This window comes from Leucobacter faecis (assembly GCF_054456635.2).
In genome coordinates this window covers 55911-113581 of record NZ_JBTJEP020000007.1, presented here as the reverse complement: position 1 = coordinate 113581, position 57671 = coordinate 55911, and the positions used below count along the sequence as shown (strand labels likewise).

Sequence of the window (57671 nt, the reverse complement as noted above, 5' to 3'; positions counted from 1 at the left end):
TTTCGCACTCGCCACATACTCCCCCACTCGTGGACGGATCATGCTCTGGGCGGTCGAGTAGAGCTGGCCCCAGTCGCCCGCATCGTCGAGGGTAAGTACTGGCAGTGCGGGCGGCTCGCTGTGCAGCTCGGAAGAGCCTGGTGCGCGTACGACGAGAGCTGCCGCACCGAAGTGGGCAAGCTGAGACGCAGTGGTGAAGATGTCTGCCGCGCTGAGGCCGGGGGCGAGTAGTACTTGACCCCTCACTGAGGGAGCCCGCGGTCCAAGCAATGATGCTTCAACAAACGCGACTCCGGTGAAGCCCGTCTCGAGGTGAGAGGGGCTGTGCTCAGCTGCGCTCAAGTAAGGAGCCAGCGCCTCGATGAGGTCGGCCAACGAGCTGGGTACGGCGTGCGACAAACGACGCATTTGTGCTCCTCGATAATTATTCGATGCTTCTGCTGGAGAATACTCCATCGGTTCTGGTGTCCCCTCTTGGAACACTGATGTTGCTGCCCTGATTAGGGCAAGCGGGAAAGGCCACCGCTTTTCTCAACGAAGAGAATTTCAAAGGAGAGCCTCTTGAATCCTCACACTCCCAACAGACAGCGCGCAACGCGGCGCGCTATCGCCACTATTGGCGCAGCACTTGGAGCTGTCGCCCTGCTGGCAGGCTGCTCAACAGCGCCCACTGACGAGCCCGCTCAGGCCAGCTCAGAACCCACGATGGCGCCAGTGGAGGCTGCAGCGGCCCTGGTGCCGCAGAGCATTCGCGACACGGGCCAGCTCGTCGTTGCTATTCCCACTAACGAGCCACCCACGCAGTTTTACCGCGAAGGTACGAAGGAGATGACCGGGCTCAACCCCGACATTGCGCGATTGCTCGCAGGCGCGCTGGATCTTGACCTTCAAATCGATGTCACCAACTTCGACGCCATTATTCCAGGCTTGAGCGCAAATCGTTTTGACCTCACGGTCTCCTCAATGACTCCGACTTCTGAGCGTATTAAGCAGCTCGATTTCGTCGATTATGTGCGCGTCGGCAACGGCCTTGGGGCACAAGCGGGCAACCCACAGGGTGTTGCGTTCGATGCACTGTGCGGCAAGCGTGTGGCCGTGCTCAAGGGGTCCTACCAGCTCACAGCGCGTGTTCCTGAGATGGTAGCGGAGTGCGCTAAAAGCGGCGCTGGTGCCCTTGAGGTGTTGCAGTTTCCTGACACACAGCAAGCTGTGTCCTCGGTTTTGAGCGGTCGGGCAGACGCGGTCTTCGCGGATGCCCCCATCATCGCGTATGCGGCCGACCAAGATGCGAGATTTGAAGTCGTGGAAGAGAATGCCTTTGGAAATGTCGGAATTGGTATTCCCAAGGACACCGACATGCTCGATGCGGTATCGACAGCTATGAACGCAGTGATCGAGTCGCCGGAATACCTCGACATGCTGACCTCGTACGGGCTCGAATCGATGGCAATCGACGACGCTCTGATCAACGCTCCACAGGCCTAGGGCGGGGCAATGACTACTCCAACACTCTCAAAAGTAGCTTCTTCTGAAGCGGGTCCATCGACCCAGATTCAGAGTACGCTGAGCACGCTCGAAGTACGTAAACGACGCAATAACGTGATGCTCGCCGGTGGCGTGCTGGTGATCCTCATCGCAGTCCTTGTAGTCGCAGACGTATTCACTAACGAAAACTTTGGTTGGCCGGTCGTGCTCGACTATTTGTTCAACCCACAGATTCTGCAGGGTGTGCTGCTGACGATCGCGCTGACGGTCGTCTCAATGACAATCGGTATTTTGCTAGGCGTTGTGCTCGCTGTGATGCGCGTTTCAAACAACGCAATCTTTGCATGGACGAGTCGCGCTTACATTTGGTTCTTTCGGGGCACACCGCTGCTGGTACAGCTGATCTTTTGGTACAACATCGCGGCGCTCTACCCGATGATCGTGCTGGGGCTGCCGTTTGGTGGGCCGGGTATTGAACTGGGCTCAGCCAACGTGCTCATTACCCCGCTGGTGGCGGCATTTTTGGGGCTTGCGTTGAATGAAGCGGCCTACATGGCCGAGATTATTCGTAGTGGCATCTCGTCGGTCGACGAGGGACAGCTGGACGCCGGCCGGGCAATCGGAATGACCCGTGGCAAGCTGATGAACCGCGTCATCTTGCCACAGGCCATGCGTGTCGTGATTCCGCCCACGGGTAACCAGGTGATTTCAATGCTCAAGAGCACCTCGCTCGTGAGTGTGCTTGCGATCTCTGACCTGCTCTATGCGGCCCAGTCGATCTATGCGCTCAACTACCAAGTGATTCCGCTGCTGTTGGTGGCATGTGCCTGGTATCTCGCCCTGACGACTGCACTCAGCGCCGTGCAGTCGCGACTTGAAGAACGCTACGGGCGCGGATTTACGCCGCGTAAGCAGCGCTCCGCGAAGCGAAAGGAAATCGCAGCATGAACGCGAACATGGTTGAAATTCGGGGTGTGCGTAAGGCCTTCGGTGACAACGTGGTACTCAAGGACGTGTCACTCAACGTGCCAGTAGGTTCGGTCACCTGCCTGTTGGGGCCTTCGGGTTCGGGCAAGACGACGATGCTGCGGTGCGTGAATCGACTCGAAACCGTTGACGCGGGGTTCATCCTCGTTGACGGCGATATGGTGGGCGCGACCCGCCACCGTGATCACCTGGTCGAAGCAAAAGAAACAGCGATCGCGAAGAGCCGCCGCCAAACGGGCATGGTGTTTCAGCGGTTCAACCTCTTTCCCCACCGCACCATCCTCGAAAACGTGATTGAGGGCCCGGTGCAGGTACTGAAACGCAAGAAAGCCGACGTGATCGCTGAGGCGCTCGTACTGCTTGAGCGCGTGGGGCTGAGTGATAAGGCGCACGCGTACCCGCAAGAGCTTTCGGGTGGCCAGCAGCAGCGCATCGCGATTGCGCGTGCACTCGCGATGAAGCCCAAATTGCTGTTGTTTGACGAGCCCACTAGCGCGCTCGACCCAGAGCTCGTGGGCGAGGTGCTTGAAGTGATGCGCGACCTAGCCGCAGACGGCATGACGATGATCGTCGTTACCCACGAACTGGGCTTCGCTCGCGAGGTGAGCGACCAGGTCGTGTTCATGGCAGACGGTGTTGTCGTTGAGCAGGGCCCACCAGAAGAGGTGCTGGGTAACCCGCAGCACGAGCGCACCCAAGCCTTTCTGTCGCGGTTCATTTAACCCGCATACGCGCTAACCCGATCCGGAACATCAGAAATCTAAGGAAACCGATTTCGTATGAAAATTCACAGCATTGAGGACCTGCGCAGGGTTGCGCATCGGCGCCTACCCAAGATGGTCTCAGACTTTCTTTACGGTGGCGCGCTCGATGAGCTGACGCTTGACCGAAATCGAGCGGCGCTCGATGAGATCATGCTGCAGCAGCGCGTGATGGTCGACATCGCAGAACGAGACACGTCGTCGAGCGTGTTTGGCACGTACCTCGGGACACCGCTCATCGTGTCACCCATGGGGCTGCTCACACTGATGCACCCGAAGGCAGACGTGGCCATCGCGCGCGCCGCGGCAAAAGCTGAAAGTATTTTTACGCACAGCCCATGGTCGGGCTGTTCGCTTGAAGAGGTCGTCGAGGCCGCGCCCGGCCGCGTATGGTCGCAGATTGCGTTCTGGAAAGACGAAGCCGAGACGGAACGGCACATCGACCGCGCAAAGGCGCTCGGGGTCGACACGCTGGTGATTGCGGGGGATGTCGCCGAGTCGAGCAAACGCGACCGAGACCTGCGTCACGGCATCGGGATGCCGCCCAAGCCGCCGTTTGGCGACGTGATCAATGTGGCACTGCACCCGCGCTGGCTGTGGAACCTCGTCACTGGTCGACCCATGACATTCGGCACCTACAGTGTGAGCGGGCGCCGCATGCGCATGCGCGAGATGGACCCGTGGATGGCGGCGAACGAGAACCCCTCTGCGACCTGGACCGACATTGCCCGGTTGCGTAAGCGCTGGAGCGGCCAGATTCTCGTGAAGGGGGTGATGGGCGCCGCAGACGCAAATACTGCGATAGAACTGGGGCTCGACGGCGTGTTTGTGTCAAACCATGGCGGTCGCCAGTTCGACTCGCAGCCCGCCACTATTGAGGCGCTTCCCGAGGTTGCTGACGCGGTGAACGGGCGCGGCACAGTCGTATTCGACAGCGGCGTGCGCCGCGGCGCCGACATCGCAAAAGCGCTCGCGCTGGGAGCCGATGTGGTGTCGGCGGGGCGGCCGTTCGCCTACGGGCTCGCGGCCTCGGCAGACCGCGGCGCGGCGAGGGCCTTCGACATTCTCACCGACGAGCTGCGCGCCGCCATGGGCTTCCTCGGGGCAACCCGCATCCCTGAGATTACGGCCGATGTGCTGCGCGATAGCGCAGCAGGCCGCCGCGGTGTGGCCGTGAGCCCGCCGGCTGCTGTGGGGCGTCTGGCCAACGACATGGATCACTCCTTTGAGCGGGTGATCGCATGAGCGCACAGCTCGAGACCCCAGTGGCGACCGCGATCCATCAGCCGCAGCTGATCGGGCTCGGACCGTTTCGTGAGCGCGCTAACGCGCTCACCCCTAACATGCGCGAAGCGGATCGACCGTTCTTTACCAGTGTGGCTTCAGGCATCGAGCTTGGGTACTGGGAAGGTACCGAGGGGGGATTTCCTGCCCGGCGTGACGGGTACACCGAAATGTGCCATATCATTGCGGGGCACGCCACACTGCACACCGAGGGGGCTGAACCCATCGAGTTGCGCGCAGGTGACACCGTCGCAATGCCGTCAGGATGGGTGGGGCGCTGGGAGCTGCACGAGCCCACGCGGAAGCTCTACATCACGGTGGATGACCGCTAGTGCAGGCCGCTAGTGCAGCCCGAGGTAGGCTTCGAGTGTTTCGGGTGACGCCTGCAGTAGTGGTTCGTGCACCTCTTCGCCCGGAAACTCACTCGCCTCGAAGAACCAGCGGTTAGAGGCCGGCATGCCCCACAGCTGGGCGCGGCGCGGGTTCGAGATGTCCCAGCGAATCGGCGGGGTCTCGAGGTCGATGAACTGGTAGTGCGTGTTGAACAGCTCGACCCGGTGCTGGTCAGGGTCACGCAAGTACAGAAACAGCGCATTGCTGATGCCGTGGCGGCCGGGGCCGCGGTCGATCTCGTCGCCGTGCCCCAACGCCCCCGCGACGTCTGCCGCGTGCAGCAGCGACGAGCCGTCGGGCACCGCGAACGCGAAGTGGTGCAGGCGCGGCCCGCGGCCGTTTGTGAAGACGAGGTCGTGCGTGTTGCCCTTCACCTCCATCCACGAGCCCCACAGCTCGTCTGTGCCGTCTTTCGCGGTGTACTCAGACATGCGCATGCCGAGGCCCGTCCAAAAATCGGTCGCCTTCTGCACGTCGTAGGTGACGACCTGGTAGTGGTCGAGGCGCTGCGGTGCACCGCCCACGAACTGGTCGAAGTTTTGCATGCGACGCTCGACGACGTCCATCGACGAGGTGAGCTCCATGAGCGTGCCCACGGGGTCGCGAAACTGCAGCGTAGGGCCCTGGTGGTCGACCTCCACCCGTTCGTGCGAGATGCCCGCCGCAGCAAAAAACTTCTCTGCCGCATAGATGTCGTCGTCGGTGCGCACGCGCAGCCCAATGCGGTGAGCCTGCACCGTGTCAGAGCGTTCGAGCACGAGACTGTGGTGCGCGGCCTCCTCGAGCCCGCGCAGGTACACGCGGTCATCGGTCTCTGCCGTGACCACGAGGCCCACCACGTCGCGGTAGAAATCTCGGCTGCGCTCGAGGTCGGTGACGCCGAGCGACACGTGGCTGGCGCGGGTGATCTGAAACTCGGGGTGGTCATTGGTGACGGGAAGCATCGGTGACTCCTGTTCATGGGGTGGCAAAGCGGGCATGTCACTTCAGCATCGTGCGCGGGGCGCTGGCGCGGAACCCCGATCTTGCCTACCCTTGCCATAGATGCACGCTATGGAAGGGTGTCAATGGTCACGCCAGAGCTAGAGATCCGGGCCCTCAAGTACTTCGTCGCCGCCGCCGAAGCGGGCTCGCTGACCGCCGCCGCCACGGCGCTCTCGATCGCGCAGCCGTCGCTGAGCGTCGCGATCTCGCGGCTCGAGCGTCAGCTGGGGGTCGAGTTGCTCAGCCGTTCGTCACGCGGCGTGCGCCCCACCGCAGCCGGCCGCTATCTGCTGGGCGCTGCCTCCAAGCTGCTCGGCGATGTTGATGCCATGACCGAAACGATCGGACGCTTCTCGTCTGGCCTCGAGGGGGCGATCTCGGTCGCCTCGGTGCCGATCTTGATGTGGCAGCGGGTGCCCACGCTGTTGCGCGAGCTCGCGCGCGAGGCGCCGCACATTGAGGTGCGGCTGGGGGATCCGCCGCCGTGGGAGGCAATCGACATGCTGCACGCACGCACCGTCGACATCGCCGCGCTCGCGGTGGCAGACGCGGCACACTTCGCTCGGCAGCACCGGGCCGAGTTCGACATCTATGACTGGGGTGACATTCCGCTCGTTGCCGCGCTGCCGCCCGAGCTGCACGAGCTGCCCGATCCGCTGCCGCTCGGCGCGTTTGAGGGGAAGACGCTCGTGCAGCCGCACCGCACGGCCGCGGTGCCGAGCGCACCCGAGGCGGTCGATGCGGCCCTCGCCCGGCACGGCGTCAAGCCCGCCACGGTGCGCGTCGCCGAGACGATCCAGAGTGGCATGTCACTCATCGAGGCCGGCCTCGGCTGGGGCATCGTGCCCGATGCCGACCGTGCGAGCCTCACCCGCTTTCGCGTCGAAACCCGCTCACTGACCCCCGCCCCCGACCCGCTGCGGGCGCTGGTGCTCACGCGCAAAGGAGCTGCGGCCAGACCCGAGATCGGCAGAATGATCCGGATCATTACAAACCAACACCCAAATCGTGTGTGAAATTAGATAGGATAATCGCAGGCTGAGATCGAACACTCCCGTGAGATCGAGCGACGGGAGAACGACGCATGGCAATCACCAAAGCAGAGAAGTGCTACACGATCTTGAAATCGAAGATCATGGACGGAACATACGGGCCGGGCTACCGACTGGTCATCGATCAGCTGTCGCGCGAGTACGACATCAGCTCGGTACCGTGGCGCGAATCACTGCGCCGGCTCGAGGCCGAAGGCTGGGTCGACATTGTGCCCAATGCCGGCGCCACCGTGAAGACGTTCGACACCCACGCCTGGAAGCGCACAATCAGATTGCTTGCGAGGCTCGAAGGACTCGCCACCGCGCTCGCCGCAGAAAACATGACGGCCGAGCACATCACCCAGGCTCGCGCGCTCAATGACGAGATGCGCGACGCGCTCGCCAACTTTGACACGAACCGATTTGGTCGCATCAACCGCAAGTTTCACCAGTTCATCTGCTCGCACTGTGACGACGAGCGGCTCATCGGCATGGTCGACGCCGAGTGGACCCGCATGGACATCATTCGGCGCTCGGCGTTTTGGTACGCGCCGGGCCGCGCGATCGCGTCGCTTGCCGAGCACGACGCGCTGCTCGACATGATCGAAGCGAAGGCCGACGCCGAGATGATTGAGACGGCCGCTCGCAGGCACGAGATCAACACGCTCGAGGCGGTGCGTGCGCACGACGACCAGCGTCACGCCGAAGACTCGACGCTGCCCTGAGTGGGCCGCCGCGCTAACTCGCGGGACTCGCGGGGCCACGTATGGGGGTTATGAGTACGCATAACCCCCACCCGTGGCCCCACTGGGGCGATGGGCGGGGGTTTCTCCTCGCCCCCTACGACAGTGCGATAAGCGCCTTGCCGTAGTCGCCGCCGTTGGGCAGGCGAAGCGTCGTGTGCACGTGAAATCGCTCGGGCAGCCGGTTGCCCAGCCACACGCCGGCGTGGTGATCGAGCTCGGCGAGAACCGTTGGCCCGTGCACGCGAAAGTAGAACGGCTGCGAGCCATCGGTGGCGCCGTACCAGGCGAGGTGCGTCTCGTCGAGGTGAGCGACGACCTCGTCGACGGCGAGGTCACGCTGCTCGGGCTGCAGCAGCGCGAAGAAGTCAGCGACGATGCCGACGAGCAGCGCCCGCTGCCCCGCGTCGAGCGCCGACGCCGGGATCCCCTCGTACGGCACCACCCGGTTGTCGCGAAACGCGCCCGCCACGTGCCGTTCGTCGGCGGGGTGTAGCCGCCCCTCGGGCATCGCAGGGTCGAGCACCGAGTCGTAGACGACGGCCCGGGCCCGCTGATCCGGAGCAAGAGAGGCCGCGAGCTCGAGCGCGAGCTGCTCGCGCTCGTCAAACAGAGGCTCGCGCTCACCCTCGGTGAGCGCTGGCTCGGCGCCTATGAACACGGGTGCAAGGACATGCCGCCCCGCCACGCTCACGAAGTTGAGCGCGACGTGGTGGCCAAACAGCTGCCACCCCCAGGCCTCCTGCTCCGGGTCACCGTACAACGCGAACCAGTAGCTCTCGGGGTTCATGATCGTCGGAAGGTCGACCAGCTCGCCCAAGAATCCGTTGAGATTCATGGCCTCGCGCACCCGCGCATACCCCGTCTCGCTGAGGCTCGCGCGCAGCACTTCGTGCACCGCCGCCACGACCTCAGGCCGCTGATCTTCGAGCCGCAGCCCGGTTCTGAAAAACACAAACTCGGGGTTCGACCAGCTGCGCCACTCGGGCGCATCGATGGGGTACTGCACCTGCTCACGCGCCTCGGGCGTGAGCAGGTCAAGCACGCGACGGGCCGCGTGCGAGGGATCCGGATCGCCAGCAGCCCGAGCGGCGTCGGCCGCGAGCGGCGCGGGGGCGTAGAGCCCCTCGCGCACGCGCCCGTCGGTCGTGATGCCGGTGAAGGGCTCGTCGTAGAGCCCGCGCCAGTAGTCGAGCAGCTCGCGCAAGAACGGCGCCTGGTACCGGTCGGCCGTGAACTCCTCGTAGCTCATGCCGCGATACGGGGCGAGCACGTCGTCCCCCAGGTCGTACAGGTACTCACGAAAGCCGTGCTGCGAGAGCGCGAGGGCTTCGTCACGCGCGCTCGTGCGCGCGGTAGAGAAGAACTCGTCGATGTCGTTGGGGGATTGGGGCTCAGCCACGATCGCGTCCTTTCCTTCGGCGGGGTTAGATCGGCAGGTTGAAGAGACGCTTGGCGTTGCCCGAGAGCACGAGCTCGCGGTCGGCGTCGCTCACCTCGATCTCGTTCTTCAAGAACTCGACGCCCTGGCCCATCCAGCTGTAGAACACGGGAAAGGAGGAGCCGAAGAGGTAGTGATCGGCGCCGCCAATTTCGAGCGCCGCCTCGACCTGCGTCTTGCCCCACGAATGCGGGTGCGTCATGTCGAAGAAGATGTTCTCTTCAAGGTACTGCTTGATCTTTTCGCCGCCCGTGGGGTCGAGGCGCTGCATCGCCTCGGCCTTGTTGGTCTTGTGCGGGGTGAGCAGTGCCTGGTTGGCGAACCAGTTGCCGCCCATCATCGTGTGAATGAAGCGCAGCCCGGGCATGCGGTCAAACATGCCGCTGAACAGCTCGCGACCGACCGCAATGCCCTGGTCCATGACGCGGCCGTACTCGCGGCGCAGGTTCGTGTAGTCGATGACCGATTTGTATTCCACGGGCAGCGGCGTGTGGTGCACGACGACCGGAATGTCGAGCTTTTCAATGACCTTGAGGTAGGGCTCAAATACGGGGTCATCGAGGTAGAGCTGGCCGTAGTGGCAGGCGAGCTGCACGCCAACGGCGCCCAACTCTTTCACGTTGCGCTCGAGCTCGTAGATGTTCTCCTTGCCGCCCCACGGTGGCACGCACGCAGTGGTGAAGAGCCTGCCGTTTGAGCGGGCGGCGATGTCGGCCGCGTTGTCGTTGACGGCCTTGCAGGTCTCGAGGTCGAGCCACTCCTGCCACACGGGCACGCGCATGATGCCGTAATCGACTCCGGCCTCGTCCATCGCGGCGAGCTTCGCCTCGGCAGAGTAGTCGCCCTCGACGTAGTTGAGGTTTTGATAGCCGCGGGGCTTTTCAAGGATGAGCTGCTGCTTGCCGCTCTCCATCGTCTTAACGGTGGCGATCTCGCCGAACCCGCGCGGGGCGCTGTTCAGAAACCCGTTCAGAATCTTCTCGTTCGAGAAGAGGTCTTCGGGGAGGTGGTGAATGTTGATGTCGACAACGGTCATGTCGAGTGCTCCTTAGGTGCTGCTTCGTTGCGGTCCGATGAGCAATTCCACGCGAAAGCGCGAACTGATCGTGTGTGAAATCATACGTGATTTTGGGGCAGGAAGGTAGGGGTGGTCGCGTTGTGGTGGCGTGGTGGTGGCTAAACCCCTGGTTGATTGGATGATCGCGCACCACCGACAAGGGGGTGGGCCTGGTGTGATTTTGGATAATATTCGGATAATTTGCACAATCGCAGTTGAAATCGTGTGCGATTCTGCGTACGATACCGATCAGCGTTCAAGGAGGAATGACACACATGGTCGACGTATCTCATAGCCCCGCCCCAGCGGGCACCGCCCCCACGGCGGGCCGGGCGCTCATGCGCCGCGACGTGGCCTATGCGGGCGACGGTGTTTCGATGCGGGGCATGCTGATCGCGCAGGCAGGGTCACGGCGTTCGCACGCGGTGCTGCTCGTGCACGACGCGTTTGGGCTTAGCGACGAGATGGTCGCCACCGCAGAGCGCATCGCACGCCAGGGGTACCCGGTGTTTCTGGCAGACGTGTGGTCTGAGCGCATCACGCCCACAAGTCAAGACGAGATTGGGCCGCTCATCGCCTCGATGGCGGGCAACCGCAGTAGCTGGCATGACCGCCTCACGGCGGCGCTCGCGGCGGCGTGTGCGCAGCCCGAGATCGACCCCGCTCGTGTCGTGGGCCTGGGCTACTGCTTTGGTGGCTCCTCGGTACTCGAGCTCGCCCGCACCGGTGCACCCCTGCAGGGCGTCATCGCGATTCACGCGGGGCTCGACCTGATCGAGTTCGACTGGACGCAGGCGCACGCCCTGCCCGTGCTGCTGTGCACGGGCGACGCCGACCCCATGGCCACCGCCGAGCAGCGTGAGCTGCTGCAGCGGGCGATGAGCGCCGCGGGCGCCAACTGGCAAACCCAGCTCTACGCGCACGCCGTGCACGCCTTCACCAGCATCAACGCCAAGAACTCACCTGCACCGCACGTGATCTCATACGACGCGGCGCTGGCCAGACGCGCGTGGCGCGCCAGCCTCGAGTTTCTCGATGAACTCGAATCCGAGCACGCCCGCACACACTTGGTGCCGCTTGGCTAGGGCGCACCGCGCACGCCACACGCACCCCCGAGAAGAAGAAGGTTAGAACCCACATGCACGACATCGCTATCGTCGGCGCCGGCCCCGGCGGACTCATCACGGCACTGCGCCTCCACCAGCAGGGCATCAAGGTCAAGATCTATGAGACCGTGCCCGAGCTGAAACCACTGGGGGTGGGCGTCGACATTAAGGTCTACGGCGTCAAAGAGCTCGAAGAGCTCGGCCTGCTCGAAGAGTTTCGCGAGATGTCGGTCGACGCCGTCGACTCGATCTTCTTCAACCACTACGGACAAGAAATCTACGCCGAGAAGTGCGGCGTGCACATGGGGTACCAGCACGAGCAGCGGTTTGTGCACCGCGGCTACCTGCAGCTCATGTTCTACCGCAAGGTGATTGAGCGGCTCGGCGAAGACGCCGTCGTGCTGGGTGCGCGGGTCACCCATTACACACAGGACGATGACGGCGTCACCCTGCACATTGAGCACCGCGACGGCCGCACCGAAGAGGTGCGCCACGAGGGCGTCATCGCGGCCGACGGCATCAAGTCGGCCGTGCGCGCACAGATGCACCCAAATCTTGCGAAGCCGCACTACTCGGGCATCACCATGTACCGTGGCACGACGCTGCGCGAGCCAATCTTTGACGGGCACACGATTCTGCACGTCGGAGACCCGCGCATTTCGACCATGATCATCTACCCAATCGCCGACGACTTTGAAGGCTCGGGCAAACAGCTCATCAACTGGGTGGTCGAAGTCGAGGGTGAAGAGGCCATCGAAGACTGGAACCAGCTCGGCACCGTCGATGACCTCTTGCCGCTGTATGACACGGTCAAGATCGAAGGGTTTGACGTGCAGCAGCTCATGCGCGACGCCCGTGAGGTCTACCTCTTTCCCCTCATTCGCCACGAACCCCTCGACACATGGGTCGACGGCCGGGTCGTGCTGCTGGGCGACTCCGCGCACGCCATGTACCCCCGCGGCGGCAACGGCGTGTGCCAGGCCTTTCTCGACGCCCGAGTTGTGGCCGAGCAGCTCGCCCGCCACGAGAACATTCACGAAGCGTTCATCGCTTTCGAAGACGAGCGCCGCGTGCCCGTCAACCGCATCATCATGAACATGCGTGGCGAGGGCTACGAGGTGGTGCGGCGCATGGTCGCCGAACGCACCGACGGCCAGCCGCTGCCCAACCGCGAGGCGATCGAAGAGGTGCTGCCGATCGCTGAGGCCGACGAGATCTTTAGCAACTACCACCGGCTCGTCGGCCAGCCCCTGCGGCCGGGCCACGACACCTACTCGAGCGGGTTTCGCACGTGGGAGACGCAGGCTGCATCAGAGGGGGCACTGGCGTGACCCAAATCGACACGGCCACCCCAGCGCAGCGGGCCGAGCTGCTCGAGGTTGAGCGGCGCAGGCAGCAGGCCCTCATCGACGGTGACCTCGAAACGCTGCGCGACATCTTCGACGACAGCATTGTGCACGTGCACGCCCCCGGCGTCGTACAGAATAAGACAGAGCTGCTCGAACACGTCGAAGTGCGCAGGCCGTACCTCGAGATGACGCGCGGCGAGCTCACGCTGCGGGTCGCCGGCGACACCGCGATCATCACCGGCGCCCTCACCAACCGTATGCGCGCCCCGGGCGGGGGCGAGCGCACGCTCAGCGGCCCGGTCACCCAGGTGCTCGTGCGCGGCGACGATGGCGCCTGGAGGTTCGTGAGTTTTCACATGACCCCCTACGGCGAGAAGGCCTGGGGCGACCTGCCTTCAGAACAGCGGGCCGCGCAAGAACGTGTGACGGCAGAGGGGGCAACAGCATGAAACTGGCACGATTCACCCCGCCAGGCGCCCAGTCCACAGGTGCCCAGTCCACCGGCGTACGCGTTGGCCTCGTCGAGGGCGACGAGATCATCGACCTGTCGCTCGTGCCCGGCGTGGGCGCTTCGCTGCGCGAACTGCTGCCGCGGCTAGACGACCTGCGCCCGGCGATTACCGCAGCCGCCGCGAACGCGGCAAGCGCACGCTTCGCGCTCGCCGACGTGACCCTCGAGGCACCCATCGACGCGCCGCAGAAGTACCTCGCGATCGGCATGAACTATCGCGAGCACGCCGAAGAGGCCAGGCAGGCGGGCATCACCATTCCTACCAACCAGTTTTGGTTCAACAAACAGGTCTCGTGCATCGCCGGCCCCTACGCCAATATTGAGAAGCCGCTCGTGTCTGACGCGCTCGACTACGAGATTGAGCTGGGCGTCGTGATCGGCAAAGAGTGCCGCCACGTGCGGGCAGAAGACGCCTATGACGTGATCGCGGGCTACCTCGTGACGAACGACGTGTCGGTGCGCGACTGGCTGCAAAAGCGCTCGCCCACGTTTACGCTCGGCAAATCGTTCGACACCCACGGGCCGATGGGCCCGTGGCTGACGACGGCAGACGAGGTGCCCGACCCGCAGAATCTGCGCATGACGCTGACGGTCAACGGCGAGGTGCGACAAGACTTTCGCACCGATGACATGATCTACGACATCGCCGCGCAGATCGCCGAGCTGACAACCGTGATGACGCTCATGCCGGGCGACATCATCGCGACGGGCACACCAGCGGGCATTGGCGCCCCCACGGGTAACTTCTTGCGCGCGGGCGACGTCGTGCGCGCCGAGATCGAACTGCTCGGTGCGATCGAAAACACGGTCGTCAGCGAGCCCCACGAGCCCAACGCACACAGCGAGCGAAAGGCATAACGACCATGGCACGCCGCGAGTCGATTTACCTCACCGGGTTCGCGCACGCGAACCCGGTGCCGGTGGCCAGCAAGATTGGCCCGCTGGTGCACTCGGGGGTGCTCACGGGGCGCGATCCGGCAAGCAATGAAATGCCCGAGACGCTCGAAGCACAGTGCCAAAATGTGTTCGCGCACGTGCGCGAACTGATGCGCGCGGTGGGCGGCACCACCGACGACATCGCGAAGCTTACGTTCTACGTGGCACGCTATCGCGACCGCGACGCGATCAACCGCGCGTGGGAGGCGATGTTCCCTGACCCGGCGCAGCGCCCGGCGCGCCAGGTGATGCATGCCACGCTCGACGGCGGGGCACTTATTCATTGCGACCTCGTCGCGGTGCTCACGGGGGAGGGCGCTCTCTGACCGGCCCCCACGAACAACACGCCGCAGAATCTTCATAGATCTCAACACTCAAAACATCTGTAGTTCGATATTCGCAATAATGTGCAGCGGTGATGTGCCACTCGCACAGCCAGACGCAAGGAGGCGTCCATGTCCAAGAAAACCATCCTCATGAAGACTCTCGTGCCGCTCAGTGTCGCGGGCCTGCTACTCACGGGCTGCAGCGGCGGCGGTGATTCAAGCGGCGGCTCCGGATCAAGTGCCGCGGCCGCAAGCGACACCCTGCGCGTGAACTGGGGGGCGCTGCCCGACAGCTGGGCGCCGGGCACCCAGGAGATGGAGCCGGGGCACATGCGCGTGCCATACGAGACGCTCGTATTGCGCGACAAGGACGGCACGATCTCGCCCAACCTCGCGACCGAGTGGGAGTTTGGTGAGGGCGCGATGAACCTCACGATGAAGCTGCGCGACGACGTCACCTTTCACGATGGCACCCCGTTTAACGCCGAAGCCGTGAAGGCCAACACCGAATACGTGAGCGACGTGGTGGGTGGCCAGTTTGGTGGCCCGCTGAAGGCCGGCGTCGAGTCGGTTGAGGTCGTTGACGATCACACCGTGAAGTTCAACTTCACGCGCCCCTACGGCACGTTCCTCGCACTGTTGAGCCAGCGCAACCTGCCCATCGCCTCGCCTACCGCGATCGCCGACGGCTCGATCGAGACGCACCCCGTGGGCACGAGCCCCTGGGCGTACGACGAATCGAAGTCGGTCGCCGGCACCAAGGCGTTCTTCGGCGAGAACACCGACTACTGGGGTGAGAAGCCGTACTTCGCCAACATCGAGGTCGACGCGATCGTCGACGAGACGGCCTCTGCCGCGGCGCTCCTGTCAGGTGACCTCGACGTCAGCGCGATCGAAGACGACGAGATTCCGCGCCTCGAGTCGGCCCCCAACGCCGACTACCTGCAGTACGAAGCGATTCGCAACAACATCACGTTCTTCGACCGCGGCGAAGGCGGGGTGTTTGAAGACGCGAAGGTGCGCCAGGCGCTGTGCCTCGCGATGGACGCCAACGTGGTGAGCGACCTCAAGGGCGGCGTCGCACACAACCAGCACTTTGTGGAGGGCGAGCCCGGCTACAGCGCCAACATCACCGGGTTTCAGGAGGACCTTGACGCGGCAAAGAAACTGTGGGCAGAACTCGGCAACCCGACGGTGAACGCCGAGATCGGCGCGGCGCCGTTCAACAAACAGGAGTCCGTGATCCGGGCCGAACAGATGAGCGAGCTGCCGGGCGTGACGATCACGGTGCAGGAGCTGACCGTGCCGCAGTACCTGTCGACCTGGAACAGCGGACAGTACGCGCTCGGTATGGGTAACAACCCGCAGATCACGCCGGCCGACTGGTACGGTGCTTGGTTCTCTGAGACCGCCCCGGCCAACCCCTCCAAGGTCGTGAGCGGCGAGCTCAAGGGCCTCGCCGTCGAGGCACAGAAGGCGGGCGGCGGCCCCGAGGCCGACGCGAAATGGGAGGCCGTGATGGAGCAGATCTCTGACGAGGCGCTCGCCTGCAACTTCCTCGCCGGTGAGAAAGCAGTCGGGTACAACACCGACACCGTCACCGACGTACAAACTGCACCCCAGGTGTGGGAGCAGAACCTGATCGACTACCACGCGATCAAGCCCGCGGGCGCGTAACCCGCGCCGCCCCACCCCCACGCACCACACTCGAAGGAGAGAACCGACATGGCACCACGAGCGAACCGGGCCAGGGAGCATACGTGCTGAAACTCATTGCATCACGCCTCGCGCTTGTCGTGCCGCAGCTCGTCATCGTCTCAGTGCTGGTGTTCTTGCTCGTCTACCTGATTCCCGGTAGCGCGGCCGCCATGATTCTGGGCGACGCGGGCTCAAACCCCGAGGAGATTGCGCGCGTCGAGGCCGAGCTCGGCCTCGACCGCCCCTTCTTCGTGCGGCTCGTCGAGTGGCTCGCCGCCGCGGTGCAGGGCGACTTTGGTGTCTCGCTGCAAAACGGGCGCCCCGTCTCTGAACTGATCGCGCAGCGGCTGCCCGCCACCCTGTCGCTCGTGGCCGGCGGCCTCGTCGTCGCCATCTTCATTGGCCTCACCCTCGGGGTGCTGGCCGGCACCCACGCGCGCGGTGCGGTCGACCGCGGCGTCACCGCCTTCACCTCGTTCATGCAGTCGGTACCCGAGTTTTGGCTCGGCCTGATCCTGATCTTGGTGTTTGTGATCCAATTCAACATTGCGCCGGTGATCGCCTGGACCCCGCCCGAACAAGACCCGGCCGCATGGCTGCGAGGGCTCGTGCTGCCCGCGATTGCGCTCGGCATGGGCGCCTCAGCGCTCATCGCGCGGCAGACTCGCACCGCGATCGCGCAGGCCTTAGAGTCGCGCTACGCCGACACGCTCACCGCGGCCGGTGTGCCCAGGCTGCGCATCATCTGGGTGTACGCGCTGAAGAACGCGATGGTGCCCGTGCTCGCTTCGAGCGCGCTCGCCGTCTCCATTCTGTTTGGCACGAGCCTCGTCATGGAGCGTGTTTTCTCATTTCCAGGCGTGGGCACGATGCTGCTCAACGCCGTCATCGGCAAAGACTTTCCGCTCGTGCAGGGCACCGTCATGGTGATCGCCGTGATCATCATCGCCGTGAACCTGGTCGTCGACATCAGCTACGGCCTGATCAACCCGAAGGCGAGGCCCCAGTGAGTAACCCCACCCCTCCCAAGACGCAGGTGCTGCGCCTCACCAAACGCGAAGCGCCGCGCGGCAAGTCGAAGTTTCTTGGCCGCCTGCTGAAGCAACCCACCGTCGTGCTGTCACTCGTGTGGATCGCGATCGTGGTGCTCTGCGCCGTGTTTGCGGGCGCGATCGCCCCGTACGACCCGCTCGAGAACAACTTCACCCCCGATCAGGTGCTGCAGGGGCCCTCTGCCGAGCACTGGTTCGGCACCGACGACAACGGCCGCGACGTGTTTAGCCGCATGCTCTACGGCGCACGCATCGCGCTCGCGGTGGGCATCGGCTCGGTGCTCGTCGCGATGCTCATTGGCGTGCCGCTCGGCCTGCTGCTGGGCTATCGCGGCGGCTGGTGGGACCGCATTGGCACCCGCTTCGTCGACATCATCGACGCGATGCCCGGCATGCTCGTCGCGTTCGCGGTGATCGCGATTCTGGGGCGCGGTCTGCCGTCGCTGATGCTTGCGATCGGCCTCATCTTCTGCATGAACTTCGCGCGCATGTCGCGCGCCATCGCGCTCGCCGAGCGCGGCAAGATGTACATCGATGCGGCCAAGGTGTCGGGGCTGCGCGAGAGCGCGATCGTGTTCAAACAGATCCTGCCCAACCTGCTCGGGCCGCTCGTCATTCAGGGCGCCATTCTCACGGGCTCGGCGATCATCATCGAGTCGGGTCTAAGCTTTCTCGGCATCGGCCTGCAGTCGGCTGTGCCGTCCTGGGGCGGGCTGCTGGGCACCGCCGCCGCCAAGCTCGCGCTGCAGCCGTTCCTCGCGATTCCCCCCGGCGTCGCGATCGTACTCACCGTGCTCTCCTTCAACATGCTCGGCGACGGCATCAATGATGCGCTCGCCGGCGACAAGCGCAAGCGCATCAAACCGGTCAAGGCCCGCAAGCGCGAGGCGCCCGCTGCGCTCGCCGCCGCTGCTGTGTCTGCTGCTGTGTCTGAAACCGCTGTTCCGGATCCGGCCGCAGCAGACGCGGCCCTCGCCGTGCCCGTGCTCGACGTGCGCGGCCTGGGCGTCGCGCTCTACGCGGGCGGCGAGCCCGTGCCGCTCGTGCGCGACGTCTCGCTCACGATCGGCCGCGGTGAGATTGTCGGCCTGCTCGGCGAATCGGGGTCGGGTAAGTCGATGCTGGCGCGCTCGATCCTGGGGCTTCTGCCCGCAGGAATCGGGGTGAGTGCGGGTGAGATCCGGCTCGATGGCGAGAACATCGCCGGGCTGGGTGAGCGCGACCTGCGCGCCGTGCGTGGCACGCGCCTCGCCGCCGTGTTTCAAGACCCAATGGCGTCGCTGTCGCCCGTGCACACGATCGGCAAGCAGCTGATGGAGCCGCTGCGCGTGCACTTCAAGATGACGGGGGCGGCGGCGCGTGCCAGGGCGGCCGAGCTGCTCACCCGCGTGGGCGTGGCGAACGCCGAGCGGCGGTTGAACGACTACCCGCACCAGTTCTCGGGCGGCATGGCGCAGCGCGTAGCGATCGCGATCGCGCTCGCGTCACAGCCCGACCTGATCATTGCCGACGAAGCGACGAGCGCGCTCGACGTGACGACGCAGGCGCAGGTGCTCGACCTGCTGCTCGACCTGCGCGACGAGTTTGGGCTGTCGATTCTGCTCATTACACATGGCCTCGGGGTGGCCGCCGAGGCGTGCGATCGTGTCGCCGTGATGTACGCGGGTGAAATCGTCGAGACCGCCACGGTGGAGGGGCTGTTCGCTCGCCCGCATCACCCCTATACGGCGGCGCTCTTGTCGGCGAACCCCACTCGCAGCGGTGCCGCGAGCGGCCCGCGCAGCCCGAGCGACAGGCTGCCCACAATTCCCGGCGTCGTGCCGCTCGCGGGCCAGTGGCCCGTCGGGTGCCACTTTGCGAGCCGGTGCGCGTTTGCCACCGAGGAGTGCCGGGTGGCGACGATTCCGCTCGAGAACGGTGTGCGCTGCATACGCGCAGCCGAGCTCGACCTGACCCACGAACTGGAGGCCGCACAGTGAGTGCTTCACAACAGCAGGCAGGCGCCCCGCTTTTACGGGTGCGCGACCTCGCGATTTCGTACGGCGGTGGCGGCCTGTTTGGCGGCGCCGAGAAGCGCGTCGTCGAGGGGGTCAGCTTCGACATTGGCGCGGGCGAAACCCTCGGCCTCGTGGGGGAGTCGGGCTCGGGCAAATCGACCACCGGCCGCGTGATCTTGCGGCTGTTGTCCGCCGCCTCCGGCACGGTCGAGTTCGAGGGGACCGACATCACCTCGTTCGGCAAACGCACCCCGCTGTCGTACCGCCGCGACGTGCAGGCCGTGTTTCAGGACCCGTCCATGTCGCTTAACCCGCGCCAGCCGGTGCAGGCGGCGCTCACAACCGCGCTCGCACGGCACGGCATCGGCGACCGCGTCGAGCGCGCCAGGCGCGCGCGTGAGGTGTTCGACCAGGTGGGGCTGCAGCAGGCCCACCTCGACCGGCTGCCCGGTGAGCTCTCGGGCGGCCAGCAGCAGCGCGTCGCCATCGCGCGTGCCCTCGTGCTGCGACCCAAGCTCGTCGTGTGCGACGAGGCGGTGAGCGCGCTCGACCTGTCGACGCAGAGCCAAATCATCAACCTGCTCATGGACCTGCAGCAAGAGACCGGCGTGAGCTATCTGTTTATCGCGCACGACCTCGCGATCGTGCGTCATATTTCTGACCGGATCGCGGTGATGCGGTCAGGCCGCATGGTTGAGATCGCCGCAGCCGACGACCTGTTTGAGCGCCCGGGGCACCCGTACACGAAGCGGCTGCTGGGGGCGACCCCGGCCGATACGCCCGTGGGGCGGGCCGAACGCCGTGCGATGCGCCGAGATTTCGCCGACGCCCACGCCGCGGGCAAGCTGCCGGTGCCGTAGCGGCGAGGCCTCTTCACGTGGGCGCCGAAGATCGAGTTTGTGCCAGAGCTCGTGGTGCGGTCTTCGACTGGGGGTGCCTCGTGTGGCTCGTGCGGCCGTCTAGGGCTCGTTGCCTGACCCGCGCAAAACACTTGCCAAAGGCGGCAGATAAGTCTCGACCACATCGCGTACCGTATCGGCGTCTACACCGAAATATTGGTGCACGAGGATGTTGCGAAAGCCTCGAATCTGGGTCCAAGGAATCTCGGGGCGCGCGGCGGTGAAACTTGCCGAGAGGTGATTCGCCGCTTCGCCGATGATTTGGAGGTTACGTTCAATTGCGTCTTCAGCCATGTCGACGAGGTGGGGGTCTTCGCTACGAAGCGAGCCGATCTAACGCTGGCAGCGGGAGATAGCCTGCAGTATGTCTGCAGCGCGCTCTTCATCGCTGCGGCTCACAATGGAACCGCGTCTGAGAGTGCCGTCTGTGAAATGGGGCGCTTGAGCAGCTGAACAGGAAAGATGTCAATGTCGTCCCGGCCAAAGAGTAACCGTGCTTCTTCCATGAGGCCGGCGGCACGCATGAGGATATTGCCATCGGCCGGATCCATTTCAACGAGAATGTCAATGTCGCTGCCCTCGTGCGCATTGCCGCGGGCGACCGAGCCAAAAAGTTTTGGGTTTGTTGCTGCGTACTTCGAAAGTAGCTGAAAAAGCTCGATTCGCCGCGCTTCAAGAAACTCGCGAAGGGCGAGCGTCTGTGGCGTAACGGCGGCTGTTGACATGTTTCCAGAATAGCGAGGTGGTACCGATTGCGCGAGGTCTTTGCCTCGAACTTAGACCGCATACGCGGTCCGAGCTAGGTCGCGGGCAGCAGGCCGCGTGGCGCCGTGTCGCACGTGCCAGATACCCTGAGAACGTGAATCTCGAAGACATCGCGAAGCTGCGTGATCAGCACCCGGCCTGGCGGCTGCTCAGCGCCGGCAGCGCGCCGCTCGTGCTGTCGTTTCTGGGGCAACACTTCGTCGAACAGAATGCCGGGGCGACGCCCGCGAGCCGCCTCATCGATGCGCTCGATGAGCACCTCTACGCGATTCACCAGGTCGATGCAGAGTCGTACCCGCGCGCCCCCGAGGCTTACCTCAACGACTGGGCGGACCCCGAGCGTGGATGGCTGCGCAAGTTCTACCCCGTCGACTCAGAAGAGGTGCACTACGACGCGACCCCCGCGGTTGAGAAGGCCTACCGGTGGGTGCAAGACCTGCAGAAGCGCAGCTTCGTGGGCACTGAGTCGCGCCTGCACACGCTCTTCGAACTGCTGCGCCAGATCGTGCACGGCAGCGAAACCGACCCGGCCGCCCGCATCGCCGAGCTCGAGCGCCGTCGCGTCGAAATCGACGCAGAGATCGCCGCCGTGAAAGACGGCCGGGCCGAGCTGCTCGACGAATCGGCCGTGCGTGACCGCTACCAGCTGTTCTCGTCGACGGCGCGCGAACTGCTCTCAGACTTTCGCGAGGTCGAAGAGAACTTTCGCGGCCTCGACCGGTCGGCGCGCGAGCGCATTACAGGCTGGGAGGGCAGCAAGGGTGCACTGCTCGACGAACTGATGGCGAGCCGCACCGACATCGCCGCGTCAGACCAGGGTCGCAGCTTTCGCGCCTTCTACGACTTTCTGCTGTCAGAGCAGCGTCAGTCTGAGCTCGCCGAGCTTGTTACGTCGGTGCAGGGCATGCCGCAGGTGCACGCCGACCGGCGCATCAGGTTTATTCACCACGATTGGGCCGACGCGGCCGAGCGCACCCAACAAACCGTGCGTAGCCTCTCAGAGCAGCTGCGCCGCTTTCTTGAAGACCAGCAGTGGCTTGAGAGCCGGCGCGTGCTCGACTTGGTGCGCGCGGCCGAGGTCGCGGCGCTTAAGGTGCGGGCCGATCCGCCCCTCTCTCTGGGCCTCGAGATCGACCTGCCGGGCCTGCCGGTCGACCTGCCGTTTGAGCGGCCCCTCTATAGCAAGCAGCCCGAGGCGCAGGTCGACAGCCTGCTCGCGCCGGTAGAAGAGGAGACGGTCGAATACGACGCGCTCCTGACACAGAAGTTCGTCGACGCGGCCCGCCTCGCGGGCAACATTCGCGCCGTCGTGCCGCCCCGCGCGACTGCCGAGCTCGACGAGATCCTCGCGCTGTACCCGGTCGAGCAGGGCATCGCCGAGATTCTCGGTTACCTCGCGCTCAGCGACGACGACCTCACCATCGAACTTCACGACGAGCAGGAGATGACCATCGACTACACCGACCTCGCAGGCGCGGCCAAACGCGTGACGCTGCCCCGTGCGACGGTGAGCGTGCGATGAGGGCGCCAGAAGAGCAGGCCGTCTCGACGGCCATCGTCAAGCTCATGCAGGGGGTCGTCTACCGCGAAACCCACGAAGACGCGTGGCGCACGCTCGAGCGCCACGAGGCTCAGGTGCAAGACCACTTCGCCACGATCGACGTGCGCGTCGTGATCGATCCGCTCGAGGGCTACGCGTTCCTCAAAACGGCTGAGATCGATGAGGGGCAAGACGCGCTGCCCCGGCTCGTGAAGCGGCGCGCGCTAACCTACCCCGTGAGCCTGCTCTTGCTGCTCATGCGCAAGCGGCTCGTCGAGTTTGAGGCGGGCGGCGGCGAGGGCAAGCTCGTGCTCGAACGCGAGCAGATCCTCGAGATGCTGCGGCTGTTTCTGGCCGATTCGACGAACGAGGCCCGCGTGCTGCAGCAGGTCGATCAGACGATCTCGCAGGTCGAGAAGCTCGGCTTCTTGCGTGAACTACGCGGCAAACACGGCGCCGGATCATTCGAGGTGCGACGTATTCTCAAGGCCTACGTTGACACCGAAACCATGGCTGATTTCGCCGCCAAGCTTGAGGAATACGCGGCGGGCGCAGCCGCGACAGGAGACACCGATGACTGATGCCCTGTTCTCGTCGCTCGAGCTCGACACCCCCGAAGCCGGAGGCGCTGGCCGCACCGGGTACCGCCTGCACCAGCTCGAGGTGCTCAACTGGGGCACGTTCGATAGGCGCGTGTGGAGCCTCGGCCCGAACGGTGCGACGTCGCTGCTCACCGGCGACATTGGCAGCGGCAAGTCGACCCTCGTTGACGCGGTCACGACGCTGCTGCTGCCGGCCAACAAGATCTCGTACAACAAGGCCGCGGGCGCCGGCACGAAAGAGCGCAGCCTCCGCAGCTATGTTGAGGGGCACTACCGCTCAGAGCGCAACGAAGCGACGGGCGCTTCTCGCCCCGTGGGGCTGCGTGACCACCGCTCGTACTCGGTCATCTTGGGTGTCTTCGTGAACGAGGGCTTCGGCCAAGAGGTCACGATCGCGCAGGTGTTCCATCAGAAGGATCGGGCGGGGCAGCCCGAACGGTTCTACGTCACCCAGGGGCGCCGCATGAGCGTCGCGGGCGACTTCAGCGACTTTGGCAGTGATCTGAAGCAGCTGCGCGCGAGGCTGCGCAAGGGTGGTGCCGACATCGACACCACGTTCCCCGACTACGCCAGGCGCATGCGGCGCCTGCTCGGCATCAAGTCAGAGCAGGCGATGGAGCTGTTTCACCAGACCGTGTCGATGAAATCGGTGGGCAACCTCAACGATTTTGTGCGCAGCCACATGCTCGAACAGGTCGACGCGAGCCGCAAGATTTCGACGATCGTCGACCACTTCGAGAACCTCACCCGCTCCCACGAGGCCGTGCAGAAGGCGACTGAACAGCTCGCCCTGCTCGACCCGCTCATGGAGTCGGCGGGTAGTTTCGAGGCCGCCGCCGCACGTCGTGCCCAGCACGAGGCCGAGCGTGAAGCACTCGCGATCTACATCTCAGAGCTCGCCCAACAAGTGCTCACCGACGCGATCACGGCGGGCGACGCCGAGCTCGCGAGCGCCCAAGCCGAGCAGGGCTCGCTTGACGCCCGCCGCACCGCCATCACCCCCAAGCGCGAGGCGCTGCAGCTCGAACGCATGCAGGCGGGCGGCGACCGGCTCGGCGCGATCGATGCCGAGCTGCCGGTCGCCGAGGCCCAGCTCCGCGACCGCACCCGCAAACACGACCGCTTCGCGGGGCTGCTCGCAGACGCGGGCCTCGATGCGGTCACGAACGAGCAAGTCTTTCGCGAGCGTCTCACGCTCGCCGCCACAGCGAAACCCCGCGCCGAAGAAGAACGTCAGCTCGTCGCCGAGCGGCGTCGGCCGATCGTGCTCGCACACGGGGCAGACAGTGCGCGCAGAAACGAGATCCGGCAAGAAATTGAGAGCCTTGAACAACGGCGCAACAACCTGCCGCCCGAGCTCGTGCGCGTGCGGCAGGCGCTGTGCGCGGCGCTCGGGCTCGACGAGCAGGCGCTGCCGTTTGCGGCCGAGCTGATCGAAGTACAGCCCGAGCACGCCGACTGGACGGGCGCGGCCGAGCGCGTGCTGCGGCCATTTGCGCTCAGCATGCTCGTGCCGCAGGCGCGCTACGCCCAGGTGTCGGCGTGGGTCAATGCTGAGCACCTGGGCGCCCGGCTGGTCTACCTGCGCGTGCCCGAGCGGCAGGTGCGCGCCACCCCTACCGAGGCGATGGGCGGGGCGCTCAGGCTGTTCGATGTGCTCGCGATTGAGCCCGGCGACTTCGCGGGCTACCTGCGCGGTGAGCTTGCGCGCCGCACAGAGCACCGGCTCGTGCAGGGCGCGCAGGCGCTCGCCCGCGAAGACCGCGCCGTCACCCGCGAGGGGCTCGTGCGCGACCGCGACCGGCACGAGAAAGACGACCGCTACCGCGTCGGCGACGCCCGCCGCTGGGTGCTCGGCCGCTCGAGCGAACGCAAGATCGCTGCCCTCGGCGCAGAGCTTACCGAGCTGCAAGACCGCATCACCGCGGCCGCGGCCCAGCTTGAAGCGCTCGACGGCGAGGAGCGCGCACTGTCGAACGCGATCCAGGCGTTCGCGCGGCTCGAGGAGTACGCCTCGTGGGCCGAGCTCGACGTGGCAGGTGCCCACGCTCGGGTCACGGCGCTGCAGGGCGAGCGCGACCGCATTCTTGCCGGATCATCGCGGCTCAAAGAGATCGATCTGCAACTTGACGAGCTTGCCGCCGAAAAACTGCGCCTCGATCGCGCTTACGACGAGGTCGTGAAACGCATCGGCCGGGTTGAAGCCGAGCTTGACCGGCTGCGGGGCCGGCTGCGCCAAGAGACGGGGCAGCTGGCGGGCATCGGGCACGAAACCATGGCGGCCGCGCGCGAACGATACCCGCAGCTGCGGGGCCGCATCGGCAAGCGCAGCGTGGGCACGGTTGAAGAGTGTGATGCGCTGCGCACCAAGCTGGGCCGTGAACTGACGCAGGCGATCGATGCGGCGCAGCGCGAGATGAACGGGCACACGACGCGCGTGCAGCAGCAGATGAGCGAGGTGCTGCGCAGGTGGCCCGAGTTCGCGGCCGAGATGGACGCGAGCGTCGCCGCGATCGGCGAGTTTCGGCGGGTGCACGAGCGCGTTAAGAACGATGATCTGCCCAGGTTTGAGGCCGAGTTCAAACGGCAACTCAACACTGAGGCGATCAATGACCTGGCCGGGTTTAACCACTGGCTGTCACGGCAGGCCGAAGAGATTCGCGGGCGCGTGGCGACGATCAACGAGGCCCTCGGGGCGATCGACTACAACCCCGGCCGCGTGATCGAGCTCGTCGCAGAGCCCACCGTCAACACCGAGATTCGCGACTTCAAAACCGACCTGCGCGCTGCGACCGGCGACCTGATCGGTGGCGACGAGGGCGCTGACGGTGACGACGGCGGGGCGAGGTTTGAGCGCGTGCGCGGCATCATCGAGCGGTTTCGCGGGCGCGAGGGCCGCACCGAGGCCGATAGCGCCTGGACGGCCCGCGTCACCGACGTGCGCAACTGGTACACGTTCGCGGCGTCAGAGCGTGACCGCGAGACCCTTGAAGTGTACGAGCACTACACCGACTCCGACGGCAAATCGGGCGGGCAGAAAGAGAAGCTCGCCTACACGATTCTCGCGGCGTCACTCGCGTACCAGTTCGGGCTCGAGTGGGGCGTCACGAAGTCGAAGGACTTCAGATTTGTGGTGATCGACGAGGCGTTTGGCCGCGGCTCTGACCAGTCGACCCGCTACGCGCTCGAGCTGTTTGCAAAGCTCGGGCTGCAGCTGCTCATCGTCACGCCGCTGCAAAAAGTGCACGTCATCGAGCCCTACGTACACTCGATCGGCTTCGTCGATAACCCCGAGGGGGCAGCGTCGCGGGTGCACACGCTCACGGTCGAAGAGTTTCGGGCGAAGCGCGGGGCCAGCGAGCGATGACCGCCGTGGGCGGGGCGTCTGTGGGCGGCGGGGCGCGTGGCGCAGGCAACGCGGCGGATCGGGCCGCGGGCGCGGCCCCTGCCGCCGAGGCCCGTGCCACCGGAGCCCGTGCAGCCGGTGCCGCGAGCGCCGACCCCGCGTCATGGACGTCGCCGGCCGACATCGCAGCGCGCGTGCAGCGCGTGTGGAAGACCGGGCGGCTGCTGCACGATCACGCAATGGGCGCGCCCTTCACCCCGATCGCGGTGCCGCTCAAGGGCCCACAGGCGCAAGGCCTTGCCGAGCACCTGTCGGCGGCGCGAGCCTGGGCCGCCCGCATCGAACGCGCCGCAGACGGCGGACGCGCGTTTCGGGTCGAAACGACGGTGGTCGGCGGCCGCAGCCTCGGCCGCACGAGCCTGCCCGGCCGTGCGATCATCGAGAGCTACGATCAGGCCTGGCGCGTGCTCGCGCAGGCGCAGACTGCCGGGTTCGAGCAGCGACACACCGTCGAAGCGTTTGGTGAGGTGCTGCGGCTGGCCGCGCACGTGCCCGAGGCACACGCGTGGGCACTGGCGCACCCGCTGCGCGCGACGCAGATCGCGCCCGAGTGGCCCGCGATCTTGCGGGCGCGTGACTGGCTCGACTGGCACCGCGGCTCGGGCAAGTACCTGCGCGAGGTCGATGCGGCGGGCGTCGACACCAAGCTGATCGAGCGGCACCGCAGCCTCCTCGCCGAGCTGCTCGCTGTGCCCGCGAGCGCGGCTGGCTTCACGACGGCGCTGGGGCTTGCGGCCAAACCCAGCTTTGTGCGCTTGCGTTTCGATCCGGATCTATTGGGACTGCCGCGTGAGCTTACCGAAGCGTCGTTGCGGCTCGACGAGCTGTCGCGGGTGCGGGCGCAGGTGACGCGGGCGCTGATCGTGGAGAACGAGGTGAGCTACCTGAGTGCGCCGGTGCCCGCGGGCGGGGTCGTGCTGTGGGGCAAGGGTTACGACGCCGCGACCCCCGCGTCGCTGGCGTGGCTCGAACCCGCAGCAGAGCGCGGTGATGTGCTCTACTGGGGTGACCTCGACACTCACGGCTTCGCGATTTTGAATCGGGTGCGGGGGCGGCTGCCCGGTGTGCGCTCGGTGCTGATGGATCGTGAAACGCTGCTCGCCCACGAGGCGCGGTGGGGCAGCGAGACGACGCCCGCGAACGTGTCGCTGCCGCACCTGACGGAGGCCGAGCGTGAACTCTATGAAGACCTCGTGACCGACCGCTACGCGCCAGCGCTGCGGCTCGAGCAAGAGCGCATCGACTGGCCGTGGGCGCTCGCCCGCCTCGCAGGCGCACAGATTTAGCACTCCTAAATTTAGTTTCCTAAATATTTAGGCGTACTAAAAGTTCGCGCGAATAGGGCCCGGGTCATCCTGCGCGACGAAGGTGTCGCCGGATCAACACCCGCACCGCTAACTACGTCAATCACAGCTCAAGCATCAGTTTTCCCAGACTATTGATGCTTGAAGCGTGATCGATGTGCGAAGGGTTGCGACTGCTGCTTCTCAGTCCGAGCTGACCCGAACAAGTCGCTGACGTTTCCCGCCGGGGCGATTTGATCCTGCCTTGAGCACGCGGGAAGCGCAACCGCGACCAGCATGAACCACGCAATTGGTTGGGCCACTGAAGCAAAATATGCGCGAGTAGTTCCGCTTCTGAACGGGTTTAAAGCGGAACTGCTCGCGCATATTTTGGAACACGAGGACTGGGCTACAGCACGTTTTGGGTGTGCGCCCAGACGACGGCCTGAATGCGGTCGCGCACGCCGAGCTTCTGCAGAATGTTTGACACGTGCGTCTTCACGGTTGACTCGCCTACGAACAGGGCCGCCGCGATCTCGGTGTTTGACGCTCCGGTCGCGAGCTGCCGCAACACGTCGCGTTCACGCTCAGTGAGACCCGCCGTTTCGAGCGGGCACGGGGCGCCTGCGGTGTCGGCGGTGTCGGTGGCACCCGCGGCACTAACCCCAGAGACACCGGTGGTATCGACGGGCGGCACAGCTTTAGATGTCTGTGCGTCATTCGCGGCGGTGTCGAGCGCGCTCGCGCCCGCGGCACCTGACGTGCCTGCCGTACCCACCGCACCCGCGGCGCGTTCCATCACCGCGCGGGTGACGTCTGGACCGAGCAGCGCGCCACCGCCCGCGAGCGTACGCACGGCATCGATGAGCTGCTCGGCGCGTGCCGTCTTGAGCAAGAAACCGCTCACCCCCGCGGCCAGCGCGTCAAACAGGTAGCGCTCATGCCCAAACGTGGTGAGCACAAGAATCGCGGGACGCGCATTATCCGCAACACCCGCCACCCCCGCAACGCCGCCCAGAATCTGCCGCGACGCTGCAATACCATCGAGCTTAGGCATCTCGACGTCCATGCAGATCACGTCGGGGGAGAGCTCTGCCGCGAGCTCCACCGCCGCAACACCATCGGCGGCCTCACCCACGACCTCAATATCGGGCTCCGTCTCGAGGATGATGCGAAACCCAGACCGCACGAGCGCCTGGTCATCAACGAGCAGTACGCGGATCATGCGCGGCCCCCCAAAATAATTGAGCTGCTCTCGGGGGTATCGGCGAGACGTGCACCCCCGGCAGAATCCGACGCGCCACTCAGACCACTCAGACCACTCGTGCCACTAGCGGGTGCCACACCCAGCGGAACGCGGGCCCGCACCAGAAACCCACCGCCCTCGCGGCGCATCGTTTCGACGGTGCCACCGACGGCGCCCACGCGCTCACGCATGCCGCGAAGCCCGAGCCCGGCACCAGTACTGCCCGCGCCAACACCAGCAGCGGCACCACCAGAGAAACCGCCAGCACCCAGCCGCTGCGCCGTGCCCGTGTCACCCACTTCGAGCTCGACCGCACGCGCCTCAAACCGCAGCCGCACCGTCGCCTCGGCACCAACGCCCGCGTGCTTGCGCGCGTTCGTGAGCGCCTCCTGTGCGGTGCGGTACAGGGCGACATCGACGAGCATCGGCACGGGGCGCGCCTCGCCCGCCACGATCAACGTCGCCGGTAGCCCCGCCGCCGCAGACGCCGCGACGAGCGCCGGCAACTGCGCGATGCCAATTGTCGTTGCGGCGTCCCCCGTCTCGGGCGCCCGCAGCGTGCCCACGAGCCCGCGCAGCTCGGCGATCGCGGTCTCGGCGCTCGATTCGACGACCTCGAGGGCGGCCGCGGCGCGGGCAAGCTCGGCTGTTCCGGATCCGGCGCCAGCACCCCTCGAAACACCCGCGCCCGCCTCGGCCCGCTCGACGAGACGCCGTGCCGCGCCCGCCTGAATGCCCATCACCGAGACGTGGTGCGCGACGACGTCGTGCAGCTCGCGGGCGATCGCGATGCGGTCGAGCGCGACGGCCTGCTCGGCGCTGGTGCGGCGTTCGAGCTCGAGTTCGCGGCCCTGCGCCTCGAGTCGGGCACGCATGCGGGCCGACTGCCAGGAGCGGTCACCGAAGTAGAACGCGCCACCAAAGTACAACAGGTTCGTGATGATCTGAATGACCGAGTATGTGGCGAATGCCGAGAAGAGCCCCGAGCGCGAGACTCCGGGCATCGCGTCGACGTCTGACGACGCGATGATGAGCGCGACGACGAGCCACAGAATCATCGCGGCGCTGATGCCACAGCGGATCCAGAATGCGAGGGCGCGCCGCGGCTCCCACGAGCCGACCGTGTACAAAGCAATAAACAAGCCGATGTTGGTGATGAGCAGCTCGGGCACCGCGAACTGGCCGCAAATGAAGAAGCCGAGAGCTGCGAGCACCGCGACGGGCACCGGCCACACGCGGCGCAGCGCGAGCGGCAGGGTGACAAGACCCAAACCCAGCACCGACACCCACAGGGGTGCGGGGTGCTCGTAGATTCCGGTGCGGGCGTACAACAGCGACGTGGTGACCGCGGCGACCGCGAGCACGGCCGCGAGGCCCGCGTCGAAGCGCAGCGTCTCGCGGGTAGCGCGCGGCCGCACCCAGCCGCTGCCCGACGTTGTCGTGGCTGGGTCGGCCGGGTCGGCTGGCCCTGTCGGCCCTGTCGTGTTGCTTAGCGGTGCCGTATCGCTCAGCAGCGCGGGTTCACTCATGAGGTTAAGCGTAACGGGGTGGGAGGCTCAAGGCCTCCGCCTGACGGGGGACTCTGTGCCGTAAACACTCGCCGACCGGGCCAGCCAGAACGAACACGCACCACAATCTCCCCCTCGCGGGGGAGGCGGCGCACCCTGCCGCCCCGCCAAGCTAGATCCAACGAAAGGATCAGCATGATCGAGATCAAGGGAATCGGCCGCACGTTCGGCGATCGCCGCGTGCTCGACGACGTCACGTTTGGGGTCGCGAGCGGCCGCATGACGGGCTTCGTGGGTGGCAACGGCGCGGGCAAGACCACCACCATGCGCATCATCCTCGGTGTGCTCGCGCAAGACACAGGCAGCGTGGAGTTCGACGGGTCGCCCATCACCCCGGCCGACCGTTCACGCATCGGCTATATGCCCGAGGAGCGCGGACTCTACCCCAAGATGAAGGTGCTCGAGCAGCTCGTCTACCTCGGCCGCCTGCACGGCATGGCCCCCGCCGCCGCCAAATCGTCGGCCGAGCAGCTCGTCGAACGCCTCGGCCTCACCGAGCGCGCGAACGACACTCTCGAGAGCCTGTCGCTCGGCAACCAGCAGCGCGCACAGATCGCCGCCGCGCTCGTGCACGAGCCCGCCGCGCTCGTGCTCGACGAACCGTTCTCGGGCCTTGACCCGATGGCCGTCGAGGTGGTGCTCGGGGTGCTGCGCGACTACGCCGCACAGGGCGCTCCCGTACTGTTCTCGTCGCACCAGCTCGACATTGTCGAGCGGCTCTGCGACGACGTCGTCGTGATCGGCAGCGGCAAGATTCTCGCCGCCGGCTCACGCGAGGGGCTGCGCGCGGCTCATGCGGGCCTGAGCTTCGCCCTCGAGCTCGCGGGCCCCACCGCCGACGCGGGCTGGGTGCGTGAGCAGCCCGGCATCACCGTGACCCACCTCGATGGCGGTCTCGCCCGCTTCGACGCCGAGACCGAGGGCGCCGCCCAACGGGTCCTCGCCGCGGCGGTCGCGCTCGGCACGCAGGGCGACGCAGGCGCGCTCGGCGCGCAGGGCGACGCAGGCGCGCTCGGCGCGCAGGGCGCGGCGTCAGGCGGATCCGGCACGATCGTGCGCCGTTTCGGCCACGAAACCCCCACGCTCGCTCAGATCTTCAAGGAGGTAGTGCGATGAGCACCCAGCACCAGGCGCGCGCCAAAGCGCCGCACCAGCAACTCGCCCCGGCCCAGGCGACCTGGCTCGTCGCTGAGCGCGAGATCACGACCCGGCTGCGGTCGAAAGCGTTTCTCGTCTCGACCGGAATTCTGCTCTTCCTCGTGCTCGCGGGCGTGCTCGCGAGCGGCCTCATCGCGCAGGCGGGCGGCATCGGCGGCCCCACGAAGGTCGCCGCGGTGGGCAGCTCGGTCACGCAGCTTGATGCCGCGGGGTTCGAGGTCACCGAAGCTCCGGATCGCGCCACCGCCGAAGCCCTCGTGCTTGACGGCGAGGTTGACGCCGCAGTGGTCGACGGTGGCGACACCGCCGTCAACCTGACCGTGCTCGCGAAAGACAGCCCACCCACAGACGTACTGCAGGCGCTGTCGGCCTCGCCCTCGGTCGAACTGCTCGCGCCCACGACAGATAACCCGTTTCTCGCCTACATCATCGCGATCGCGTTTGGTGTCGTGTTTATGATGAGCGCGATCACGTTTGGTACGACGATCGCGCAGAGCGTGGTCGAAGAGAAGCAGACCCGCATCGTCGAGATTCTGCTCGCGACGGTGCCGGCGCGCACCATTCTCGCGGGCAAGATTGTGGGCAACAGCATCTTGGCGCTCGCGCAGGTGGTGGCGATCGCGGCGCTCGCGTCAGTGGGCATGCTCGCGACCGGGCAAGACCTGCTGCTCGGTGAACTCGGCACCGCGCTGATCTGGTTTGGCATTCTCTTTGCGTTTGGCTTCGTGCTCTTGGCGGCGCTGTACGCGGCGCTCGCCTCGCTCGTGTCGCGGCAGGAGGACATCGGTTCGGTGACGAGCCCCGTCATGATGCTGGTGATGCTGCCCTACATGGGCGTGATCGTGTTTTACGACAACCCCGTCGCGCTCGCGGTGATGAGTTACGTGCCGTTCTCGGCGCCGGTGGGCATGCCGATGCGGCTCTACCTGGGCACCGCTGAGTGGTGGGAGCCGGTCTTGTCGGTGGGCGTGCTCGCGGTCTCGATCGCGCTGGTGTGGGCGCTCGGTGCACGCATCTACGAGGGATCCATCTTGCGCACAGGCACCCGCGTGAAGCTGGGCGAGGCACTCAAGGGTTGAGCGGGCGTGCCTGTGCCCTGACTCGTGCCACTTGTTAGAATTTCCTACATCATTTGATGAGAGGTTGCGCCAATAGGTGGATTCGTCATGCTGCGCGAGCGGAGCGAGTCGCAGCATCCACACTAGATTCAGCGACTGTGCGCAGAATGATAATGGTCTAGTGCGCGGCCTCGCAGAAATCGTTGACTTGATGCGGTGCTGGCACGTGTGCCACCGCACTAAAACGAGGGGCTTGCGCACTCACTGGCGCGCAATGTCAGGCTCCGAACAGCAATTGGGAAAACTATTTCTGGCCGGTGCTCGTTACTACATGAGCTGTCTGCCTGCATTCAAACAGCACGAACAAGGTCACACACAGGCGCCAAAGCCTCGTGTGGCCAAAAGTGGGTGTTATCAGGACCGATAACACCCACTTTTGGCCGCACGGCATCTTATGGCAGCGTGCAACACGCCAATTCGTCAGAGGAGTCGATCTTTGGTGCAACGGATGCGGGCAACGTTTCATTCGCCGGGGCGGTTGCCTTCAAGGTTCGACTTGTGCACTGCGCGCCAGCAGTAAAGTGGCACGAGTCAGGTCAAGGGCTGAGCGCTCGCGTCTGTGCCCACGCTCACGCGCACGCGCAAGCGTGATGGCACTACCGGGGCCACGGGTGGTGGTTGTGAGGCCGCATAACCACCACCCGTGGCCCCAGTAGAGCTGTTTTAGTTCGAGGGGTTGGGTGCTGCTGGCTTTGGCGCCACCGGTTTGGGGCCGGGTTTTGGGGCAGCAGCGCTCACGGTGCCCGCGCTCTCCGTGGGGTGCGGCGTGGGCTTGGGGCCGGGCTTCGGCGTCGGCCCGGTCGGCGCAGTCGGGCCCGCAGGCTTTGCCGACGGAGCGGCGGGTTTTAGAGCCTCGGCGCTTGTCGAACGGGGTGCGGGGGCGTGCGGTTTAGGGCGCGCGGTGCCGGGCTTTACGAGCAGCTTGCCGGGAGCCGCGTGCGACTCCATCAACCGGTGTGCGCCAGCGGCCTCTTCGAGCGTGAGTACCTTCGCGACCCGGCCCTTGAGCTGACCCCGCGCAAGCATGTTGTTGATCGCCGCTGCGGCAGCCGCAAGGTCTGCGACTGACGCGTTGCTAATCACGAACCCGCGCAGCTGAATGTCGCGTGTGTAGAAGTCATTGGGCGAGATTGTGCCGCCAGCAGCGCCAGCAGCGCCAGCAGCAGCGCTAGTACCTCCGGGAGCAGTATTCGAGCTGGCACCCGCGAGCCCCGCCGACACGATGACGCGACCACCGCGTGCCACGAGCCGCAGTGATGCGGCGAGGTCGAGCCTGCCGGTTGTATCCCACCACACGTTCACCCCGTCGGGCGCGGCAGCGTACACCCGGTCGAGCAGTGCAGCATCGGTGCGGTCGAACACCTCGTCGGCGCCGCAGGCGCGCACCCAGTCGGCGTCGTGCGGGGAGCACGACGCGAGCACGCGGGCCCCCATCGCGTGCGCCAGTTGCACGGCGGCCGAGCCGACCCCGCCCGCGGCGCCCCCAACGAACACGGTTTCGCCCACGAGTAGCCCGGCCTCGCGCACGAGCCCCAGGTATGCGGTTGCCGCGGTGTGTGCGACTGTCGCCACAGCCTCAGGCGTGACCCCGGCGGGAGTCGCATATAAACGCTCGGCCGGCACCAGCGCGAACTCGCTAAACGAGCCCTGCCTGCCGTCGTACCCCAGGCTGTTGCACCACACCGAGTCGCCCACCTTAAACCCGGTAACACCGGGCCCCACCTGCGCGACAGTGCCGGCGATGTCGCGGCCAATAACAAATGGCTCACCGGCGGCCGCGGGCCGCGCCGTCGCGTATGCGCCCGACCTGATGAAGGTGTCAACGTGATTCACCGCCATCACCGTGCTCTGCACGAGCACGCTGCCGGGCCCGGGGCGTGGAATAGGCACGTCGCCCACCACAATTGAGTCGGCCGGGCCTGCTTCGCGAACGAAAGCGGCCCGCATGTGTTCTACGCCGTCGATAGTCATGTGCTCAATCTACGCCCGATGTATGTGATGGTGGACCCTGCGAGTCGCAAGCTCGCGCCCACCTCCTGTCTTCCTGCGCGACGGAGGAGCCGCAGGAGACACTCGCGCCTAGATTCTGCGAGTCGCAAGCTCCCGCAGAATGACGGGGTGTGGGGCAAGCTCCCGCAGAATGACGGGTTGGTGTGCTCACGCAGGGTGACGGGTTGGTGGGCTCGCGCAGGGTGACGGGTGTGTATGCTCGCGCGCCACGAGAGATTTGCGCTCGCGCAGGAGATCCGCCGTCGTGCAGGATCAAAACGCAGAAAGTCTCCTGCGGGAGTGCAGATCTCCTGCGGGAGTGCAAATCCCCCGAAAGCGCGCGGAGCAAGCGCGCGGAGCAAGCGCGCGGAGCCAGCGCGTAGGGACAGCGCGTGTGCACAGAGAGAACTGATCGGCAGCTGAAGATGGCACGGCCCGATCCGGAGCGAAGCACGTAGGCTTAGCGAGTGAAGAACGAGCGCAGCACCCCAGAAGAGAACGCAGCTAAGCCGATGAGGCCGTGGGCGGCGCTGTGGTCGATGGTGCTGGGTTTCTTCATGATTCTGGTTGATACGACGATCGTGTCGGTCGCGAACCCGTCGATCATGCAGGGCCTCGAGACGACCATGACGGCGACCCTGTGGGCGACGAGCGCGTACCTGCTCGCGTACGCGGTGCCGCTGCTCATCACGGGGCGCCTCGGTGACCGATTTGGCCCGCGCCGGCTGTATCTGCTGGGGCTCATCGTGTTTACGCTCGCCTCGCTCGCGTGTGGCATGGCCCCCAATATTGAGGTGCTGATTGGCGCGCGCGTCGCGCAGGGCCTGGGTGCCGCGATGCTCACCCCGCAGACGATGGCCGTGATTACGCGCATCTTCGCGCCGCGCGAGCGCGGTTCTGCGATGGCGATCTGGGGGGTCACGGCGGGCGTCGCGACTCTCGTGGGGCCGATCCTGGGCGGTTTCTTGATCGACGCGGCGGGCTGGGAATGGATCTTCTTCGTCAACCTTCCTGTGGGTGTGATCGCGTTTGTGCTCGCCCTCAAGTACGTGCCCAAGCTGCCCACGAGCGCGCATCGCTTCGACTGGCTGGGCGTCGCGCTCAGCGCCGCGGGCATGTTCATGCTCGTGTTCGGTATTCAAGAGGGCGAGAGCTACGACTGGGGCACGATCGTGGGCCCCATCACCGTGCCGATGCTCATTATCGCGGGCGTCGTGCTGCTCGTGCTTTTCGTGCTGTGGCAGTGGAAGCAGGACGGCGAACCCCTGATCCCGCTGCGTATTTTCAGGGACCGAAACTTCTCGGTGGGCACCGCCGTGATCGTGACCGTGGGCTTCGCGGTCACCGCGCAGAGCCTGCCCATGATGTTCTACTTTCAGCTCGTGCTCGGCCTCACGCCTACCCAATCGGCCCTGATGCTCGCTCCCATGGCGGTGCTGTCGATCGCGCTCGCACGCCCCGTCGGGCTGTTCATCGACCGCGGCGAACCGCGCCGCGTCGCGACCCTCGGGCTCGTGCTGGTCGCGGCCGGCCTCGCCATGTACTTCGTGCTGATGCGCCCCGACGCCTCGATCTGGCTGCTGCTCGTGGCGAGCGCGGTGCTCGGCCTCGGCAACGCGTTCATGTGGGGTCCGCTCGCTTCGATCACCACGTTCGGTCTGGCCCCTGAACTCGCGGGCGCCGGATCAGGCGTCTACAACACCAGCCGCCAGGTGGGGGCGGTGCTCGGATCAGCGGCCATCACGGTGCTCATGGCAGCGCTGTTGAGTGCACAGTTTGGCGCTGCGGCCGCGAAGATGGGAGAGCAGGGAGCCGGTCGTGTGGGCGCGCTGCCCGAGCCTGTGCGCGAGGGATTCTCGAGCGCCATGGCGCACTCGCTGATTCTGCCGCTCGCGGTGATCGCGGTGGGTATTGTGGTGACACTGCTGTTTGGCAAACGCCCCGTGAAGTCAGAGACGGGGCCGGTGCCCGTCAACCCGTAATGCTGCGCGCTTGCGCCCCGAGAAAGGAACCCCATGATCCTCGCCTTTTCAGTTGCGCCGAGCGGTGAAGCGCCGGGCCGCAAAGAGCGCGCCGACGGCTCAGTATCAGACGCGGTCGCTGAGGCCGTAAAGGTGGTGCGCGCCTCGGGGCTGCCGCACCGCACCTCGTCGATGTTCACCGAGATCGAGGGGGAATGGGACGAGGTGTTCGACGTGGTGAAGCGGGCCACCGAGGCGGTCATGCCGTTTGGTGCGCGGGTGTCGCTCGTCATCAAGGCCGACATTCGCCCCGGCTTCGCGGGTGAGATCGACGGCAAGCTTGAGCGGTTGGAACGGGCGATCGACGGGTAGCTGGGGCTGGAAGAGGCACGGTTGGGGCTCTCAACAGGGAGCTGGGGGCACTAACTCGGCCGGCAGAAGCCGCAGCGCAACATTCCGCACGAACTGCACGATCTCGTGAGAGGATCAGAAGTACCCAGATCAATGGTGACCTGGACCAGGCCATTCTGGCCCTGGACAAGGTCTCGCCAGAAGTGGAGTGCGACGTGTATGGCATCATCCGTGTGAGAGGCTCTAGAAGGCAACTGCGGCTGCCGACCCTCGTTGATGACTGCGGGCAGCACAGCCACACCCGGTAACGCCCATGGAAGCCCGCACCCCACCGGCCGTGCTCATCGCGAACCCGTCGGCAGACCTCTACGGTTCAGACCGCATGGCCATCGAATGCGCACGTGCCCTCCTCAGCCATGGGTTTCGTGTCGTGGTCACCTGCTCGGTGGACGGCCCGCTTGTGCAGGCGATGCAAGACCTCGGAGCCGAGGTGCGTGTGTTGCCTGCACCCGTGATTCGAAAGAGCATGTTGAAACCGGCAGGCCTCGTGCGCCTCGCCAAACAACTCGCGACGGCACTGCCTCAGATGCGCAAGCTCGTGCGCGAAGTGCGTCCGCAATTTGTGCTCGCGAACACGGTGACGGTGCCGTTTTGGACGGCTGTGGGGCGCCTCAACGGGACCCGAGTGCTCGTGTACGTGCACGAGGCGGAGGCCTCGCTGCGGCCACTCGCGCGCAAGCTCCTGATCGCGCCGCTGCGTTTCGCAGATGGGGTGATCTATAACTCCGAGACAAGCCGCAGAGTGTCGTGGGTGAACGCCCTCGAACGCCGGGGGCGCACCCACATTGTCTACAACGGCGTGCCCGGTCCGGGCACGGTCGTCGCTCCACGTAGCGAAATCAATTCGCCGCTGCGCGTCGTCTTCGTTGGTCGCCTCTCACCGCGCAAGGGGCCGGATCTGCTGCTCGAGGCCGCAGGAATGCTGCGGAATGACGGGATTGATGTCGAACTGGAGCTGGTGGGCGACGTGTTTCCCGGCTATGAGTGGTACGAAAATGAGCTGCGACAGCGTACGACCGAACTCGGGCTGACGCACCGGGTCGCCTTTGGTGGGTTTCAGTCGAGTGTCTGGGAAGCGCTGGCTCGAGCTGACGTCGCGGTGGTGCCATCGCGATCTGACGAATCATTTGGCAACGTGGTGGTCGAGGCAGCGCTGAGTGGGCGCCCCGTCGTGGTGGCTGACCACTCGGGCTTGCGAGAGGCATCTGCTGGTCTCGCTGCGGCCGTGCGCGTGCCGAAGGATGATGCCGAGGCCGTAGCGCACGCGTTGCGCCGCGTCGTCGAAGAGTGGCCGAGCCTGAGCGCGTCGGCGATACGGGACGCCACATACGCCAGCGACAATTACGCCCCCGAGCAGTACCAGCGCAGGCTTCTGGAGGCGATTGACCAACTCGTAGTTCCGAGTCGACGCAGTCGCCTCCAGTAGCCGCGTAGGGCGATGCTTAGGGCGCTACAGTCTGCACGTGGAAGTCATCGAAGAACACACTGTATGGCAACGTCTGGAAGCCGCCACCCGTATAGGTTGAGAACCCGACATAGCCCGGCGCTTGCAACTCGGCGCTGGCATCGGTGCCGCTCACCTGCCAGTCCGCGGGCTCAGCGGTGCCGGCCTCCCAGACCTTGCTGCGCAGGCTGGTGGGGGCCGTACCGAAGACCTGCACGCGAGCATTGTATGTGGTGCCGGGCGTTAGCGTAAGCCCGGTGAGATCACGCCAAGCGATGACGGAGCCGCCATTGGCCACTTGCGCCTGGACCCCGCCGCCCTGGTCGACGATCCAGCGAGCGCGGTAGTCGGCCGCGCCCACGACACGGCCGAGCGTCGAAATATACAGACGGCCGGAGGAACTCGGCAGCGCCGCCACACGAAACGAGACCGTCAAATCGGTACTGTCAGACACCGCAGCCGGCAACGAGGCCGTGCGGGTCTGGCTCGCCGCAATCGACGTGAGGCGTGCGGCATTGTCTTCGACGCCAACATTTGCCACACCCGCGGTTTGGGTCCACGCACCGCCTGCGGCGGCGGACCCCAGGAGGCCTGGAGCCCGGTCGAAATCATCTGCTCCAAAGACGACGGGGTCGGGTTGCGGGGGTGCGGCGACGGTCACCGCCTCAGTGTGGGTCGCCGTGGCGCCCTGGTCGTCTGTGACGGTGAGCGTCACCGTATACGTGCCAGCGGCGGCATAGGCGTGTGTCGTCGTGACACCCGTGCCCGCTGCCGAGCCGTCACCCCAGTCCCATCCATAACTCGTGATGGTACCGTCGGGATCGGTGGATGCCGAAGCGTCGACGCTGGCCGTCAGATCGGCGGCGGTCGCGGTGAACGCAGCTGCCGGGGCCTGGTTGGCCGGCCCGCCCGGTGCCGTCACGGTCACGTTCTTCGATAGCGTGGCGGTTGCCCCCTGATTATCAGTGACGGTGAGTTTCACCACATACGTGCCTGCGGCGGTGTAAGTGTGGGTCGCCGCAGCCCCGCTCCCAGCGGGGCTGTTGTCTCCCCAGTCCCAGGCATAAGAGGCAATCGTGCCGTCTGGATCGCTTGAACCGGAGCCGTCCGTGTGCACCGAGAGATCAGCGGCGGTCGCGGTGAATGCGGCGGTGGGGGCTTGATTCGCGGGTGGTTCAGGTGCACCCTCTGTTGACCCCGCCCAGAAATTGTCGAAGCGGGTTTGGAAGGGTGTGTTCGTGGCCCCGCCGCCGAGATAGACTCCGAGCCCGACCTGACCGGGGGCCTGCAGCGCCGCAGTCGCGTCGGTGGTCGTCGTGGTCCAGGTCGCGGGCTCGGGTGACCCCACTTTCCAGACCTTCAGGTTGAGAGTAGTAGGTGAGGCCCCGGTGGCCTCGCCGCGCACCCGAATCGTGTCGCCCGCCGCGAGATTGACTGACGTACCCACATTGGTGAGCACCGTTCCGTTGCGCATGAGCTGTGCCGTAACGCCGCCACCGGTGGTGACGATGAGCCGGGCCACGTATTCATCGCCGCTGATGCGACGCAGGTGCACCGTGCTGAACGAACTTCCCCCCACGGGACGCTGCGGCAGTGTGACGTCGACTTCGACTGCCGTGTCGGTCGAGGACACGCTCTGGAGGTAGGCGTACCGCTGCGAACCGCCAGCGGGTTGCACAAACACCGCCTGATCCCCGTCGACGCGATAGTTCCCTGCGCTCTGCAATAGCGACCATGAGCCGCCTACGTCGGCGGCGCCGAGCCCGGTGGCTACGTTGCGTCCGAAACTATCGCGGGCGTAGGTTACGGCACCGACTGGCAAGCTCACGCTGACGGGGTGGCTCGTGACGCCGGTGGCGCCTTCATTGTCAGTGACCGTCAGTTTGAGCGTGTAGTCACCCGGTGTCGCATAGCTGTGGGTCGCTGTTGCGCCGCTGCCTGCGGGGCTGCCATCACCCCAGTCCCAGCTGTAGCTCGCAATTGTGCCGTCCGGATCCGCCGAATCTGAGCCGTTGACGGACACTGTGAGCTCAGCCGTCGTGGTGGTAAACGATGCGGTGGGGGCCTGGTTCGGGGCAACCGAGACCTGTGCGGTCTTCGAACTGGTTGCTCCGTCGTTATCGGTGACCGTGAGCGTAATGGTGTAAGCGCCCGCCGCTGCGTACGTGTGCGTCGAGGTTGCACCGGTGCTGGTTGGAGCGCCGTCGCCCCAGTCCCAGCGATACTCAGCGATCGTGCCGTCCGGATCGGAAGAGGCGGTGCCATCGACCGACACGTTGAGACGGTTCGTCGTCGGCACAAAGGAGGCGGTCGGCTTCACGTTCGGTGCTGTGCCTGTGGTGCCGAGTCCATAGTGCAGCGCGACGTCGGCGGCAGGGAGCGCCGCGGAGTACACGGCCACTTCATCGATGGTGCCACCGAACTGGTTGCCTCCCGGGCCCCAGGTGACGTCTCCGCCCACGTGCCAGTACCCTGAATAGCTTTGAGCTTGCGCCGCAGTATTCGAGTCGATGAGCTGGCCGTCGACGTACAACCGCATGCCGCTCGCATCCTGTGTTGCGACCACCTGATGCCAACCGCCGTCATTGTAAGACTGTGGTGTCGTGAGCCGTTGCTCCACCCCGGAATAGGTGCCGAATACGAGCTGGCCGGTGTTGGTCATGTAGACGTGCCGGTCATAACTTGTCGAATTTGAGGTTGAGCTGCTGCTGCCGAACCCGAGAATCTTGCCACCATTCGTGCTGGTCGTGTTGAACCATGCTTCGAGTGAGTAGGCTCGCGGGTCGGAGAACGAGTTCTCGCTGACAATCTGCCCGCCGGAGAAGCGTACGCCGGGGTTCGCGACACCCTGCAGAGGGCCCGCAACATTCTTGGTGTGACCGCCGAGGTACCGGCCACGCTGGCCCATCCCCGCGGTGTCGTTTGCAATGCTGCCCGTGGTCTCGTCCATGCGCCAGTAGAGGGTAGGCGCGAGATCATATACGGCAGCACCGTAGGCATCGGTCGGTCGGGTGCTGGCGGGCACCGTCCTGCCAGCGGCGGCATAGTGTGCTTCGACCGATTGCAGGCTGAGCGGTGTCGTGTATACCGCGACCTCGTCAATGTCACCGCGGAAGTAGCTGTTGCCAGCCCAGGTGCGGTCGCCACCTACTCTCCAGTAGCCGTAGTAGTACGCGGCACTGGCGGCATCGGTGCGCTGCGCCACGCGAGCCCCGTCGACATAGAGCACCATTCCGCCGGTGCCAAGTGTGGCCACGACGTGGTGCCATTGAGCGTCGTTGTATGACGATGGTGAGGTGATCGTGCGCTGGCCGCCTGCGTTGACACCAAAGCTAATACGTCCATTTGATTCCATGTAGATGTGCCGGTCGTAACTTGAGGAAAGGCCCGTGCGGTTATTACCAAACCCGGCAATCTTGCCGCCTGGGCCGTTATTTGCATCAGTGCGAACCCAAGCCTCAATAGAGAACGTCTGTGGGGCGATAATTTTCTTGTCAGTCGCACCGAAGCCAGAGGAGCCTCCGAACCGGGTGGCTCGGCGGTCACTCTCGCCAGAAATAGCCCCGGCCAGGTTGCGGGTGTACCCGCCCGACAGGGTCAAGTCTGAGCCGCCACCCCAATCGCTTGCGGTTGCCCCAGTCGCCTCGTCGAGTGGCCAGTAGCTGCTCGGGAGATCCTTGAGTACTGCCGTCTTGTATGCGCTCGGGGTCGACGCCCCCGATGCGCTCGCCGTCGCGGTGCCGCTCATGATTGAGTTGCCTCGCGCGTCGGTCGCTCGCACGCGATAAGAGTAGTTAGTGCCCGCCTCAACGGTGGTGTCGACGTACCCGAACGGGGGGATCGCCCAGTCGTCCTTCTTGGAACGGAGGGCGTCAAATGTCTTGATGACGACGTTGTCGCGAAGCACCTCGTACTTCAAGAACTCGTTGTCTCGGTCCCAATTGGAGGGCCAGCTAACACGGACTGCCCCGTTTGCCACCTGAGTGGCCGAGGGCATCCAGTCAGTGTTCCACAGAATTGGCCCCTGCGCTTCGGGGGCCTTCGACGGAATGGCGAAACGTACGAGCCCCTGTTGTCCTACGTTGTTGACCCGCGTGAACTCGCCTCCATAGACGAGATACTCCGAGTTGCCGTTCACCGTCCAGGGGCCCTGGTAAGCCCCACTCACGGTGCCGGTATTAAACAGCGGGAACCAGTGTTGGAGCTTGGGCTGGGGGTTGCCGACAAAGTCGTTGTAACCGAGGTTGAGCCCGGGGGGAACGTTGCGATTGACGGTTTTTGTGACGGCGATTGCGCGGTAGAAGGTCCAGTTCGGATCACTCTGTGGGAATCCGCCTTCGAGGCTACCGCAGTAGTGGGGGTGGCCCGCGGCATACACGGTGTCGCCCATCGGCTGTACGTCATACTGGTCGCCGTGGCAGTCATTCACCCATTCCAGGTTGCCCGTGTCCCACGAAGCTCGGAAGCTGCCCTCGAGCGTACCGCCAGAGCCAAACGTGTAGCCCACACCGTAAACGGAATCTTCGTCGGACTTGAGGGACAGGATGGCGGCGTTATTGCCAGCATTGCGAATGACCGAGTTTGCGCCGAAGGGTAATGAAGCGCCCGATTGTGCGTCGACCATGCCTAGGCCGTAGCCCGGGTTGGCGCTGCCGTTGAGGGTGGGGAAGTCGCCGCCGATCACGACTTTCGTCTCGTCGGGGGACACGATCACCGCGCGGCCCCTGCGCTGCACATCCGGTGCCCACGGAAGCAGCGATCCGGATCGAGTGAATGCAGCAGCGCCCGCCCGATCTTGGCCTGAGACGCGGCCAAAGGTGCCGGTTAGGTAGACCGCCGTATTGGTGGCGTCCACACCATCGACCGTGCTGTTAGCGTTGGGGTTGAACGAGGTCAGCGTTCCGCTGGGAAGATCGAAAGCGGCCACTCGGTTACGCGAGACCCCGTTCACCGTGCTGAAGTCGCCCACAATGTAGAGCGTCTTGCCGTCAGGTGCGGCGGCAACCTGCCGCACCTGGGCGTTGATTGTCGGTGCGAATGATGCGATCAGCTGCCCGGTCGAAAGGCTGTAGGCGAGCAGGTTGGAGCGCGGTGTCTCGTCGGTGCCGGGGGCGGCCCCCGCTGGGCGGGCGCTCGAGAATGACCCTGCCGCGTAGACGACGTCGCCGACGACCTCCTGGTCCCAGGCGATTCCGTTCATTTGGACGGTGGGAAGGGCGTCTGCCGTGACAGTGGCCGGGGTGCCCGCGGGTGGATCGGTGTCTGCAAAGGCTTGCTGCGCTGGCCAGAGCATCGTGGCGATCACTGCGAGCGTCGCTGTCGCAGCGGTGAGGGCGAAGCCTTTGCGGTGAACCAGGGGGAAAGCGATCGTGACCATCAGAGTTCCTAAACTGATAACCCGTTCGACGTAATCCCCCCGATTTGGACGAACGAGACTTCCTACGTTCGTCCTTTAGGGACGTGGCCCCTCAAAAACGACGTCTGGCCCCATTGCCAGCAGGTCAACGATAACACGAATGTCGCCCCGTACCACATCTGGTAGTGAAAAAACAAATACGGAACTTGCGCTCTCTCCGGCGGGCACCTCGGCGGGCCAATTGGTAGCGATATCACTGGTCAGAGCCACGGCTGGCGTTTGATCTTCGCCGTTGTAGGTCAGACTGATGCTCGCGCCGGCAGCGTCTACGGGCTTGCTCGACTCATTGACGAGGCGCACCTCAACCATCACGGCCGGCCCAGTGGGTTCCCCCGGGATCGCGCGCCCGGCGGTGACGGACTCGACCGATACCACCTCGACGAACACGCCGGTCAAGGGTTCCGCGCGCTCGGTCAATTTGACGGAGACCGGGGGCTTGGACTTCTCGATCGGAGTTGTCTTGCCGGGATCGGGTACCGGAAGATCTTCGACCGGGGTGGCAGTGGGAACCGCGCCCGGCCCTGCCTCCGAGCTGTTCGGCAGATTGACAATGATGCCCCAAACAATGATGCCGACGGCGACCACTCCGATGACGCCAACGATAATCCACCGCAATCGGGACCAAGATCCCTGAACTGTTTCGGCCATGAGCGTACGTTCCTTACGCGTGGAGTGCGGCGTGATCCTGTGCACTTTGCGTCATTGTACGTCAGGGATTCCGTCTAGGGAATGCTGTTCTTGCCCCCAAAGGTGGAGGGATGTCGTCGCGGCGGGATCGTCGCGTGAGCAGGGTTGCAACAATGAGTAGGAGGATAAAGGGCGTTGCGCTGTCAACAAGGCCACTCTCAGTGATCGACCGAACCACAAGCAGAATAAGGAACGGGAGCAGTGCGCTGCGGCGACTGCGAGATTGGAGCGCTGCGATAATGCACCAGATCAGCACGATCGCTGTTATCGCGGCTCCTACGACTCCGGTCTGCGCGAGCAGTGACACCCAGCTGCTATCAAGCACTTGGCTGTCGAGCCACTTGTCGTCAACCTCGATTTCCTTTACCGATAGCCCGATCCCGATCCACTTTTCCCACGACTCCCATCGCCAGGCCAGTACGAGGCGCCACACGTCGAAGCGTGAATCAAGCGCCCCAATGGCGGCATTAGTGCCACCTCGGGATGCCAGCGAGCCTAGAATCCCAGTGAAGTTGGTCACGATGTATGCGATGGGCAGGCACACTAGCAGGACCGTGACGATCCGGCGTTCGAGTCGACCGGTCGTCAGCACCGCGACCGCGGCGGCGAGGCCCAAGCCGAGCAGCGCGGAGCGCGAGCCGCTGGCCACCACAAGCGTAAGTAGCACGGCGGCAGCGACGAAATGTCGGAGCTGGACGCCGCAGCGCAGAGCATGAACGATGATGCCAACGAGTGGAACCGTGGCGACTTCGGCGAGGTCATTGGGATGGAGCTCAGGTACGCCGCCACCGAGCCTGCCTTCGGAGAGCGTGCCGAGGCCGGTCACTCCGGCGACGACGGCGAGGACGCCCATGGCTGAGAGAAAGCAGCCGAGTACGTGAGTCCACGGGGCGCACGGCAGGATCAACAGAACCGTCGCGAGCAGAATGCATACGCGAACGACGAGCACGAAGGTGGCCGATTCATTGCCAACCTGGAAGGCGCCGAGCAGCGATATGAGCAGTACCAGCGAGAGAGCTCCGGCCGGGCCGAGACCGATCGGCAGCGGGCGGTGGGTGCGCAGCCGCAAGATCACAGCGCCCGCGAAGGCAATCATCGCGATCGCGGCCTTGGCAAGCACAACACTGTCTGCGCCGCCCTCGTAAATCGTGTCCTTGCGCCAGGGAACCACGCCCACGACGACGAGTGCGAACAGCAGCCCGATGATGATCATCCGCTCGCGGGTGGGGTGCCGGGCGTCTCTGGAACGACGTTCGACGCCCGCTGTCAACTGACGCATACTCAGGTCAACGGTTACGTGTTTGAATGAGGAGAGGGGACGCGGCGGGCCGGGTGCGTGTCGAGATCATTCCATGTGAGGGACACGGCAGTGCGCAACCGAGACCGTGCGCTCGTGAGTAGAACACCGAGGGGCTGAATGTCCATGACCTGCAACCTGATGGTGAGCGCCATGAGATCTGCAAAGCTGGCGGCATGGCTGCGGACATCGATCACCAGTGGTGCTCGGACTGCCGCAAGCAGGGTCGTGGCCTCGGGGTCGATCACGACGAGGGCGACATCCAACGGGTCATTGAAATGGCGGATCAAGCCGGGGAGCATGGACTCCAGCTTGGCGGTGTCGATGACCGTCGTGGTGTAGATGTCGTGCGGTGCGCCCCCGGTGAGATCGAGCGGATCAAGGCCGAGTGCGGCGGAGCCGGGATCACTGTCTACAGACGCATCAGACTTGGATTTGGGGATGGTCGACTGAATAAGGTCTTCGAGGGGGTGGAACTGATCAGGCGGGAAGCGGCTCTGCCGAGTGTCAAGAATGTGGGCTGTGCGCCCAACCTGACGGTACGCATCGCGAAGCCCGATGAGCGTATCTTCTCCGAGGGCACCGGCCTCGGCTGGGACCAACACCAACGTGCGCGTGGTGGATCCGGCAAGCGCCATAAGGTTACTCACCGCCTCCGTGTAGGTAGGCGAGTTCAACCCTTTCGCGCGGGCCTTCGCACTACGAAAACGGGGTAAGCGCGGTATCTGTCCAACGACCGGAAGGTCTGCCACCCGGCGGACGTCAGAGATGTTAAGGAGTCGACGGTTAGAGGTCGTGCGGTACAGCGCGATGAGGGCTCCAACGGTGAGCCCCACAAGAAGCCCGAGCCCCACAATCGGAATGACCTGCGGCGAGACTGCAGACTGCGGGGGGACAGCGGGAAGAGCCTGCTCAAGCTTGACCTGGTAGTTTCCGTCGGCCTTGTCGTTCTCAGTTGCTTCAATCAGAACAGAAAGATGCTTCGCGGCCGAGTTTGCCATCGCTGCGGCCATCTTGGAAGTAGGAGCGAGTGCGCGTACATCCATTAAGACAGTGTCGGATGTGTTTGTAGCAGAGAGCATCGAACGAATCTCACGGTCGCTATACACAGCGGGCGAAAGGTGCAGGTCAGTTCGGACCCCGTTGACCACCTGCGGGCTGTCAACGAGCGCCGGATACGATTTGATGCGCGCCTGGCTGAACTGATTGCGCTCGAAGAGCGAAGTCTGAGCCGAATCCACTTGTAGGAGCAGCGTTGACGTAGCGGCGTAGCTGCGCGGCATAGGTTTGGTCATGCCGTACCCAATCCCGCCTCCGAGTAACACCGCGATGAGAATGATGAGCCAACCCTCTCGCAGGATGCGGCCATACGGTACTTCCTCCACGGTGTCCCCTTCCCCGCGGTTGGCAAATCTTCATTGATCTGCTCAACATATCACTTCGAAGCTTGTTCGCCACGAGTTGCAATCCACCTCAAAGCGAGGCCTCCCAACGCTGAGGTTACGGCGAGCGCGAACGGGACCGTGACATAGGGGGCACCCAAAGTCAGGATCACCAGTGTGACCGCGACGCCAGCCGCCGTGTCTGCCAAACGAACAAAAAAGACGGCTGATTGACGGCCAGACACTGCGCTGAGCGCCCCATAGGGCGTCACCATCGCCACCGAAATGCCATACACGATCCATGCGAGTACCACGATGAGGTCGAGATCGAGGCCAAACAGCAATGGGCCAATCCAGGGGCGCAGCGCGAGCGCTATAAGACTCAACATGACAGACACGACAATCAATGCTCCGACGACACGATCCGCTTCGCGAAGAGAACCTGCCCCTCCAGACTTGGCACGTTCAGCAAAACGCACGAAGAGCAAGGAGGAGAACCCGCCGACCACTAGTACAAGGGGTGAGACATAGGTGCGCCCTGCCTCGAGCATTCCGACGGCAGCGACGCCGCTGTAGCCGACGACGAGCACCCGCACGGTCGTGAAGAGCGCCGGGCGCAGAGTCTGCTGAAGCGCACGCCAGGTGCCGTAACGCCACACACTACGCAGATCGGGGTTTCGCAGGGGCACGAGCACGCGATCATCTTTCGGAATAAACCGCCAACCGACGAGCAGCGACACCAGCTGCCCCGTGGAGACCGCGAACAAGAACCCAGCAAGCGAAAGTGCATCGAGAGCAGCGCATGCCAGCAACCCGGCTCCGGTGGCAGTGAATCCCAGCAGGTCAGCAACAATGATGCGTACGTATGCGAAATGCGCGATCATCAGCCGCCGGATAACTTCCATAACCACGAATGCAACGAGAGCGAGTCCGAAGGCTGCCGCTTCAACGGGGGTGACGAACCCGGTGACCAGCCCCGCCCCTACCGCCAGTAACCCGAGCACAGTGGTGACCGAGATCGTCGTCAGCTCGAGACCGGCGCGAATCGAAGGCAATTCTCGGTGGAGCACGACGAGGGAATCACCGACCAGCCCAGACACGACCGCCATTGCGAGCACAATGATGCCGTAGAGCACTGCGAACCGGCCGTAATCGTCGATTCCGAGCAGTCGGAGCACCAGGATTTGAAGAACAAAGCTAACGCCTGCCTGGGTGCCCTGGGCGAGGATCGCGGCGGTGGCCGTGCGCTTCACGGCTTACCCCGTGGCCGAATCAGAGCGAGCGGTCGTCTTCTGCGTCAACGCGCGTTTGCGACGTGCGCGCCAGGCACCACGCACGCGCTTCGCGGTGCGACGGGCCCACAGGTACAGCTGTCGCAACCCGAACGTGGCCTCCCCGAGTGGAGTGCGGGCGACATAGACCTGGTACACGGGTCGGCGCTCGGCCCCGAAACTGGCCTTGTATGGCTCGTCTCCGACGGTCATGTCGAGTACGCTCACTCCTCGTTCGATCGCAGCGCGAGCGATCTGATCAACGATCAGAAGGCCGAGGGAGTAGTTGCGCAGACCCCCAAAATCATAACCCGTGATCACATAGAGCTCCCGATCCGGCTCGAGCAGATCGAGTGCAATTGCGGCAGGTTGCCCTCCCACCTCGAACACCCTGACAGTGACGGGCCCGCGGCCGTCGATACTGTCGCGGGCGACGGTGCGATAAAAATCAAAGAACCGAGGGTCTTGGAAGAGGTCGAGGCCGCCACGTTCTACAAAACGTGCGGAGCGAAAATCGCGCAGCTGGGCGAGCAGTAGGTCGAGTTCGCCCAGATCCGTGACGCTTCGAAACGAGTAGCCTCCCTTCGCGCGAAGTCGTTTGTACGCCTTGTCGAGGTGACGCACTTGGCGCGCGCCCAGTCGAGCCCGCCAAGATTCGACGTCAGCGGTCAGCCGGGTGGGGTGCGCGCCATAGATGTGAGCACGCGTGCGTGCACCGTGCAGCAGGGTTGAGAGGGGAACCGTTGACTCGGGTGAACGCTCAACGAGCAAGAGATCGAACGCACCGAGAGCGTCGCGGATTTGAACGCCCAGGTGCGTTTCGTGCCGAATCGCGAGCACCTCCTCGCGGTCGATAACGGGCACGGCATAGTCAGACACCCCCAGGTCGGCGAACTCGATGATGCGGGCGGCGCCCCTGCGCCTCATCACGAACGGGAGCACTCCGACGAGTCGACCGTCTTCTGTAGCACGCAGGGTGATAATGCACGGGCGGGCCCGACTTGCGGGGGCGAGCTGCTCGTAGACGCGGTGTATCCAGACGCCGTGTTGAAACGCAGATCCCGTCGACCGATCGAACAAGTGGGAGTACTCGTCGCCCCGAAAGTCCAGGTCGTCTTCTCTGGCGACGACAAACATGGAGGGACCCGGATCGGATGCGCGCCGGGGTTTGAATTTGGGAACGCGCCTCGAGCCGTCAACCGTTTCAAGATGATCGGCTCTGTTAAGTGTGTGGAGCCGTGTTCCTCCCCAGGTTTTGCCGGCGGTGTGGTGTGCCACGATTCGCTGTTCGAAACCCTCATCATCGAGCCGTGTGATCTCGGCGACTCCAAGGGCTGCTCCGTACCCCTCGCGGCCGTCTTGCACGGGACGCAGGAGACGCCCGTCGTGCAGTTCCACGCGCCCGGCTGGCCGAGCACTGGCGATGTCGATGAGAACCGGGTTCTGCTGGTGAGGAGTCCAAGGGCCCCTGAGATCGGGCGCCGACCAGATGCAGAGCGAATCTGAAAGCGAACCGCCGTACCCGACGGTACCTGTGAGCCACCATCGGCCCTCGTGTTTGAACGGGGTGGCATCGCTGATCTCAATATTGTCAAGGAGTACCGAGTGCCGCTCCCACTTCCACGGAAATTCCACTGCCCGAAAGAGTTCCAGCGTGCGGGCGCCAGACGACTCCGGGATCAGCCACATGTCGCCATCGTGAGCGGTGACGAAAGGATAGGAGAGGTGCACTTCATGTTGTAGCACGGGGCGCGGCGCCCCGATGGCGCCGTCTGGGCCCCACTCCACCACCGAGATGACCGCCCGTCCGACGCGATGGTCGAAGTCTTCGACGAAGAGATAGGTCACCCCCGCGTGCGTGATCGGAAAAGGGTCGGCGTAGAAATGGAATCCGTCGTCTGCGAGGTCTGTCCAGACCCCAGGGTTCGCGACGATATCGCTCAAGGCCGCAGCGTGTTTCGGCGCACGCCAGCCGACTCGCCAGTGTGGCGCACGATACAAGGCACGGTATGCCCGGTACACGAGCGACCCCACGACTCGACGTGCGGCGAGCTCGAGATGTGACTTCGGCGCGGCAGTAATGGCGGCGCCCAGGTTCGAGTCTGTTGGCGGGGCGAAGCGTCCACCGGTGGTCGCGCCGACGATGAGGGTCGAAACCCCTGCGGTGATATCGGCGAGCGCGGTGGTGAGCAGGCCCGGGCTTTCGCTCCCCGGGCGCCCCTGCGCGCGCACTATGCCCGAGTCATCGACCACGCTCACGACGGGGATCCGGCCCGCGCGCAGCGCAGCAACCGCGCCAGCCTCGCCGGGCACTCCGTCATACAGAACGACCCAGTGCCCCGGCGCCGGCCGGGCAGTGAGGTCGAACACGATGCTAGGGTCGTCCTCGGCGGGCAGCGAAGCATCGGCAGCCGCGGTGGCTGCGATGTTCTGGAATTCGAGCACGCCCGGGGTGAGGCCGTAGAGGAGCTGCTCGAGCCGCAGTAGCCGCTCAAGTCGCCTTAGCTGCAGCTGCTGCGCAGTGTCGCCGGCGACCTGACGGGCCGAGGCGGTCACTCCCGCGACCGCACCCAGCCGCTGCATCAAGATCCCGTGCCACGCACGTTGCGCATGCGAATCCAAAAGGAGCTCTATGTGGACACCGTTGACCATATAGTGATCGTAGGCGAAGGTTCCCAGATTGTGCGACCCCCGTTACTATCAAATGAATGACAGGCAGCACGCGCACGATTGTGCCGGGCTGCTCTACCGCTGGTAGACCCGAGGCAAAGGAGCCGGGATCGTGAGCAGTGCGCCGAATGTGGGAGCGCCCGACGGGGCCGAGCCGACTTCGATGCCTCGCCGTGGGTACCGGGTGGCGCTCGCCCAGTTGCGATCGGCCCAAAAACCCTCGGCCGGCACCCCGGCCTATTCGCGCTATGTGAACCGGCCGCTCGGGCGCCGGATCGCGGCGCTCGGGTACGTATGGGGCTGGACGCCCAACGGGGTGACAGCCCTGAGCGCCACGTCGACTCTGGCGGGCATCGTGCTGCTCGCAACAGTACCCCCAGCCCTGTGGTTGGGGGTGTTCGTGTGCGTGCTGTTGCTGCTCGGGTACGCGCTCGACTCGGCAGACGGGCAGCTGGCCCGGCTGCGGGGCGGGGGTAGCCTGCAGGGGGAATGGCTCGATCACACGGTGGACGCGGCCAAGCTGAGCCTGCTGCACCTCGCCATCTTGATCTCGGCCTTTAGATTCCTTGACGTCCCGCTGCTGTGGCTGCTCGTGCCGGCCGGGTATCTCGTCGTCGACAACGTAATGTTCTTCAGCATGATTTTGAAGGAGCTGCTTACGCGCGGTAAACGCTCCGCACAGCCGGCCGCCCCGATTTCTACCAGCCGGCTTCGGGCACTGCTCATCATTCCGACTGATTATGGCCTGTTTTGCCTCATCTTTCTGCTGCTGGGGGTGCCTGTGGCGTTCATCACCGCCTACACGGCCATGTTCGTGTGCAACGCCATTATTCTCGTCTTGGTGCTCATCAAGTGGTACCGATTCACCGGGAACTTCTTCGCTTAGCCCGCGCCCACCCGACAAAGATCCTAGACTCGGGGAATGCTCTTATTCGCGATGTTTTTCGCGCTGCTCCCTGCCGCCGCACTCCTCATCATCGCGATTGTCTCGCGGCTGCGTTCACGGCAACCCGTTGGAACGGTCATCGCCGAGTACGCGCCGCTGCCGAACTCGAACATCCTGTTCGATGCGGTGCTTGCAGGCAAAGACTCGAAAGCGCTCGCCGCGGCGCTCATTGACCTCGCGCTGCGCAAGAAGATTCACCTCGTGATGCACCCCGCGGGCGACGCCGCGGGCGCGACCAAGGGCGCGAAACCGCAGCTCGCGGCAGAGATCATGCCGGGCGTGCAATTCACGGGCCCCGAACAGCGGGTGCTCGCCGTGTTTTTGGGGGCACAAGAACAGGGCAAGGCCGCGCGCAAGATCTCACCCGCGAAGGGTGTGGCCGGTCGCAAGGCTGCCGCGCTGCTCACCGATACGGTGAGTGACCTCGCCCGGCGCGGACTGATCGCCCAGCGCTCGGTGCGCTGGCCCAGCAACGTGGTCAACGTACTCGGGTGGGTAGGCGTGGCCGCAACCCTCGTGATCGCGGGAATCTGTGGCGCCGTGTGGGTGACCGAGCCGACAGCACCGGCGGGGGTGCTGGTCGCAGTGGCCGCGTTCGGTGTGACCGTCGCCGCGCTCATCGTGTGCCCGCGGCCGTGGCGCAGATTTCTGCCGCCGAGCCAGCTGGCGAGGCGTCACCTGGAGGGGCTGCGCGAGTACATTCGGCTTGCTGAAGCCGACCGGCTGCGGGTGCTGCAGTCGCCGCAGGGTGCGATGCGCGTGCCCGCTCAGGCGGGGGTCGACCGGCTGCAGCTGCACGAGCAACTGCTGCCCTACGCCGTTCTGTTTGGGTTCGAGAAACAGTGGGCCGAGGTGCTGCGCGTCGATGCTCAGGCGGTCGACGGCGACGCGTTGCTCTCGGCGCTCGACAGCGCGACCGCGATCGCCGAGCTCACACGGCTCACGCTGCAGCTCGCTGAGATCGCGGGAGACCTCGGCGAGCTCGGAGCCCTCGACGCGGTCGGCCAGGTGTTCGACGCCGCGGGGTCGGCGTTCGAGGGCCTCGGCGACCTCTTGAGCATCTGACCTGCTGAGTATCTGACCAGCTCAGCAACTCACCTGCTGCGCGAGTGAGCTCGCGCGGTTCGCCGAAGATCCGGATCATGCAGCGGCCGCGCCGCGAACAGCCGGGCCCAGCCTGCCCGCCCCGCTATGCTCAGGGGCATGAGACCAGGCGGGCGCGGTGTAGCGGGCGGCGATAGGGCGAAGCAGCGTGAAGAGAACGCTGAGGCGCCGAAGATCCCAAACCTGGGGCGCCACATTGTCGACCTGTTTCGGCCGTACCGGGCGCAGCTTGCGCTCATCATCGCGCTCGTCGTCGTGTCGGCGGGGCTTGGCATTCTGCCGCCGCTGATCACGCAGCGCGTGTTCGATGACGCACTGTTTCCCAAAGACAGTATGCCCAATCTTCCGCTGCTCGGGTGGCTCGTGGGGGCGATGGTCGCGGCGTTTGTGCTCTCGAGCGGCTTAGGCATTGTGCAGACGCTCTTCACCGCACGCGTGGGCAACCGCGTGATGGGCGACCTGCGGGTGCGGCTGTTTGCGCACCTGCAGGCGATGGAGCTGGGGTTCTTTACTCGCACCAAGACGGGCGTGATTCAGTCAAGGCTGCAAAACGACGTGGGCGGCGTCGCGAACGTGCTCACGAATACGGTGTCGAGCGTCATCGGCAACACCGTCACCGTGATCGCAGCGGGTGTTGCGATGGTGATTCTCAGCTGGCAGCTCACCCTCATCGCGCTCGTGCTGATGCCCGTGATCGTCATCGCGCAGCGCCGCGTCGGCCAGGTGCGGGCGCGCATCGCGGGTAAGACGCAGGAGTCGCTGTCTGAGATGACGGCGATCACACAGGAGGCGCTGTCGGTGTCGGGCGTGCTGCTCGCGAAAACCTACTCGCGTCAGCGCGCAGAAACTGAGCGCTACGCGGCCGAGAACGAACGCCAGATCGCGCTGCAGGTGCGGCAGACGATGAGCGGCCAGTTCTTCTTCGCGATGGTGCAGGTGTTTTTGTCGGCGGTGCCCGCTATCGTCTATCTTGTCTCGGGTTTCATTGTCGCGGGCGCGCAGGGCGACGGCTTCGACCCCGGCATCACGGCCGGCACGATCGTCGCGTTCACGACCGTGCAATCGCGCCTGCTGTTTCCGCTCATGGCGCTCATGCGCATCGCGCTCGACCTGCAGACGTCGCGGGCCCTGTTTGCGCGCATCTTCGAGTATTTAAACCTCGAGCCCGCGATCATCGACGCCCCAGGCGCGATCGATCCTTCTGACGCTCCGGAGAATGCCGGGCGCATCGAATTCGATGCCGTCACGTTTCGCTACGCCGACGCGGTAGCGGGCGAGCGGCCGACGCTCGACCGGGTGTCGTTTCGGGTGGAGCCGGGCGAGTTCGTGGCGTTTGTGGGAGCGTCGGGGTCGGGCAAAACGACCATCGGGTCGCTCGTGCCGAGACTGTACGACGCGAGCGAGGGGAGCGTGCGCTACGCGGGCAGCGATGTGCGCGAGCTGCGGCAAGAGGCGCTCATGGATCGCATCGGGGTGGTAACACAAGACCCGTACCTGTTTCACGCGACCATCGCCGACAACCTGCGTTACGGCAAACCCGACGCTTCGCATGAGGAGCTCGTAGCCGCAGCGAAGCTCGCGAACATTCACGACGCGATCTCGGGGTTTGCAAAGGGGTATGACACGGTCGTGGGGGAGCGCGGGTACCGGCTTTCGGGCGGCGAGAAGCAGCGCATCGCGATCGCGCGAGTGCTGCTCAAAAACCCGCGCGTGCTCGTGCTTGACGAGGCGACGAGCGCGCTTGACACCGTGAACGAACGCGCGGTGCAGCGGGCGCTCGACGGCGCGCGGGGCGGCCGCACGACGATCGCGATCGCGCACCGGTTGTCGACGATTGAGGGCGCCGACCGCATCTACGTGGTGGGTGAGGGGCGCATCCTCGAGCACGGCACTCACGCGGATCTGATTGCGCGCGGCGACGCCTACGCGAAACTGTACGCGCAGCAGCAGTAGCAGCGCTGAATTATTTGAGCAGGCCTAGTGCCTGCACACTCGTAGATGCTGCTGCGGTGGTCGTTGTCGATCACCAAGACGACGAGGCGTGCGTCAAGTAGGTCGCAGACGATTCGATAGTCACCGATGCGATAACGCCACAGGCCAGATAGGCCCCCGGTGAGCGCTTTGCCCCTGCCGCGGGGGCTATCGAGGGTCGTGATTGCTCGAAGCGCGGAACGAATGCGTCGTGCGGTTTGGGGGTCGGCCTTGCGTAGCCACTTCGCCGCCTCAGGCGAGAGCTCAACCTCCCAGGTCACTCGATCTCATCTAAGATCGAGGCGTCAACGGGTGAGTCGCTTAGCCCAAGCTCATGCTCGACTACAGCGAGCGGCACAGTCTTCGCTCGGCCCGAACGAAGGTCTGCCGAACGTGAAACGATGCGTTGCTCCCATTCCAGCTCGGCCAGGTCGCGCTCGAGCACCTCGCGCACAATGTCGCCCTGGCTGCGCCGGGTCGCCTTGGCTAGCGCTTCGACACGCTCACGCAGGGCTTCTGGTAGCCGAACCGAGATTGGCCGCCCAAGCGGTGCTGACGTACTCATGTAAACATTGTAATCCACTACACTTCTTCTGTGCGGCAGAAGCGTCAGATCACCCAGTCCAAGAAGCTCGCGGGGGTGCGCTACGACGTGCGCGGCCCGATCCTGCAAGAGGCCGAGAAACTTGAGCGAGCGGGACACGAGATTTTGAAGCTCAACATCGGCAACCCGGCCCCGTTTGGGTTTGAAGCGCCGCCCGAGATTGTTGAAGCGTTGCGGGGTGCGCTGCCAGACGCGCAAGGTTACAGCGACTCGCGTGGCATTCTGCCCGCCCGCGAAGCCGTTGCGCGCTACTACGCGAGCGTAGGCGTTACGGGCGTCACGGCCGATGACGTGATCGTGGGCAACGGCGTGAGCGAGTTGATCTCGCTCGTGCTGCAGGCGCTCGCGGGTGACGGTGACGAGATTTTAGTGCCCGCGCCCGACTACCCGCTGTGGACGGCGCAGGTCACCATGTCGGGCGGGCGGGCCGTGCACTACCCGTGTGACGAGGGCAACGGATGGATGCCCGACCTGGACGCGATCGAGCGGCTCATCACGCCCGCGACCAAGGGCATCGTGCTGATCAACCCCAATAACCCCACGGGAGCGGTGTACAGCGCCGAACTTGTGCGCGGCTTCGCCGAGCTCGCCGAACGGCACGGCCTGGTGCTCATGGCCGACGAGATCTACGAGAAGATTCTGTACGACGGGGCTACGCACGAGCACGCGGCACTGCACGCGCATGACACGCTCTGCCTCACATTTAGTGGGCTTTCGAAAGCGCAGCGGGTCGCAGGGTTCCGCGCCGGGTGGCTCGCGATCTCGGGCGACAAGGCGCGCGCCAGCGACTTTCTCGAGGGGCTCACGCTGCTCACCAACATGCGCATGTGCTCGAACGTGCCCGCGCAGCACGCGATCCCGGTCGCACTCGGCGACCCCGACTGGTCGGGCATCGGCGCGCTGTGCGCACCGGGCGGGAGGTTGCGCGAGCAGCGCGACACCGCCCACCGGCTGCTCACCGCGATCCCCGGGGTCACCTGCGAGCTCCCCGGCGGCGCGATGTACCTGTTTCCGCGCCTCGATCCCGAGGTGTACCGCATCGACGATGACCAGGCCTTCGTGATCGACCTTCTGCGCGCGACCCGGGTGCTGGTCACGAACGGGCGCGGTTTCAATCTTCAAGCTCCGGATCACCTGCGCTTTGTGACCCTGCCCGCCGTGCCCGTGCTCGAGGAGGCGATCGGGCGCATCGCCGAATTCCTTGCGTCGGTGCGCGGGGAAGGGGCGGTGGCGGCGTGAGCGTACGCGTGCTGGCCGTCGGCAAGAAACACGAGAAGTGGGTCGTCGACGGCATCGACCGCTACGAGAAGCGGCTGCGCAAGCCGTTCGATGCGTCGTGGCAGTTGCTGCCACACTCGGCACGCGAGGGTGATGCCGCGCGCACCGAAGAGTCTGACAGGATCCTCGCGAAGCTCGACGCGAATGCCTTCGTTGTGCTGCTTGACGAACGCGGCCGCAACGTTGATTCACCCGAGCTGGCGCGCACCCTGCGGGGCGCGTTTGACGCGGGCCGCCAGGTCTCGGTGGTCATTGGCGGTGCCTACGGTGTGAGTGGCGCGGTGCGAGCGCGCGCCGACTTCGTGTGGAGTCTGTCGAAGCTCGTGTTTCCGCACCAGCTCGTGCGACTGATCCTGGCCGAGCAGTTGTATCGCGCGCAAGAGATCGCCGCCGGGAGGCCCTACCACCACGTGTAGCTCGCGATGTCCGAGGTGCGGCGTAGCCTGCGGGCATGAATCCTTTTCGTCTTGCTTCGCGCACGCGGCCGCCGCCCGGGGCTGCGCGGCGCTGGCGC

General features: G+C 65.1%; 48 protein-coding genes (2 of these 48 cut by a window edge). 31 read left to right on the top strand and 17 right to left on the bottom strand.

The window, feature by feature from the left end:
- Nucleotides 1-408, bottom strand: the beginning of a protein-coding gene (locus ACXR2T_RS07745) for a PucR family transcriptional regulator (RefSeq protein ID WP_458815916.1). Its footprint begins 1227 nt before the window's first position; the window shows 408 of its 1635 coding nt (coding positions 1-408); it begins with the start codon at nucleotides 406-408; its stop codon lies beyond the left edge, outside the window.
- A gap of 297 nt (nucleotides 409-705) precedes the next feature.
- Between ACXR2T_RS07745 and ACXR2T_RS07740 the strand changes: the two genes are divergently transcribed.
- The 5 genes from ACXR2T_RS07740 to ACXR2T_RS07720 are packed head-to-tail and all read left to right on the top strand — an operon-like array spanning nucleotide 706 to nucleotide 4849.
- On the top strand, nucleotides 706-1485 hold the full coding sequence (locus ACXR2T_RS07740) for a transporter substrate-binding domain-containing protein (RefSeq protein ID WP_458815972.1): 780 nt from the start codon (nucleotides 706-708) through the stop codon (nucleotides 1483-1485).
- A gap of 9 nt (nucleotides 1486-1494) precedes the next feature.
- Complete coding sequence (locus ACXR2T_RS07735) at nucleotides 1495-2433, top strand: amino acid ABC transporter permease (RefSeq protein ID WP_458815918.1); 939 nt, start codon at nucleotides 1495-1497, stop codon at nucleotides 2431-2433.
- Nucleotides 2430-3194: an amino acid ABC transporter ATP-binding protein gene (locus ACXR2T_RS07730; protein ID WP_458815920.1), complete on the top strand. Its 765-nt coding sequence runs from the start codon at nucleotides 2430-2432 to the stop codon at nucleotides 3192-3194. The genes ACXR2T_RS07735 and ACXR2T_RS07730 overlap by 4 nt, the downstream gene beginning before the upstream one ends.
- Nucleotides 3195-3251: 57 nt before the next feature.
- A complete protein-coding gene (locus tag ACXR2T_RS07725) occupies nucleotides 3252-4478 on the top strand; it encodes an alpha-hydroxy acid oxidase (RefSeq protein ID WP_458838838.1) in 1227 nt (408 codons plus the stop codon).
- Nucleotides 4475-4849, top strand: coding sequence for a cupin domain-containing protein (locus ACXR2T_RS07720; protein ID WP_458815924.1), 375 nt, complete (start codon nucleotides 4475-4477; stop codon nucleotides 4847-4849). The genes ACXR2T_RS07725 and ACXR2T_RS07720 overlap by 4 nt, the downstream gene beginning before the upstream one ends.
- Nucleotides 4850-4858: 9 nt before the next feature.
- Here ACXR2T_RS07720 and hpaD read toward each other — a convergent pair whose 3' ends face one another.
- The gene (gene hpaD / locus ACXR2T_RS07715) at nucleotides 4859-5854 is read right to left on the bottom strand and encodes a 3,4-dihydroxyphenylacetate 2,3-dioxygenase (protein ID WP_458838839.1); all 996 of its coding nucleotides are present in this window, start codon (nucleotides 5852-5854) and stop codon (nucleotides 4859-4861) included.
- Nucleotides 5855-5977: 123 nt separating this feature from the next.
- On the opposite strand from hpaD, the gene ACXR2T_RS07710 reads away from it, so the two are divergent.
- Nucleotides 5978-6910 carry a LysR family transcriptional regulator gene (locus ACXR2T_RS07710; protein ID WP_458838840.1) on the top strand — a complete coding sequence of 311 codons (933 nt, stop codon included), beginning with the start codon at nucleotides 5978-5980 and terminating at the stop codon, nucleotides 6908-6910.
- 68 nt (nucleotides 6911-6978) lie between these two features.
- A complete protein-coding gene (locus ACXR2T_RS07705; protein ID WP_458815930.1) occupies nucleotides 6979-7650 on the top strand; it encodes a GntR family transcriptional regulator in 672 nt (223 codons plus the stop codon).
- 115 nt (nucleotides 7651-7765) lie between these two features.
- On the opposite strand, the gene ACXR2T_RS07700 is transcribed toward ACXR2T_RS07705, so the two are convergent.
- Both ACXR2T_RS07700 and ACXR2T_RS07695 read right to left on the bottom strand, forming a co-directional pair.
- Nucleotides 7766-9070, bottom strand: coding sequence for a DUF3500 domain-containing protein (locus ACXR2T_RS07700; protein ID WP_458838841.1), 1305 nt, complete (start codon nucleotides 9068-9070; stop codon nucleotides 7766-7768).
- Between the two features lie 25 nt (nucleotides 9071-9095).
- Nucleotides 9096-10145 (bottom strand): amidohydrolase family protein, encoded by a 1050-nt coding sequence (locus ACXR2T_RS07695; RefSeq protein ID WP_458815934.1) that lies wholly within the window; start codon nucleotides 10143-10145, stop codon nucleotides 9096-9098.
- A 287-nt stretch (nucleotides 10146-10432) separates the two neighbouring features.
- Between ACXR2T_RS07695 and ACXR2T_RS07690 the strand changes: the two genes are divergently transcribed.
- The 9 genes from ACXR2T_RS07690 (at nucleotide 10433) to ACXR2T_RS07650 (ending at nucleotide 20001) form a co-directional block, all read left to right on the top strand.
- The gene (locus ACXR2T_RS07690; RefSeq protein ID WP_458838842.1) at nucleotides 10433-11251 is read left to right on the top strand and encodes a dienelactone hydrolase family protein; all 819 of its coding nucleotides are present in this window, start codon (nucleotides 10433-10435) and stop codon (nucleotides 11249-11251) included.
- Between the two features lie 53 nt (nucleotides 11252-11304).
- On the top strand, nucleotides 11305-12603 hold the full coding sequence (locus ACXR2T_RS07685; RefSeq protein ID WP_458838843.1) for an FAD-dependent monooxygenase: 1299 nt from the start codon (nucleotides 11305-11307) through the stop codon (nucleotides 12601-12603).
- Complete coding sequence (locus tag ACXR2T_RS07680) at nucleotides 12600-13070, top strand: YybH family protein (protein ID WP_458815940.1); 471 nt, start codon at nucleotides 12600-12602, stop codon at nucleotides 13068-13070. The genes ACXR2T_RS07685 and ACXR2T_RS07680 overlap by 4 nt, the downstream gene beginning before the upstream one ends.
- Complete coding sequence (locus ACXR2T_RS07675; RefSeq protein ID WP_458838844.1) at nucleotides 13067-13990, top strand: fumarylacetoacetate hydrolase family protein; 924 nt, start codon at nucleotides 13067-13069, stop codon at nucleotides 13988-13990. Before ACXR2T_RS07680 ends, ACXR2T_RS07675 begins: the two co-directional genes overlap by 4 nt.
- Nucleotides 13991-13995: 5 nt before the next feature.
- Nucleotides 13996-14394, top strand: a complete 399-nt coding sequence (locus tag ACXR2T_RS07670) for a RidA family protein (protein WP_458838845.1) — start codon at nucleotides 13996-13998, stop codon at nucleotides 14392-14394.
- 129 nt (nucleotides 14395-14523) lie between these two features.
- Nucleotides 14524-16071, top strand: a complete 1548-nt coding sequence (locus tag ACXR2T_RS07665; protein ID WP_458838846.1) for an ABC transporter substrate-binding protein — start codon at nucleotides 14524-14526, stop codon at nucleotides 16069-16071.
- 83 nt (nucleotides 16072-16154) lie between these two features.
- On the top strand, nucleotides 16155-17102 hold the full coding sequence (locus ACXR2T_RS07660) for an ABC transporter permease (RefSeq protein ID WP_458815948.1): 948 nt from the start codon (nucleotides 16155-16157) through the stop codon (nucleotides 17100-17102).
- Nucleotides 17099-19123: a dipeptide/oligopeptide/nickel ABC transporter permease/ATP-binding protein gene (locus ACXR2T_RS07655; protein WP_458838847.1), complete on the top strand. Its 2025-nt coding sequence runs from the start codon at nucleotides 17099-17101 to the stop codon at nucleotides 19121-19123. The genes ACXR2T_RS07660 and ACXR2T_RS07655 overlap by 4 nt, the downstream gene beginning before the upstream one ends.
- On the top strand, nucleotides 19120-20001 hold the full coding sequence (locus ACXR2T_RS07650) for an ATP-binding cassette domain-containing protein (protein ID WP_458838848.1): 882 nt from the start codon (nucleotides 19120-19122) through the stop codon (nucleotides 19999-20001). The genes ACXR2T_RS07655 and ACXR2T_RS07650 overlap by 4 nt, the downstream gene beginning before the upstream one ends.
- Before the next feature lie 99 nt (nucleotides 20002-20100).
- Here the strand turns inward: ACXR2T_RS07650 and ACXR2T_RS07645 are convergent, their stop codons facing one another.
- Complete coding sequence (locus tag ACXR2T_RS07645; protein WP_458838849.1) at nucleotides 20101-20334, bottom strand: HepT-like ribonuclease domain-containing protein; 234 nt, start codon at nucleotides 20332-20334, stop codon at nucleotides 20101-20103.
- Between the two features lie 101 nt (nucleotides 20335-20435).
- Nucleotides 20436-20765 carry a nucleotidyltransferase family protein gene (locus ACXR2T_RS07640; protein ID WP_458838850.1) on the bottom strand — a complete coding sequence of 110 codons (330 nt, stop codon included), beginning with the start codon at nucleotides 20763-20765 and terminating at the stop codon, nucleotides 20436-20438.
- Nucleotides 20766-20899: 134 nt separating this feature from the next.
- On the opposite strand from ACXR2T_RS07640, the gene ACXR2T_RS07635 reads away from it, so the two are divergent.
- Genes ACXR2T_RS07635 through ACXR2T_RS07620 form a run of 4 tightly spaced genes read left to right on the top strand, consistent with a single transcriptional unit; the run spans nucleotide 20900 to nucleotide 27639 of the window.
- Nucleotides 20900-22327: a DUF3375 domain-containing protein gene (locus ACXR2T_RS07635; protein WP_458838851.1), complete on the top strand. Its 1428-nt coding sequence runs from the start codon at nucleotides 20900-20902 to the stop codon at nucleotides 22325-22327.
- Nucleotides 22324-22926: a DUF4194 domain-containing protein gene (locus tag ACXR2T_RS07630; RefSeq protein ID WP_458838852.1), complete on the top strand. Its 603-nt coding sequence runs from the start codon at nucleotides 22324-22326 to the stop codon at nucleotides 22924-22926. The genes ACXR2T_RS07635 and ACXR2T_RS07630 overlap by 4 nt, the downstream gene beginning before the upstream one ends.
- Nucleotides 22919-26314: an ATP-binding protein gene (locus tag ACXR2T_RS07625; protein WP_458838853.1), complete on the top strand. Its 3396-nt coding sequence runs from the start codon at nucleotides 22919-22921 to the stop codon at nucleotides 26312-26314. Before ACXR2T_RS07630 ends, ACXR2T_RS07625 begins: the two co-directional genes overlap by 8 nt.
- Nucleotides 26311-27639, top strand: coding sequence for a Wadjet anti-phage system protein JetD domain-containing protein (locus tag ACXR2T_RS07620; RefSeq protein WP_458838854.1), 1329 nt, complete (start codon nucleotides 26311-26313; stop codon nucleotides 27637-27639). The genes ACXR2T_RS07625 and ACXR2T_RS07620 overlap by 4 nt, the downstream gene beginning before the upstream one ends.
- Nucleotides 27640-28045: 406 nt before the next feature.
- Here ACXR2T_RS07620 and ACXR2T_RS07615 read toward each other — a convergent pair whose 3' ends face one another.
- Both ACXR2T_RS07615 and ACXR2T_RS07610 read right to left on the bottom strand, forming a co-directional pair.
- Complete coding sequence (locus tag ACXR2T_RS07615; protein ID WP_458838855.1) at nucleotides 28046-28861, bottom strand: response regulator; 816 nt, start codon at nucleotides 28859-28861, stop codon at nucleotides 28046-28048.
- Entirely contained in the window at nucleotides 28858-30411 is a 1554-nt protein-coding gene (locus ACXR2T_RS07610) for a sensor histidine kinase (RefSeq protein WP_458838856.1), read from the bottom strand. Before ACXR2T_RS07610 ends, ACXR2T_RS07615 begins: the two co-directional genes overlap by 4 nt.
- A gap of 174 nt (nucleotides 30412-30585) precedes the next feature.
- Between ACXR2T_RS07610 and ACXR2T_RS07605 the strand changes: the two genes are divergently transcribed.
- Together ACXR2T_RS07605 and ACXR2T_RS07600 are read left to right on the top strand one after the other, a co-directional pair.
- Nucleotides 30586-31566, top strand: a complete 981-nt coding sequence (locus ACXR2T_RS07605) for an ABC transporter ATP-binding protein (RefSeq protein ID WP_458838857.1) — start codon at nucleotides 30586-30588, stop codon at nucleotides 31564-31566.
- The gene (locus ACXR2T_RS07600) at nucleotides 31563-32687 is read left to right on the top strand and encodes an ABC transporter permease (RefSeq protein ID WP_458838858.1); all 1125 of its coding nucleotides are present in this window, start codon (nucleotides 31563-31565) and stop codon (nucleotides 32685-32687) included. The genes ACXR2T_RS07605 and ACXR2T_RS07600 overlap by 4 nt, the downstream gene beginning before the upstream one ends.
- A gap of 702 nt (nucleotides 32688-33389) precedes the next feature.
- Here ACXR2T_RS07600 and ACXR2T_RS07595 read toward each other — a convergent pair.
- Nucleotides 33390-34697, bottom strand: a complete 1308-nt coding sequence (locus ACXR2T_RS07595) for a zinc-binding dehydrogenase (RefSeq protein ID WP_458838859.1) — start codon at nucleotides 34695-34697, stop codon at nucleotides 33390-33392.
- Nucleotides 34698-35227: 530 nt separating this feature from the next.
- On the opposite strand from ACXR2T_RS07595, the gene ACXR2T_RS07590 reads away from it, so the two are divergent.
- The 3 genes from ACXR2T_RS07590 to ACXR2T_RS07580 all read left to right on the top strand — a co-directional run bounded on the left by ACXR2T_RS07590 (nucleotide 35228) and on the right by ACXR2T_RS07580 (nucleotide 38513).
- A complete protein-coding gene (locus tag ACXR2T_RS07590; RefSeq protein ID WP_458838876.1) occupies nucleotides 35228-36697 on the top strand; it encodes a DHA2 family efflux MFS transporter permease subunit in 1470 nt (489 codons plus the stop codon).
- A gap of 33 nt (nucleotides 36698-36730) precedes the next feature.
- Nucleotides 36731-37048, top strand: coding sequence for a thiamine-binding protein (locus tag ACXR2T_RS07585; protein WP_458838860.1), 318 nt, complete (start codon nucleotides 36731-36733; stop codon nucleotides 37046-37048).
- Nucleotides 37049-37340: 292 nt separating this feature from the next.
- Complete coding sequence (locus ACXR2T_RS07580; RefSeq protein WP_458838861.1) at nucleotides 37341-38513, top strand: glycosyltransferase; 1173 nt, start codon at nucleotides 37341-37343, stop codon at nucleotides 38511-38513.
- Nucleotides 38514-38529: 16 nt separating this feature from the next.
- Here the strand turns inward: ACXR2T_RS07580 and ACXR2T_RS07575 are convergent, their stop codons facing one another.
- From ACXR2T_RS07575 to ACXR2T_RS07550, 6 genes are all read right to left on the bottom strand, one after another.
- Nucleotides 38530-43908: a PKD domain-containing protein gene (locus ACXR2T_RS07575; RefSeq protein WP_458838862.1), complete on the bottom strand. Its 5379-nt coding sequence runs from the start codon at nucleotides 43906-43908 to the stop codon at nucleotides 38530-38532.
- A 75-nt stretch (nucleotides 43909-43983) separates the two neighbouring features.
- Complete coding sequence (locus tag ACXR2T_RS07570; RefSeq protein WP_458838863.1) at nucleotides 43984-44595, bottom strand: hypothetical protein; 612 nt, start codon at nucleotides 44593-44595, stop codon at nucleotides 43984-43986.
- Between the two features lie 61 nt (nucleotides 44596-44656).
- Nucleotides 44657-45913: an O-antigen ligase family protein gene (locus ACXR2T_RS07565; RefSeq protein WP_458838864.1), complete on the bottom strand. Its 1257-nt coding sequence runs from the start codon at nucleotides 45911-45913 to the stop codon at nucleotides 44657-44659.
- A 14-nt stretch (nucleotides 45914-45927) separates the two neighbouring features.
- On the bottom strand, nucleotides 45928-47316 hold the full coding sequence (locus ACXR2T_RS07560) for a hypothetical protein (protein ID WP_458838865.1): 1389 nt from the start codon (nucleotides 47314-47316) through the stop codon (nucleotides 45928-45930).
- Nucleotides 47317-47366: 50 nt separating this feature from the next.
- Complete coding sequence (locus ACXR2T_RS07555) at nucleotides 47367-48566, bottom strand: lipopolysaccharide biosynthesis protein (protein ID WP_458838866.1); 1200 nt, start codon at nucleotides 48564-48566, stop codon at nucleotides 47367-47369.
- A 3-nt stretch (nucleotides 48567-48569) separates the two neighbouring features.
- A complete protein-coding gene (locus ACXR2T_RS07550; protein ID WP_458838877.1) occupies nucleotides 48570-51167 on the bottom strand; it encodes a GNAT family N-acetyltransferase in 2598 nt (865 codons plus the stop codon).
- 199 nt (nucleotides 51168-51366) lie between these two features.
- On the opposite strand from ACXR2T_RS07550, the gene ACXR2T_RS07545 reads away from it, so the two are divergent.
- From ACXR2T_RS07545 to ACXR2T_RS07535, 3 genes are all read left to right on the top strand, one after another.
- A complete protein-coding gene (locus tag ACXR2T_RS07545) occupies nucleotides 51367-52140 on the top strand; it encodes a CDP-alcohol phosphatidyltransferase family protein (RefSeq protein WP_458838867.1) in 774 nt (257 codons plus the stop codon).
- Between the two features lie 36 nt (nucleotides 52141-52176).
- On the top strand, nucleotides 52177-53265 hold the full coding sequence (locus ACXR2T_RS07540; protein WP_458838868.1) for a DUF2207 family protein: 1089 nt from the start codon (nucleotides 52177-52179) through the stop codon (nucleotides 53263-53265).
- Nucleotides 53266-53403: 138 nt separating this feature from the next.
- Nucleotides 53404-55257, top strand: a complete 1854-nt coding sequence (locus ACXR2T_RS07535) for an ABC transporter ATP-binding protein (protein ID WP_458838869.1) — start codon at nucleotides 53404-53406, stop codon at nucleotides 55255-55257.
- Here the strand turns inward: ACXR2T_RS07535 and ACXR2T_RS07530 are convergent.
- Both ACXR2T_RS07530 and relB read right to left on the bottom strand, forming a co-directional pair.
- Nucleotides 55227-55556 carry a type II toxin-antitoxin system RelE family toxin gene (locus tag ACXR2T_RS07530; RefSeq protein ID WP_458838870.1) on the bottom strand — a complete coding sequence of 110 codons (330 nt, stop codon included), beginning with the start codon at nucleotides 55554-55556 and terminating at the stop codon, nucleotides 55227-55229. The genes ACXR2T_RS07535 and ACXR2T_RS07530 overlap by 31 nt on opposite strands.
- Entirely contained in the window at nucleotides 55553-55840 is a 288-nt protein-coding gene (gene relB / locus ACXR2T_RS07525) for a type II toxin-antitoxin system RelB family antitoxin (RefSeq protein ID WP_458817043.1), read from the bottom strand. The genes ACXR2T_RS07530 and relB overlap by 4 nt, the downstream gene beginning before the upstream one ends.
- 30 nt (nucleotides 55841-55870) lie before the next feature.
- On the opposite strand from relB, the gene ACXR2T_RS07520 reads away from it, so the two are divergent.
- The 3 genes in view from ACXR2T_RS07520 to ACXR2T_RS07510 are tightly spaced (at most 35 nt apart) and all read left to right on the top strand, a layout consistent with a single transcriptional unit that may run on beyond the window.
- Complete coding sequence (locus tag ACXR2T_RS07520) at nucleotides 55871-57118, top strand: pyridoxal phosphate-dependent aminotransferase (protein ID WP_458838871.1); 1248 nt, start codon at nucleotides 55871-55873, stop codon at nucleotides 57116-57118.
- The gene (gene rlmH / locus ACXR2T_RS07515) at nucleotides 57115-57573 is read left to right on the top strand and encodes a 23S rRNA (pseudouridine(1915)-N(3))-methyltransferase RlmH (RefSeq protein WP_458838872.1); all 459 of its coding nucleotides are present in this window, start codon (nucleotides 57115-57117) and stop codon (nucleotides 57571-57573) included. Before ACXR2T_RS07520 ends, rlmH begins: the two co-directional genes overlap by 4 nt.
- A 35-nt stretch (nucleotides 57574-57608) precedes the next feature.
- Nucleotides 57609-57671, top strand: partial view of a hypothetical protein gene (locus ACXR2T_RS07510; RefSeq protein WP_458838873.1) — the 5' portion only. The gene runs 342 nt beyond the window's last position; only the first 63 of its 405 coding nucleotides appear in the window; it begins with the start codon at nucleotides 57609-57611; its stop codon lies beyond the right edge, outside the window.

Bases quoted from the DNA above. Each gene is read 5' to 3' on its own strand.
- ACXR2T_RS07740 (WP_458815972.1), top strand. From the start codon at position 706: ATGGCGCCAGTGGAGGCTGCAGCGGCCCTGGTGCCGCAGAGCATTCGC.
- ACXR2T_RS07735 (WP_458815918.1), top strand. From the start codon at position 1,495: ATGACTACTCCAACACTCTCAAAAGTAGCTTCTTCTGAAGCGGGTCCA.
- ACXR2T_RS07730 (WP_458815920.1), top strand. From the start codon at position 2,430: ATGAACGCGAACATGGTTGAAATTCGGGGTGTGCGTAAGGCCTTCGGT.
- ACXR2T_RS07725 (WP_458838838.1), top strand. From the start codon at position 3,252: ATGAAAATTCACAGCATTGAGGACCTGCGCAGGGTTGCGCATCGGCGC.
- ACXR2T_RS07720 (WP_458815924.1), top strand. From the start codon at position 4,475: ATGAGCGCACAGCTCGAGACCCCAGTGGCGACCGCGATCCATCAGCCG.
- hpaD (WP_458838839.1), bottom strand. From the start codon at position 5,854: ATGCTTCCCGTCACCAATGACCACCCCGAGTTTCAGATCACCCGCGCC.
- ACXR2T_RS07710 (WP_458838840.1), top strand. From the start codon at position 5,978: ATGGTCACGCCAGAGCTAGAGATCCGGGCCCTCAAGTACTTCGTCGCC.
- ACXR2T_RS07705 (WP_458815930.1), top strand. From the start codon at position 6,979: ATGGCAATCACCAAAGCAGAGAAGTGCTACACGATCTTGAAATCGAAG.
- ACXR2T_RS07695 (WP_458815934.1), bottom strand. From the start codon at position 10,145: ATGACCGTTGTCGACATCAACATTCACCACCTCCCCGAAGACCTCTTC.
- ACXR2T_RS07690 (WP_458838842.1), top strand. From the start codon at position 10,433: ATGACACACATGGTCGACGTATCTCATAGCCCCGCCCCAGCGGGCACC.
- ACXR2T_RS07685 (WP_458838843.1), top strand. From the start codon at position 11,305: ATGCACGACATCGCTATCGTCGGCGCCGGCCCCGGCGGACTCATCACG.
- ACXR2T_RS07675 (WP_458838844.1), top strand. From the start codon at position 13,067: ATGAAACTGGCACGATTCACCCCGCCAGGCGCCCAGTCCACAGGTGCC.
- ACXR2T_RS07670 (WP_458838845.1), top strand. From the start codon at position 13,996: ATGGCACGCCGCGAGTCGATTTACCTCACCGGGTTCGCGCACGCGAAC.
- ACXR2T_RS07665 (WP_458838846.1), top strand. From the start codon at position 14,524: ATGTCCAAGAAAACCATCCTCATGAAGACTCTCGTGCCGCTCAGTGTC.
- ACXR2T_RS07645 (WP_458838849.1), bottom strand. From the start codon at position 20,334: ATGGCTGAAGACGCAATTGAACGTAACCTCCAAATCATCGGCGAAGCG.
- ACXR2T_RS07640 (WP_458838850.1), bottom strand. From the start codon at position 20,765: ATGTCAACAGCCGCCGTTACGCCACAGACGCTCGCCCTTCGCGAGTTT.
- ACXR2T_RS07630 (WP_458838852.1), top strand. From the start codon at position 22,324: ATGAGGGCGCCAGAAGAGCAGGCCGTCTCGACGGCCATCGTCAAGCTC.
- ACXR2T_RS07625 (WP_458838853.1), top strand. From the start codon at position 22,919: ATGACTGATGCCCTGTTCTCGTCGCTCGAGCTCGACACCCCCGAAGCC.
- ACXR2T_RS07620 (WP_458838854.1), top strand. From the start codon at position 26,311: ATGACCGCCGTGGGCGGGGCGTCTGTGGGCGGCGGGGCGCGTGGCGCA.
- ACXR2T_RS07615 (WP_458838855.1), bottom strand. From the start codon at position 28,861: ATGATCCGCGTACTGCTCGTTGATGACCAGGCGCTCGTGCGGTCTGGG.
- ACXR2T_RS07610 (WP_458838856.1), bottom strand. From the start codon at position 30,411: ATGAGTGAACCCGCGCTGCTGAGCGATACGGCACCGCTAAGCAACACG.
- ACXR2T_RS07605 (WP_458838857.1), top strand. From the start codon at position 30,586: ATGATCGAGATCAAGGGAATCGGCCGCACGTTCGGCGATCGCCGCGTG.
- ACXR2T_RS07600 (WP_458838858.1), top strand. From the start codon at position 31,563: ATGAGCACCCAGCACCAGGCGCGCGCCAAAGCGCCGCACCAGCAACTC.
- ACXR2T_RS07595 (WP_458838859.1), bottom strand. From the start codon at position 34,697: ATGACTATCGACGGCGTAGAACACATGCGGGCCGCTTTCGTTCGCGAA.
- ACXR2T_RS07590 (WP_458838876.1), top strand. From the start codon at position 35,228: ATGAGGCCGTGGGCGGCGCTGTGGTCGATGGTGCTGGGTTTCTTCATG.
- ACXR2T_RS07585 (WP_458838860.1), top strand. From the start codon at position 36,731: ATGATCCTCGCCTTTTCAGTTGCGCCGAGCGGTGAAGCGCCGGGCCGC.
- ACXR2T_RS07580 (WP_458838861.1), top strand. From the start codon at position 37,341: ATGGAAGCCCGCACCCCACCGGCCGTGCTCATCGCGAACCCGTCGGCA.
- ACXR2T_RS07575 (WP_458838862.1), bottom strand. From the start codon at position 43,908: ATGGTCACGATCGCTTTCCCCCTGGTTCACCGCAAAGGCTTCGCCCTC.
- ACXR2T_RS07570 (WP_458838863.1), bottom strand. From the start codon at position 44,595: ATGGCCGAAACAGTTCAGGGATCTTGGTCCCGATTGCGGTGGATTATC.
- ACXR2T_RS07565 (WP_458838864.1), bottom strand. From the start codon at position 45,913: ATGCGTCAGTTGACAGCGGGCGTCGAACGTCGTTCCAGAGACGCCCGG.
- ACXR2T_RS07550 (WP_458838877.1), bottom strand. From the start codon at position 51,167: ATGCAGCGGCTGGGTGCGGTCGCGGGAGTGACCGCCTCGGCCCGTCAG.
- ACXR2T_RS07540 (WP_458838868.1), top strand. From the start codon at position 52,177: ATGCTCTTATTCGCGATGTTTTTCGCGCTGCTCCCTGCCGCCGCACTC.
- ACXR2T_RS07535 (WP_458838869.1), top strand. From the start codon at position 53,404: ATGAGACCAGGCGGGCGCGGTGTAGCGGGCGGCGATAGGGCGAAGCAG.
- relB (WP_458817043.1), bottom strand. From the start codon at position 55,840: ATGAGTACGTCAGCACCGCTTGGGCGGCCAATCTCGGTTCGGCTACCA.